Consider the following 57,671-nt stretch of genomic DNA (forward strand, 5'->3'; position numbering starts at 1 on the left):
AGATCGGCCTGGCAGGCGCCGCCTACATCGCCGGGGCCGTCCTTGGCGCCTTGTTCTTCGGCTGGATGACTGACCGCCTGGGTCGGCGCAGGCTATTTTTCGTCACCCTGGCGCTGTACATCGGCGCCACGGCTGCCACTGCGTTTTCGTGGAATTTGGCAAGCTTTCTGCTGTTTCGGTTTCTCACCGGGGCGGGCATCGGCGGCGAGTACACCGCCATCAACTCGACCATCCAGGAGTTCACCCCCGCCCGCTATCGCGGCTGGGTGGATCTGGTGATCAACGGTACCTTCTGGCTGGGGGCAGCCCTTGGGGCGATCGGCGCGGTGATCCTGCTCGACCCGGCACGGGTCGGCGGCGATCTGGGTTGGCGCCTGTGCTTCGGCATCGGTGCGCTGCTGGGTTTGGCGATCCTGCTGATGCGCCTGTGGATTCCGGAGAGCCCGCGCTGGTTGATGGTCCATGGTCAACCCGAGCGCGCCGAACGCATCGTCACCGATATCGAACGCCAATTGCGTGCGCGCGGCATCACGCTACCTGCCCTCGATACCCCACCGTTGCGCCTACGCGCCCGCGATCACACACCCCTGGGCGAGGTCATGCGCTGCCTGTTCGTCGCGCACCGGCGCCGCGCCCTGGTCGGCCTGACCTTGCTCAGCGCCCAGGCGTTCTTCTACAACGCCATTTTCTTCACCTATGCGCTGGTGCTCACCGATTTCTACGGCGTGCCGTCCGAGCGTGTCGGCTGGTACGTGCTGCCGTTCGCCTTGGGCAACTTCTGTGGGCCATTGCTGCTGGGGCGATTGTTCGATGTGCTGGGTCGCCGCGTCATGATCAGCGCCACCTACCTGATATCCGGTGTACTGCTGGCCATCAGCGGGTATGGATTCGAGCAAGGCCTGCTCGATGTCACAGAGCAAACGGCGGCCTGGATGGTGATTTTCTTTTTCGCCTCCGCCGCCGCCAGCTCCGCCTACCTCACCGTGGCCGAGACCTTTCCCCTGGAGATCCGCGCCTTGGCGATCGCCGTGTTCTATGCCTTCGGCACCGGCCTGGGCGGCTTGATCGGGCCGGCGTTGTTCGGCGTACTGATCGAGACGGGTGAGCGTATCAACGTGCTGTATGGCTACCTGATCGGCGCCGGCCTGATGATCATCGCCGCGCTGGTGCAGGCCCGCTGGGGCACCGCCGCCGAACGCCGCTCGCTGGAGCATGTGGCCAGGCCCCTGTCACAGGCGCCTGACGACTAGCCCGTACGGTTCAGAGGAAAGTGAACACCGTCGAAGCCGGCAGGCGCGACTTGTTGAGGCCGGCATTGAAGTCCTGTTCGCTGCGGTAGCCCAGGCTCAGCAGCACCACGCTGGTGAAGCCCTGTTCACGCAGGCCGAGTTCTGCATCCAGCGCCTTGCTGTCGAAACCTTCGATGGGGGTAGCGTCCAGGCCATGGGCGGCAGCGCCGAGCAAGGCGGTGCCCAGGGCCAGGTAGGTCTGCTTCTCCATCCAGTGCTGCAGGTCCTTCTGGTCGAAGCGGTGCAGGTTGACGTAGCCGCGACGGGTCACGTCCTGGCCCGCCTTGGCCTGCTCGGTGTGGAATCGGCCATCGGCGGCCTCCTGCGCCAACACCGCCTCCAGGTGCGACTCCGGCATGTCGGTGCGGGCAGCGAAGACGATCACATGGGAGGCATCCAGGATCTTCGGCGTGTTGTAGGCGAACGCCTCGGTCGCCTTGGCGATGCGCGCCTTGCCTTCGGCGCTGTCGGCGACGATGAAGTGCCAGGGCTGCGAATTGACCGACGACGGGCTGTGGCGCAGTTGTTCGAGCAGCGCGTCGACGGTGGCCTGGGGGATGCGGCGGGCGGCATCGTAGGCTTTGGTGGTGTAGCGGCGCTTGGCCAGGGCAACGGTATCCATCAAGACAACTCCTCAAGAGAACGGATTTGTCGCGCATCTTATCTTTCCCGTCAAAAAGAAAAACCCGCACAATGCAGCAACACTTTCATCCTTGGAGTGAAAATGCTGCGTCTTGCCGATCTCGAATTGTTCCTGCGCAGCAGCGCGCTGGGCAGCTTCACTGCCGCCGCCCATGAGGCGGGTCTGCTTCCGGGGCAAGTGGCGGCGGCGATCAAGCGCCTGGAGCGCGAGCTGGATGTGCGTTTGTTCGCCCGCACCACCCGCAGCCTGCGCCTGACCGCCGAAGGCGAGCTGTACCTGCCCACTGCCCAAAGCGTGCTCGACACCTTGCGCCAAGGGCGCGACAACCTGCACGGGGCCCACAGCAGTCTGCGCGGTGTGCTGCAGGTGTCGGCGCCGTCGGACCTTGGGCGCAACATCCTGCTGCCCTGGCTCAGCGCGTTTCGCCGCGAACACCCGGAGCTGAGCCTGCGGTTCTTTCTCTCCGACCAGGTCGCCGACTTTTCCCGCGATCCGGTGGATGTAGCCATCCGCTACGGCCTGAACGCCGAGGCCAACTACATCGCCCTGCCCCTGGCGCCCTGGAACCGTCGAGTGCTGGTGGCGTCTCCCAGTTATCTGGCACGCCATGGCCGCCCGCGTACACCCGAGGAGCTCCAGCAGCATGCCTGCCTGCTCTACCTGCAACTGGGGCGGGTCTATGACAAATGGCGTCTGGGCAACCGCACCGTGCAGGTGCGTGGCCCGCTGTTCAGCGATGATGCCGACGTGGTGCGGCGCTGGGCCCTGGAGGGTGAAGGGATCGTCTACAAGTCATGGCTGGATGTGAGCGCCAACGTGGCGGCGGGCGAGCTGGAGATCCTGTTGCCAGAGCACCCGGGCGAGCTTACGCCCGTGACCCTGGTATGCCCCCACCGCAAGCAGCTCTCGCCTGCGGTGTCGCAGTTGCACCTGTGGCTGCGCGAGCGCTTCGCCGCATTGCAACCTGCCGATCATTGACTCAACCAGCCTGCTCGACGCCGTTCTCTTCGCGGCTAAACCCGCTCCCACTGGCATTACGCAAGTCTTGAGAGCGGAGCAATCCCGGTGGGCGGGTTTACCCGCGAAGCAGCCACCGCTGATCTCAGGGGGCTACTTGCCCAATGCTGCGCGAAACCGCCCAGTGCTCGCCGCCGCCAACACCAGGCCCACCACTGCGACGCTGCCACCGACCAGGCCGATATAAGCCACATCCAGCTGGCTGCTGACGATACTGCCCAGCAAGGCACCGCCGCCGATGCCGATGTTGTAGATCCCCGAAAACAGTGCCATGGCCACATCGGTGGCATCCGAGGCCAGCTTCAGGGTCTTCGATTGCAACGACAGGCTGAAGCTCAGGATCGCCACGCCCCAGACCATGCTCAACGCCGCGAACACATAGAAATTGCCCGACAGCGGCAACATCAGCAGCAGGCACGCCGCCAGGGAGGCGATGGCCGCCACCAGGAACCCATGGGGGAAGCGGTCGCTGTAGCGGCTGAACAGCAACGAACCGAACACCCCTGCGCCTCCGAACAACAGCAGCAGCAAGGTCGTGCGCTCGCCGCCGATCTGCGCCACATGCAGGGCAAACGGCTCGATGTAGCTGTAGGCGGTGAACTGCGCGGTGATCACCAGCGTCACCAACAGGTAGGTGATCACCAGCGCCGGGCGCTTGAACAGGATCGGCAGGCTGCGCAGGGAGCCGGAGTTCTGACTCGGCAGCAGTGGCAGCGACTTCACCAAACACAGCAGGGTGGCCAATGCCACACCGGCAATGCTGAGGAAGGTCACCCGCCAGCCCAGGGCCTCACCCACCACGCGCCCCAGCGGAATACCCATGACCATGGCCAAGGTGGTGCCGGTGGCCAGCAAGCCCAGGGCCTTGGCCTGCTGGCCTGGGGGCGCCACGCGCACTGCCAGCGACGCGGTGATGGCCCAGAACACCGCATGGGACAGGGCAATGCCGATACGGCTGACCAGCAGCATGGCAAAGCTCTGGGACAGCCACGAGAGCAGATGGCTGACGATGAACACCAAAAAGACGAACAACAGCAGGCGCCGGCGCTCGATGTTGCGGGTGATCAGCATCATCGGCAGCGACGCCAGCGCCACCACCCAGGCATAGATAGTGAGCATCAGGCCGACCTGGGCGGTGCTCATGTCGAAGCTGTGGCCAATGTCGCTGAGCAGCGCCACCGGCACGAATTCGGTGGTATTGAAGATGAAGGCGGCCAGCGCCAAGGCGATGACACTGAGCCAGCTGCCGCTTTGCGCGGTGGTAGGCAAAACGTTTGGGGTAGGTCCGTTCATGGATGGGTTGTTGATCTCCGCAGACAAGACGAAAGTCCACACGCCACGTGCCAATGCTGGCCAGTGCCGTGTGGTTTGTTATTGAAAGGAATGCACGGCATGGTACGCGCCAGTCCCCTGTCTCACAACCACGACGCACAGGCTGGCTTTAGTCCTCCAAGGGCCACTCGGCCAATGGCCAATAGGCGCCCTTGCGCGACTCGTAGAGGGTGAACGACCGCGCAGCAAGGAAAAACTCCGGCGCTGTGCCAGCTTCCGGCACCTGGCTGCGAAAGTCGCGGGACAACGTCAGGTGCGGCCGGAACTCACGGACCTGCTCAGCGATCCCCAGCGGCAGTGCCGCCTGCTGCAGGGCATAGACCAACTGGCGCATGGCCGGTGGCGTCTGCTGCGGCTCCAGGACCAAGACGCTGGCGCGCGGCCACACCTGCAGGCGATCCAGCACCAGACGAATCGGCGCATTTGGGCGCTTGAGCTGATCGACGGCGGCGCACAGGGCGGGCACCTGGGCAACATCGACATCGCCCAGAAACAGCAACGTCAGGTGGAAGTTCTGCGCCGGCACCGGCTTGCCACTGCGCAGCGCCAATGCACGTCGCCACTGGGCAATGGCGCGGCGCTGGGCATCGCTGACCGACAGCGCGAAGAACAGGCGCTTGAAGGGCTGGACCTTGTCGCGTTCATCGAATGCCATCCGTCATTCCCTCCTTGAAATCGTCTAGGCCGGGGCACACAACACGAACGGGGGTTATCGTACGAATGTCTGCCTGGCAATGTGAGATTAATCCTATAAAGCCAACGCATGATTGTTTATGCTGGCGAGCTCAAGCCATGAAGCATGGCCATCTTGACAAGCAGCCGTCCATGAAAATTGCATTAGTACTTCTTTTCGTCCTCTCGATCGCCTATGTCCACCTGCGCGGTCGGGTTCGCCACAAATTGACCCGCCAACTGGGCGATCACTCCAGTTTCCTGGCCCCGGTCAACGCCTTCCTGTACCTGTTCTCCAAGCATCCGGCCAAGCCCTACCTGCCGGTGGAGGCCTTCCCCGAGCTGCAGCCGCTCAAGGACCACTGGCAGGAAATCCGCGAAGAAGCCCAGCAACTGCTGCATGTCGGTGAAATCAAGAAGTCCGACAACTATGACGATGTCGGCTTCAACTCCTTCTTCAAGACCGGCTGGAAACGCTTCTACCTGAAGTGGTACGGCGAGAGCCATCCATCGGCGATGAAGCTGTGCCCGCGTACCACCGAGCTGCTGCAAAGCATCGGCACGGTCAAGGCCGCGATGTTCGCCACCCTGCCGCCAGGCGCCAAGCTCGTGCGTCACCGCGACCCCTATGCTGGCTCCTATCGTTACCATCTGGGCCTCGACACGCCGAACGATGATGGCTGCTACATCGACGTCGATGGCGAGAAGTACGCCTGGCGCGACGGCGAAGCGGTGGTGTTCGACGAGACCTACATCCACTACGCCGCCAACACCACCGAGCACAATCGCATCATCCTGTTCTGCGACGTCGAACGCCCGCTCAAGTACCGCTGGGCGACCGCCTTCAACCGCTGGTTCAGCCGCAACGTCATGGCCGCGGCCGCCGCCCCCAACGACGCCAATGACAAGACCGGCGGCATCAACCGCCTGTTCACCCGCATCTACAAGATCCGTGAGCGCGGCAAAGCGCTGAAAAAGCGCAACCGTACCCGCTACTACCTGGAGAAGTGGGCGGTGGTCGCAGCTTTGGTGCTGTTCTTCATCTACATCTGAAAGCCTGAATTTTGGGCCGCTGCGCGGCCCATCGCGACACAAGGCCGTGCCCACGGGAAAACTTCGACTAGCCTGAAAGCTCCTGTTGCCAACCTCACAAGGTGAAGACGATGAGCATGATGGACTGGGACGCCTACCGTAAGCAGTTGATGGCCGGCATCGGCGATCTCAAGCAGTTGTCTCCGGATACCGTGGCCGGCTACATGACCGCCAGCGGCGCCGGCGCCAAGACCAACCACCTCGATGCCAAGACCCGCGAACTGATCTCCCTGGCCGTGGCGGTGACCACCCGCTGCGACGGCTGCATCGCCGTGCACTCTCAGCAGGCGGTCAAGCATGGCGCCACCCGCGAGGAGATCGCCGAAGCGCTGGGCGTGGCGGTGGCGATGAACGCCGGCGCCGCGCTGGTCTATTCGGCCCGCGCCATGGATGCGGTGGGCAAGGCCGGCAATTGACGCTGAGCGGCGTCGTCGCCCTTGCGCGGCGGCGCCAGGCCACCCAGACTTGGCGGCTCAGCCAGCAGGAGCCGCCATGATTCAGATCCGCCCCATGACCCCGGAAGACTTCGAGCGCTTCTGGCCCACCTTCCAGGCCATCATCCAGGCCCGCCAGACCTACGCCTTCGACCCCGCGCTGACCTTCGAACAGGCCCGCCAACTGTGGCTGGAACTGCCTCTGCGCACCCTGGTGGCCGAGCAGGATGGCGAGCTGCTCGGCACCTACTACCTCAAGGCCAACGCCGCCGGCCCCGGCAGCCATGTGGGCAACTGCGGCTACATGGTCAGCGAGGCCGCCCGTGGCCGCGGCGTTGCTCGCTTGATGTGCGAACACTCGCAGAAGCTGGCCCGCCAGGAGGGTTTTCTGGCGTTGCAGTTCAATTCGGTGGTAGCCACCAATGAGGTGGCCGTGGCGCTGTGGCATAAGCTGGGCTTCGAGACGGTCGGCCGCCTGCCCAAGGCGTACCGCCATGCCCAGCTGGGATTGGTGGATTGCCTGGTGATGTACAAATGGTTGGCGGACGAACCCGTGGTGGAAAAGCCCGCGCTGCTGATCGGACGCAAGAACATCGAGGCGCGGGTCTCGCGCCGACGCGGGCGCTGAGCCCTCGTCTTTTCCCCGCGCATTGACTCCCCATCCGATCAATGGTCAGATGCGCGCCAGTTTCAGGTGTCCTGCGCCGCCGCGCGCAGGGTGAAACGGGAAGCCGGTGCGTCGTTCACACGACAAGTCCGGCGCTGCCCCCGCAACGGTAAGCGAGCGAACCCTTCGACAGACCACTGTGCGCATGCATGGGAAGGTGAAGGCTTCATGACCCTCGCAAGCCCGGAGACCGGCCTGGAACTTCACGTTGGCAAACCCGCGGTGGGCGGGCGCAGGCCGGTCTTCGCGCACGCCCCTTGCGTGCGCGTTCGCTTGTCTATGCGTTGTTTCCACCGGGATCCATTCATTCCTGCAGCAGTGGAACGACATGTCCCGTACCTACACGCTTCACACCTTGGCGGCCTGCCTGGCCGTTTCCCTTCCGGTCGTGGCCGATGAACAGCACAACCCGGTGCTGGCCCTGCCCTCGACGACCATCACCGACACCCATGAGGCACCGAGTGTCGACCTGGCTACCCCAACCGATGCTGGATCGCGCCTGAACCTGAGCGCCCTGCAGACCCCGGCCAGCACCAGCACCCTGAGCGCCGAACAGATTCAGCAGCGCAACAACCTCACCGTCCAGGACGCCGTGACCCGCTCACCGGGCATCACCTTCACCGGTAGCCCAGGCGATGGCGGCACCGGGCTGTCGGCCCGGGGCTTCGAGGGCCACAGCTCGGTGATGACCCTGTTCGATGGCTCGCGCCTGTACAGCGGTGCCGGCACGCTGACCTTTCCGGTCGACCCATGGATGGTCGAGCGCATCGACGTGATCCGCGGCCCCGCCTCGGTCCTGTATGGCGAAGGCGCCACCGGTGCAGTGGTGAACGTGATCCCGAAAAAGCCTTTTGCAGGCGAGGTGCATAACCAGCTGCGCCTGGGCTACGGCTCCTGGGACCGCCAGCAGCTCGGTCTGGACAGCGGCGGCAGCCTGAGCGAGCGCCTGAGCTATCGGATGACGGTCAACCAGCAGGCCGGTAACGGCTGGGTCGACCGCACCGACTCGCGCAGCCTGGCCCTGAGCGCGGCACTGCGTTTCGACGCAACAGCCGACCTGAGTTTCACCCTGGCCCACGAACGCGGCGACGCAGAACCGGCCAACTACTACGGCACGCCGCTGATCGGCGGGCGCTACCGCAGCAGCCTGCGCAAGAAGAACTACAACGTTCAGAACGACGTGCAGCGCTACCATGACGAATGGACCCGCCTGAATACCGACTGGAACATCAGCGACAGCGTGTCGGCCAGCAACCAGCTGTACTACATCAAGAGCCGGCGACATTGGCGCAATGCCGAGACCTACGCCTGGAATGGCGATGTAGATCGGCTGGAGCGCGGCAGCTTCCTGGAGATCAAGCACAACCAGGAACAGATCGGCGATCGCCAGAGCTTCACCTTCGACCATGACCTGTTTGGCCTGACCAGCAAGACGCTCATCGGGGCCGAATACAACAAGATCCGTTTCAACGTCGACAGCAACGCTCCCTACGACGATGGCGCTACGGACCCGCTCGACCCTTGGCACCCGGCGCCTGGCAGGTTCCATAGCCTGTCGCCGACACGCCCTCAAACGTTGTCCACCACGCATACCTTCGCCCTGTTCGCCGAGAACCGCACCGAGCTGACCGATCGCCTGTCGCTGGTGACCGGCATCCGCCGCGACCAGAACCACATCGAGCGCAACGACCTGGTCAACGACACCCGCAGCGAGCGCAGCCTGCCAGGCGGCAACTGGCGCGCCGGGCTGGTGTTCGCCGTCACCGACGAGCTGTCGCTGTATGGGCAGTACTCGACCAGCGAGGATGGCGTGGGGGATCTGTTGACCCTGCGCCCGGCGCAGCGCTATGACCTGACCGAGGCCAAGCAGACCGAGCTGGGTCTCAAGCAACGGTTCTGGGAGGGCCGTGGCGAGTGGACGCTTGCGGCCTACCACATCGTCAAAAAGAAGCTGTTGGTCGCCGACCCGGTGAACCATGGCGTACAGCAAGCGGGCCAACAAACCTCCGATGGACTGGAGGCGACCGTGGAGCTGGCCTTGGCCAACCAGTGGCAGGTCTCGGCCAACGCTGCGGTGGTGCGCGCCAAGTTCGACGATTACCTCGAAGACACAGCAGAGGGCGTGGTGGATCGAGCGGGTAACAGGCCAGGCAATGTGCCCCGTCGCACGGCCAATCTATGGGTGAGCAAAGGGTTTGGCCAACAGGTCGATGCCGGCCTCGGTGTGCGTTATGTGGACCAGCGCTACGACAGTGCGGCCAATGAGAACAGCGTGCCTGGCTACACGGTGGTGGATGCCAATCTCGGCTGGCAGGTGCTGCCGGATGTGCGTCTGGGCTTGCAGGTGAACAACCTGTTCGACCGCGAGTATGCAGCATCCTACGTCTATACCAGCGAGCAGTGGCTGTTGGGGGCGCCGCGGTCGTACTTTGCGACGGTGGATTACACCTTCTGACTGCACGGGCTGCTGCGCAGCCCCATCGCGACACGAGGCCGCTCCTACATGGATCTGTAGAAGCGGCCCCGTGCACCAGACCATGGTTAAATACGCGTTTTCCAGCCCAAGGCCCCTCCTCCATGCTCCACGCCCTGGTCATCGGCCAAGCCTGGCCCGAACCTCGCTCCTCCGCCGTCGGCGGCCACATGATGCAGATCCTCGAAAGCTTTCTTGCTCGCGGCTGGCGCATCACCTTCGCCAGCGCCGCAAACGCCGCCGAGCACAAGGCCGATCTCGCGAGCCAGGGCATCGCTGAACAGCTCATCGACGAGCACTTCGAGCACTTCATCGCCGAACTGGTGCCGGACATCGTGCTGTTCGACCGTTTCGCCATGGAGGAGCAGTTTGGCCCGAGCGTCCGGAAACACTGCCCCAACGCCCTGCGCGTGCTGGAAACCTCCGACCTGCAGAGCCTGCGCGAGGCCCGCCATCAACTGCTGCGCCGACGCCTGATCGAAGGCCTGGACCCCAACGACTTCCGCGCCCTGTTCAACACCAGCGGCCCCGAGCTGTTCCGCCAGATGGCCCCCACCGACCTGGCCCAGCGCGAGCTGGCGGCCATCTATCGCTGCGACCTGTCGCTGATCATCTCGGACGTGGAAACAGACCTGTTGGTCAATGGCTTCGGTGTGCCGGACTACCTGCTGCACTGGTGCCCGCTGATGCTCGACCCGACTGCCCAGACATTGCGCCCCTTCGCCGAGCGCGAGCACATCGTGACCATTGGCAACTTCCGCCATGCGCCCAACTGGGATGCGGTGCTGTGGATGAAGCACAACCTCTGGCCGATGATTCGCCGTCGTCTGCCCGAGGCCCAGTTGCACATCCATGGCGCCTACGCCACACCCAAGGCCCTGGCCTTGCACAACCCCGAAGAGGGCTTCCACCTGCTCGGCTGGGCCGAGGATGCGCTGCAGGTGATGGGCAACGCACGCCTGTGCCTGGCGCCGCTGCGCTTTGGTGCTGGCATCAAGGGCAAGCTGGCCGACGCCATGCTCTGCGGCACCCCCAGTGTCACCACGCCCATCGGCGCCGAAGCCATGCATGGCGCCCTGCCCTGGCCGGGCGCTATCGCCGGAACCGCCGAAGCGCTGGCGCAGGCCTGCGTGCGGCTCTACAGCGATGAAGCGGCCTGGCAGCAGGCCCAGGCAGCCTGCGCGCCTCTGCTCAAGACCCGCTATGACCGCAACCGCCATGCAGCGGCCTTGACCGAGCGGATCGAGCACAGCCTGGCGCACCTGGACGAACAGCGCCTGTACAACTTCACCGGGGCCATGTTGCGTCGGCGTTGAAGCCGGGGCCGCAAAGCGGCCCCAGGTTCCCGATTGCCCCGCGTCAGCACTCGCGCCGCAGCAGGTAGGTGTCCATGATCCATCCCTTGCGTCGCCGCAACTGGTCCCGCAGCTCGACGATCTGCGCCTTAACCCCCTGCAGCGGCCCGGCGACCAGGATCTCGTCCTCGGTCCCAAGGTAGGCGCCCCAATAGATCATCAGTTGCGGATCGTCCAACCCGGCGAAGGCACACTGCCCATCGAGCATCACCACCACGTTGTCGATCCGCGCCTGCTCGGCCAGGCGCCGGCCCGGCAGCACAATAAGAGGCTCGCCGATACGATTGAGGGGGATCTGATGCCGCGCGGCCAAGGCCTGCACGCTGCTGATGCCAGGGATGACCTCCAGGGCCAAGGCCAGGCCCTGTTGGCGAACAAGGTCGAGGATGCGCAAGGTACTGTCGTACAACCCAGGCTCGCCCCAGAGCAGGAACGCGCCAATATCGTCAGCGCCCAGCTCGTCCTCCAGCAACTGACCGTACAAGGCCGCGCGCTGGCGATGCCAGCCCTGCACAGCGCCGAGGTAGTCCGGCGCCTGGCCTTCGCGCTGCGGATCGGTCACCTGCACCAGCCGATAACCGCCCTGCGGCACGTAGCGCGCCAGGATGTCTTTGCGCAGTTGCACCAGTTCGTCCTTGTCCTGGCCTTTGTCCAGAACGAAGAACACCGTGGCGCGCCGCAGCGCCTCCACAGCTTCGTAGGTGATCTGACGTGGGTCGCCCGGACCGATGCCGATCAGCAGCACGCGTTTCATCACCCTGCCCTCATGTCAACCAGCCGCCATTGTCGAGCGGCCGGCGGCATTTGGCAAAACACTAGAGGATGGAGAAGTTGTAGCTCACGATCACCCGCGTCTCGTCCATGTCCCGCGCCCACTTCTCGTAGTTGCTGCGATAGGTGGAGTTACGCAGGCGCACGCTCACGTCCTTGAAGGTGCCGCTTTGCACTTGGTACTTGAGCTCGGTGTCGCGTTCCCATTCCTTGCCTTCGGCGCTGCTGCCAGGGACGTTGATATGGTCGCCATTGATGTAGCGGGTGAAGAACGTCAGGCCCGGTACGCCGAGTGCCTTGAAGTCATAGTCGTAACGCAGTTGCCAGGAGCGCTCCTGGGCGGCGGCGAAGTCATTGACCTGGGCGTAGTTGACCAGGTACGGGTTGCTGCCGTCGAGGTACGGCATGGCGTTCTCGCCATACATGCGTTGCCAGCCAGCGCTCACCTTGTGCCCGCCCAGGCTGTAACCGAGCATGCCGCTGAAGGCGCGGTGATCGATATCGCCCGCGCGGGCGTTGCCGATATCGTCGCTCTTGATCAGGCGCAGATCGGCCGACAGGCTGCCCACCGCCAAGGGTTGGTTGCCCACCAGACCCAGGAACTGCTGGCGGTAGATGTTTTCCAGGCGCGATACCTGGTACTGACCGCTCAGACGATCACTGAAGCGGTAATCGACGCCGGCCAGGTCGAAGTGGTCGGCCTCGATGTCGCAGGCATACCGCTTGTTCTTGCAGTGGACGCGGATGTCCTGGCGGTCGGTGGAGTCCCGGGCGGTGTACTGGTTCAGGCGGGCCAGGGTGAACTTCAGGTCGCGCACCTCTTCGGAGGTCAGCATCGCGCCATGGAACATGGTCGGCAGCAGGCGACCATCGTTGTACTTGAGCAACGGTACATCCGGCATCATCGAACCGTAGCGCAGCACGGTCTCGGACACCTTCACCTTGCCGGCCACGCCGAGCTTGGCGTACTGGTCGGCCGAGCGGCGCGGGTCATGCCCTGACGAAGGCAGCAAACCACTGTTGCTGTCCGCCGGGCTGGAATCGAGCTTGAAGCCGACCATGCCCAAGGCATCCACACCAAAGCCCACCGGACCCTGGGTATATCCGGACTGCACATTCAGGATGAAACCCTGCGCCGCCTCTTCGCGTTTGGATGCGCCCTGACTTGAACTGCTATGCCCATCACGAAAATCCCGGTTGAAGTAGACCGTGCGCGCTTCGACCTTGGCGCTGCTGTCTTCAAGAAAACCGGCGGCCTGGGCATGGGCACCGACACACAGGAACAACAGGCCGGTAAAACGGCGCCCAGGGGCTGGGGAAAACGGGGGAAACATGCGAAAGGAACATCCAGGAAGAAGGCGAAAAACGATCCGAGGCAGCGTTGCACCCCGGCACTACGGAGCAGCCGACAACTACGCCGACCCTCATCTTGAATGATCGCGCAGGCGCTCTATTTCGCACCATTGGACGATGGTCTAAGCACCCCTGAAGAGCAGACTTCAAAGCGCTGCGAATAAGGCGCGAAAAACTAACAAAGTTCCCTGATTACTTATAAAAAGTTTACGGTTTACCCAATAGAGGTCGGCGACTACAATCGATATCAGCGAACAGCTGTACCCATCCCCGTGGCCGGCGTTTATTGCTTTTTGTATGTTCGTCACGCCCTGCCACGACACTTACAGGAGTGATGACAGTGTCCAGACTTGCAGAGTTTCGTGCTGCCGAAAAAGCTCTCCAGGAACAAATGGCGCAACTGGAGGCGATGAAAAAGGACGCCGGCCTAAAACGCGAAATCGAATTCGAGCAGAAACTAGTCGGCCTGATGAAAAGCTATGACAAGAGCCTGCGCGACATCGTCGCCATCCTCGACCCGAAGGCAGTGACCAAGGCACCGGCCACGGCGCCCAAGCAGCAGCGCCGCCCCCGCGTGGTGAAGGTGTACGAGAACCCGCACACCGGCGAGCTGATCGAGACCAAAGGCGGCAACCACCGCGGGCTGAAGGCCTGGAAAGAGCAGTACGGCGCCAAGACAGTGGAAAGTTGGGTACGCCCATGAAACGTCAACACCCACTTCACACTTTTTTCACATCGACACGCGCAGTATCGAACCAGCTAAAGGACTAGCGACCCCATCACGCGCCCGCACATGCGGGCCTCTAATTCCAGCGCCCTGCACTCGTGCAGGGCGCTTTCGTTTGCGCTCACGCCTCACTGCCGTATCATGGCCCACCTGTCTTTTCCGCCAGGGCCTGGTGCCCTGGCCTCTCTTCTGGAGTACCCATGAGCCTGCACGATCTGCACGCCCTGCCCGGCGTCACCGCCACACCGGATGCCGCCACCATCAACTTCGTGTTCAACCACACCATGCTGCGGGTCAAGGACATCGAAAAGTCGCTGGACTTCTACACCCGCGTGCTGGGCTTCAGCCTGGTGGACAAGCGCGACTTCCCTGAGGCCGCCTTCAGCCTGTACTTCCTGGCCCTGGTGGACCCCGCCCAGATTCCAGCCGATGACGCCGAGCGTCACCAGTGGATGAAGTCGATTCCAGGCATCCTGGAGCTGACCCACAACCACGGCACTGAAAACGACGCCGAGTTCGCCTATCACGATGGCAACACCGACCCCCGCGGCTTTGGTCACATCTGCATTTCGGTGCCAGATGTACGTGCCGCCTGCGAGCGTTTCGAAGCCCTGGAAGTGCCCTTCCAGAAGCGCCTGTCGGACGGCCGCATGAAGCACCTGGCCTTCATCAAGGATCCGGACGGCTACTGGGTCGAAGTGATCCAGCCGACCGCGCTCTGAGCCTCGCCCACCAGGGCACGCTCGTCGGGCCGGGAACTCCCGGCCCCTCGCTGTGGTATATGGAATAGACCGCTTCCAAGCCACAGCGAGGTAAAGGACGATGCAAACCCTTCACTGTGAATACCGCGACCACACCATCACCGCGAGCGTCATGACCCACCCTGGGTCGCCCCTGCCGTTCGCAGCCGGCTGCCTGATCACCGATCCGGAAGGCCACACCAGCCGCCGCCTGGCACTGCCGATGAAGATGGCCTTCCTGTCCGATCTGGAGAATGCCCAGCACGCCGCGCTGGCCCATGGCCGCTGGCTGGTCGATCAGCAGCTCGACGGCGATCACCAGGTGTTCTGACGACTCGACGCTGATGCTCCTGAGGGAGCGAGCTCACCCGCGAATGCATCGACGAGTGCACCACCGCTTTCGCAGGTAAACCCGCTCCCATAGGGCGCCTGCCGACGCTAAACCTCCCGCGCAAACGCCACCGCCGCCGCCACCTGCTCATCGCTCGGCCGCACGCCGGTATACAGCACGAACTGCTCCAGCGCTTGCAAGGCGATCACCTCCAAGCCGGTAATCACCGGCTTGCCCAGCGCCTCGGCATAACGGATCAACGGCGTGCGTGCCGGCATCGCGACCACATCGAACACCTGCTGCGCGGCGGCGATGGCGTCCGAGGTGAACGCCAGCTCATCTGCCTCGGGGCCGCCGGCCATGCCGATAGGCGTCACGTTCACCAGCATCGGCGGGCACAGGTCGCCCAGCTCCGGCAGCCAGCGATAGCCACACACATCCGCTAGTTGCCGCCCGGCCTGCTCGTTGCGCGCCACGATGATGCCTTCGGCGAATCCGGCATCACGCAAGGCGCTGGCCACCGCCTTGGCCATGCCACCACTGCCACGCAGGGCGAACGCGGTGCCAGGGTCTACTTGATGGCGCTCGAGCAACTGACGCACCGCCAGGTAATCGGTGTTGTAGGCCTTCAGGTACCCGTCCTCGTTGACCAGGGTATTGACCGACTCAATGGCCGCCGCCGAGGGATCGATTTCATCGACCAAGGCCATGCAGGCTTCTTTATAGGGCATCGACACACCGCAGCCACGAATCCCTAAGGCGCGAATCCCTGCCACGGCGGCGGGCAAGTCCTGGGTGGTCATGGCCTTGTAGTAGTAGTCCAGGCCCAACTGCCGGTAGAGGTGATTGTGGAAACGCACCCCGAACGTACCGGGACGACCGGCCAGGGAAATGCACAGCACGGTGTCTCTGCTCGGTGGAATCGTCATTGCCCCGCTCTCCTAAGCTGAATCGTTTACGTAGCGTAACAGAGGGACTGCCTTGTACCTGACTTAACGTTGATATAACTGATTAGCACTATTGAGGAAGTTGATTTCAAGCCGCATCGGATGCCCGATAAGGTAGCCCCATGTCACACAGGAGGTTCCTCCATGGCCACTATCCAGATCATGTCCGTCATCGGCAGCGCCGTCCCCGCTACCCTGCGTGAACAGGGGCTACTGGCCTGCTGGTACCTGACCCGCAATGGCGAGACCGTCAGCGGCCCGCTGACCTCCCGCGCCACCGCCCAGGCCCTTGCCGAGCGCCTACAGGCCGCCAGCCTGTTGGCCTGACCGAATTTGTTGTGCGTTGCTCCCCCAAGCCTCTATTGCCCGCCTTTTTGGCGGGCTTTTTTTACCCGTCGTGAATGCCATCACTGCGCAGCCCCTGTGTGCGGGTTTACCCGCGAAATCTTCTGTTGATCCTCCACCCCTTTGCGGGTAATCCCCATACCGCAATAGGCATCCAGCCGACGGACGGAGTGCGCGGAACCGTTCCAGCATGAAGGTTTTTTCATTTCGTCCCCCGCGCTCAACGAGCAATCGACAGCCGATCAGCCATACTCCAAAATGCATCGGTTTTTTGGGGGAAACCCTTGCACAGCCAACGACATACCAACTTTTAGTGAGCCTCAACGTGAAAACTTCCCTGTCCATCCTCAGCCTGCTGCTGTTGCTCACAGGAACCGCGACCCTTCCGTCGACCGCTGCTGCACAACCCCCGGCCCAGGTACAACGCGACCCCGCCAAGCTGCACCTGGCCTCCGGCAGCGCCCTGCTGATCGACCTGAATACCAACCAGGAGTTGTATTCCAGCCATGCCGACCGCGTGGTGCCCATCGCCTCGGTCACCAAATTGATGACCGCCATGGTGGTGCTGGACGCCAAGCTGCCCATGGATGAGATGCTCACCATGACGATCGCCAACAACCCGGAGATGAAAGGCGTCTACTCTCGCGTACGGCTCGGCAGCCAGCTCGACCGTCGCGAGACCCTGCTGATCACCCTGATGTCCTCGGAGAACCGTGCGGCCAACAGCCTGGCCAACGCCTATCCGGGTGGCTATGGGGCCTTCATCAAGGCGATGAACGCCAAGGCTCGCAGCTTGGGCATGGCGCACACGCGCTATGTCGAGCCCACCGGCCTTTCGACCCAGAACGTTTCCACGGCCCGTGACCTGGCCAAGTTGTTGATGGCCTCGCGCAAGTACCCGATGCTCAGCGAGCTGTCCACCACCCGCGAGAAGACCGTGGCGTTCCGCAAACCCAACTACACGCTGGGCTTCCGTAATACCGACCACTTGGTCAACAAGAGCAACTGGGACATCAAGCTGACCAAGACCGGCTTTACCAACGAGGCTGGCCATTGCCTGGTGCTGCTGACCAAGATGGACAACCGCCCGGTGGCCATGGTGATCCTGGATGCCTTCGGCAAGTACACCCACTTCGCCGATGCCAGCCGTATGCGCCAATGGCTGGAGACTGGCAGCGCCAAGCCGGCGCCAGCGGTGGCCATGCAGTACAAGGCAGACCGCCAGAGCCGCCCGCGCCTGGCCAACGACTGATCCGCGATGCTCAAGGCGCCCCCTGGTTGGGGGCTGAGCGGCCATGCAAGGCTGCAAGGGCGTGCCAACCTTGTTTCGCGGCGCCTTCTTCGCGGGTAAACCCGCTACAGGTTTAGCGGTGCTCTTTGGCGCTGCGCTGGCTCTGCAGGGGCAGGTTCAGCGATGCCTTTCGGATCGACGCGAGCGCTGTGGGAGCGGGTTTACCCGCGAACACCGGCGCAGCCGGTGCCATTCACCGAGGCGTTTGCTTCGCGGGTAAACCCGCCCCCACAGCTTCTCCGATGTTCTCAACAACACCGCTGTGCCTGTGGGAACCGCGCCAGGGCTGGTATTTGCACGGCTGAAAAGTGTCAAGGGACAGCAACTGAAGGCGATTCAAGCTTGTCCGGCACCTATAGAATCTCCCACAGGTATAGCGGGGTTCTTGAAAGCACCGCAGAACCTGGGGGAGCGGGTTCACCCGCGAATGCGCCCCCCCGGTTTCAGGCCTGGGTACTGACCATACCGCCGGCGCTGCTGCCGCCGGTTTTGCTCAGGGCTTCCAGCAGTTGTGCGGTGGCCGCCTGAATCTCACCACTGATCGTGGCGATGCTCGCCTGCTTGGCGGTGATCGCTGCCAGCTTGCTGGTTTCGTCCATGTTCTGGGCCGCCAACTGCGCCAATTGCTTCTGCTCCTCGGCCAGCTGCTTCTGCAGCTTCTTGATCATCTCCCGCAGTTGCTTGATGTGCGGCGGCTCACCGCTGTCCTCGGCGCTTTGCGCCTGCTTGGCCTGTTTGGCCTGCCCGGTTTCACGCAGCCCGGAAAGGTCGGCCTGCACGCTCGCCGGCTTGCCCTGCTCGGCCTTGTCTGCCTCGGCCGCCTGGGTGGCCGTGGCCAACGATGGGCTGGCGATGTTGATCCCTGTGATGCCTACCATGTGTTTCTCCCTGCCCCGGGGGGCTATTTCGACGCAAGTACTATCGGCCGCCCGGCGCACTTCTTGAATCGCAGCCCTCGGCAATAAATTTGCCGCCCCGCCACTCGTCCACCTGATACCCGAGCCCTGCCCTGGCCTCCACCTGCCTGGCACCTCGCCCCGATCAGCCCCGCAACGAGATGGCAATGACCACGACCCGTTCCCGCAAAGCCCTGTACATCGGCCTGCCCCTGGCCTTGGTAGCGGCCCTTGGCGCCGCTGGCTACTTCCACTGGTTCGGCCAGGACCCTGGCTACCCGCGCCCCATCGTCGAACAGGCCAACGCCCTGCACGAACACATGCTGTCCTTCGACAGCCACGTGACCGTGCCACTGGACCTGGGCACGGCGGGCAATGAGCTCGACAAGGACGGTCCCGGCCAGTTCGACCTGGTCAAGGCTGGCCGTGGCCGGCTCTCTGGCGCGGCGCTGACCCTGTTCGGCTGGCCGGAGATCTGGAACGGCCCCAACGCCCCGCACCGCCCCACCCCAGGCTTCGTCGACGAAGCCCGCCACCAGCAGGAAGTGCGCTACAAGATCATCACCGGCATGGTCCGCGACTTTCCCAATCAGGTCGGCATCGCCTACACCCCCGAGGACTTCCGGCGCCTGAACGGCGAAGGCAAGTTCGCCATCTTCATCAGCATGCTCAACGCCTACCCCCTCGGCCACGATCTTTCGCAGCTCGACCTGTGGGCCGCGCGTGGCATGCGCATGTTCGGTTTCAGCTACACCGGCAACAACGACTGGGCCGACTCCTCACGCCCGCTGCCGTTCTTCAACGACACCGCCGACGCCCTGGGCGGCTTGTCGCCGCTGGGCGAGCAGGCAGTCAAGCGCCTGAACGACTTGGGCGTGATCATCGATGTGTCGCAGATGTCCACACTGGCCCTGGACGACGTCGCGCGCCTCTCCCGCGCCCCGATCGTCGCCTCCCACTCAGCGCCACGGGCGCTGGTGGACATCCCGCGCAACCTCTCGGACAAAGAGATGCAACTGATCAAGGACAGCGGCGGCGTGATCCAGGTGGTCGGCTTCGGCCAGTACCTGAAACCGCTGGGCAAGCCGGTGCTGGACAAGCTCGAAGCCCTGCGCGCGCGTTTCGACCTGCCGCCCTTGCAGGGCCTGGCCAACGCCCTGATGCCGGGCGATGCGGTGATCGCCATCTGGCCCGAGGCGCGCTTCGGCGAATACGCAAGCGCCCTCTACGGCATCCTCGAAGAAGAACCCAAGGCCACCCTCAAACAGTACGTCGACGCCATCGACTACACCATCAAGAAAGTCGGCATCGACCATGTCGGCATCAGTTCGGACTTCAACGACGGCGGCGGCCTGGAGGGCTGGAAGGACGTCAGCGAAATCCGCAACGTCACCGCCGAACTGCTGACCCGCGGCTACAGCGAAACCGACATCGCCAAGCTGTGGGCCGGCAACTTCCTGCGCGTGTGGGAGCAGGTACAAAAATCCGCCCACCCCGTCGCCACCCGCTGATCAAGGCCTGACCGCTCATGAGCAATCGCCGTACTTTCCTCAAGCAAGCCGGCCTGCTGGCCGCCAGCCTGCCGATGATGCCCCACGCCCTGGCCAGCAGCGCACCTGCGGTGCCGCTGACCGGCAAGGACAAGTGGCGCCAGCTGCGCACGCTGTTCCCCCAGGCGCCGGACGTCATTCACCTGTCCAATTTCCTGGTGACCACTCACCCCCGCCCGGTGCAGGAGAGCATCGACCGCTACCGCGCCGAGCTCGACCGCAACCCGGCGCAGTGGATGGACTGGCACAGCCAGGCGGTGTGGAAGCGCGAGGCCGACGTGCGTGAATGGGCCGGGCGCTACCTGGGCGTCAAGCCGCGCCAGATCGCCCTGACCGGCAGCACCACCGAAGGCCTGGGGATGATCTACGCGGGCCTGAAAGTGGCGCCACACCAAGAGATCCTCACCACCGAGCACGAGCACTACTCGGCCAACACCAGCTTCGATCTGCGCCAACGTCGCCAGGGCACCCAGGTGCGCAAGCTGCGCCTGTTCGACGAGGCCTGGAATGTCAGCACCGAACGCATCCTGGAGACCCTCGACCGCGCCATCGGCCCCAACACCCGCGTACTGGGCATGACCTGGGTGCACTCGGGCAGCGGCGTGAAACTGCCTATCGGCCAGATCGGTGAGCTGGTGCGCCGGCACAATCGTGACCGCGACGAGCAGGACCGCATCATCTACGTGGTCGACGGCGTGCATGGGTTTGGCGTGGAGGATGCGCAGTTCGCCGACTTCAACTGCGACTACTTCATCGCCGGCACCCACAAGTGGATGTTCGGCCCGCGGGGTACAGGGCTGATCTGCGCCGCCAGCGAAAAACTGCAAGACCATCTGGTGCCCACCTTCGCCACCTTCTCCGAGGACGAGGACTTCGCCACCATCATGACGCCCGGGGGCTATCACAGCTTCGAGCACCGCTGGTCGGCGGGCAAGGCCTTCGAACTGCACCTGCAACTGGGCAAGGCCGACGTGCAGGCGCGCATCCACCAGCTCAACGACTACTTCAAACAGCGCCTGGCAGAGATCGATTCACTGCAACTGGTCACCCCGCAAGGCAGCACCCATTCGGCCGGTTTCACCTTCTTCCGCGTCAAGGGCCAGGAAGACCAGGACCGCTACGCCAACTACCTGATCGAGAACCGGGTGATGGTCGATGCCGTGTACCGCGACGCGGGTCCGGTGATTCGCACCGCACCGGGGCTGCTCAACAACGAGCAGGAGATCGACCGCACCCTCGCACTGCTCCAGCGCACGCTTTGACCGCTACAGGAAGGAACCCACGATGCCCGCGAACCTGCTACGCCCGTTATCCCTACTCAGCCTGCTCGGCTGCCTGCTCGCACGCCCGGCGCAAGGCGCTCACGACCACAAGCCCGGCGAGGTGTTCCAGGACTGCAAGGACTGCCCGCAGATGGTGGTGCTGCCAGCCGGCAGCTTCCAGATGGGCACTCCGGATGACGAGCCCGGTCGTCAGGCCGATGAAGGCCCGATGCACCTGGTGACTCTCGACAAGCCCTTCGCCGTCAGCCGTTTTCACGTCACCGCAGGCCAGTGGAAGGCCTACCTCAAGCAGACCGGCACAGTCATCGCCGACGGTGACGATCGTCCAGGCCGGCGCTGCACCAACAGCGTGCCGAGCTACAAGCTCGACCCCAAAACCGCCGACCGCCATCCTGCCGTGTGCATGAGCTACAAGGATGTCGAGGCCTATGTCGCGTGGCTGTCGAAAAAGACCGGCCATACCTACCGCATGATCAGCGAGGCGGAGCGCGAATACGCCGCCCGTGCCGGCAGCACCGGGCCGTTCCCCTTCCCCCTGGACCCGGATGCCGACTACGAAATCACCCGCCACGCCAACGTCTACGGCCCCAAGGACGGCTACAGCTACACCGCCCCCGTGGGCAGCTACCCACCCAACGCCTTTGGCCTGTACGACATGCACGGCAATGTCTACGAGTGGACCGCCGACTGCTACCACGACAGCTACATCGGCGCGCCCAGCGACGGCAGCGCTTGGAAGGAGCCCAACTGCGAGCTGGTGCAACTGCGCGGCAACGACTGGGGCGAGGCACCGATTTTCTCCCGCTCGGGCAACCGCAATCAGACCTATCCGGATGACCGCGGCGACTGGATCGGCTTTCGCGTCGTCCGCGAACTCGAGAACGAGAAGAGTTCTAAATTGCACGGCTGACGGCTCGTTCTATCGGTGTACATGCGCAGGACCCGGGTGCCGTCACGGCACCCACCTTCGACAGACCCCGAGGAATCGTCAACCATGAGCCAGCACCCTACCTCCGAGCCCCTTCACGACCTCATTGGCGTCGGCTTCGGCCCTTCCAACCTGGCCTTGGCCATCGCCCTGGAAGAGCTCGCCGACACCCACGGCTACGCCCTCGATGCCCTGTTCATCGACAAGCAGCGCAACTACCGCTGGCACGGCGACACCCTGGCCACCCAGAGCGAACTGCAGATCTCCTTCCTCAAGGACCTGGTGTCTTTGCGCAACCCGACCAGCCCCTACAGCTTCGTCAATTACCTGCACCAGAAGCAGCGCCTGGTCGACTTCGTCAACCTGGGCACCTTCTACCCCTGCCGCCTGGAGTACAACGACTACCTGCGCTGGGCGGCCGATCACTTCGCCACCCAGGCCGCCTATGGCGAGGAAGTGGTACGCATCGAGCCGGTACTGGAAGCCGGGCGCATCCAGCACCTGCAAGTGATCTCCCGCGACGCAGCCGGCCAGGAGCGTCGCCGTCTAGCCCGTTCGGTGGTGGTCGGCACCGGCGGCACGCCGAAAGTGCCGGCGACCTTCGCCGCGTTCAAGGGTGATCCGCGGGTCTTCCATCACTCCACCTACCTCAAGAGCCTGGCCGCCCTGCCCTGCAGCGAAGGCAAGCCGATGCGCATCGCCATCATCGGCTCTGGCCAGAGCGCGGCGGAGGCCTTCATCGACCTGAACGACAGCTATCCGTCGGTGAAAGTCGACATGATCGTGCGCGCCTCGGCGCTCAAGCCCGCCGACGACAGCCCGTTCGTCAACGAAATCTTCGCGCCGCAGTACACGGACCTGGTGTTCAACCAGAGCCAACCCGAGCGCAAGAAACTGATCGACGAGTACCACAACACCAACTACTCGGTCGTGGACATCGACCTGCTCGAGCGCATCTACGGCATCCTCTATCGCCAGAAGGTCGCCCACCAGTTCCGCCACGCCGTGCTCTGCCGACGCCAGGTCGAGGCGGCCACCGCCACCGCCGAGGGCATCGAACTGACCCTGCAGGACCTGGCCACCCACCAGCAACAGACCCACCGCTACGACGCGGTGATCCTCGCCACCGGCTACGAGCGCCGCTCGCACCGCGAACTCCTGGCGCCACTGCAACAGCACCTGAAGGACTTCGTGGTCGATCGCGACTACCGGGCCCTGGCCAGCGACGACCTGCAGGCGGCGGTGTACCTGCAAGGCTTCTGCGAAAGCTCCCATGGTTTGTCCGACACCTTGCTCTCGGTGCTGCCGATGCGCGCCAGCGAAATCGGCCAGTCGCTGTACCAGACCCTGGCCGGCCAGCGAGCCGGGCTGCGTGAAGCCGTCGCCCTGAGCCGCGCGTAACGCGCGGCCCTTTCCTGAGGACGCTTCATGAGCTCGACAAAGGCTACATCCCGCGAACTGCTTTCGATCCTGCGCCCGTTGCTGCCCACCCTGGCCATCTCCATCGTGCTGGGGATCGTCGGCGGCCTGAGCGTGACGGCGCTGCTGGCGCGGATCAACGCCCTGATGCACAGCGAGCAGGCCATCGGCAGCGCGGTCATGCTCGGCTTTGCCGGGCTGTGCGCACTGGCTTTGGGCTGCGCCATCGCCGCGAACATCGGCACCAACTACGTTGGCCAGCATGTGATCGCGCGCCTGCGCATCTCCCTGGGCGGCAAGGTGCTCTGCGCCCCGATCGAGCAGTTGGAGCGCTACCGTAGCCATCGCCTGATCCCGGTGCTGACCCACGACATCGACACCGTGAGCGACTTCACCTTCGGCCTGCCGCAGTTGATCGTCTCCCTGACCGTGACCCTGGGCTGCCTGGGCTACCTGGCGATGCTCGACGGGACGATGTTCCTGATCACCGCCAGTGCGGTGGTGCTGGGCTGTATTGCCCAGTACGTGGCACGTAGCCATGGCATGGGTGGTTTCGAAGCGGCGCGCGAAGAAGAAGACCAGTTGCAGAAGTACTACCGCAGCATGGCCGAGGGGGCCAAGGAGCTGCGCATGCATCGCCAGCGCCGGCACACCCTGTACCGCGAACAGGTGATCCCCACCGTGCAGCGCATCGCCGCGTTGCAGATCCGCTCGGTGAACATCTTCCTGAGCGCCAGCACTTTCGGCTCGCTGCTGTTCTTCATGGTCATCGGCCTGTGCCTGGCCCTGCAGACCTGGGGCGTACCGGTCGAAAACAACGTGCTCAGCGGTTTCATCATGACCCTGCTGTTCATGAAAGGCCCGATGGAATCGGTGCTCAGCCTGCTGCCGCTGATCAGCCGCAACGCCGTCGCCGTCAAGCGCATCGCCGAGATGAACGCCGCCTTCTCCACACCCGAGCCGTTCCTGCTGCCCGGCACCGAGACCGGCCCACGCCCCACGCTCAAAAGCCTGGAGCTGCGCGGGTTGACCTATACCTTCCCCAGCGTCGACGGCCTGCCTGCCTTTGGCATGGGGCCGCTGGACCTGAAGGTCACGCCGGGCGAGCTGCTGTTCATCGTCGGCCAGAACGGCAGCGGCAAAACCACCCTGATCAAGCTGTTGCTGGGCCTGTATGAGCCCCACGGTGGCCAGGTGCTGCTCAACGGCCAGGTCATCGGCCCTGCCCAGCGTGACGACTATCGCCAGCTGTTCACCACCGTGTTCGCCGACTTCTTCCTGTTCCAGGAGCTGCTCGAACGCAAGGGCGTGCTGCCCGAGCATACCCAGGCCTACCTCGAACGCCTGGAGCTGGCGCACAAGGTGACCATCCGCGACGGCGCGTTCTCCACCACCGACCTGTCCACCGGCCAGCGCAAGCGCCTGGCCCTGCTGCACGCCTGGCTCGACGAGCGCCCGGTGCTGGTGTTCGACGAATGGGCCGCCGACCAGGATCCGGCGTTTCGCAAGGTCTTCTACACCGAGCTGCTGCCGGATCTCAAACGCCAGGGCAAGACAGTGATCGTGATCTCCCACGACGACCGCTATTTCGACCTGGCCGACCAGCTCATCGACGTACGCGGCGGCCAACTGCATCCCTTGACCGAACGCGCCTGAACCTCAGGCGCGTCACCTTTTTTACGGCCCGTAAGAAATTTTTCCGGTTTTCAGAAGGCTATGCGTCTTCTTCTTGAATACGAACAGCTCTCATTAACCCCAAAAATTACAAGTTCCTTCGAAGGAAACACGATGTCTGTCAAACACGCACTGTCACCGCTGGCCCTGGCTCTCATGCTGCCTTGCGCGGCCATCGTCCAGGCCCAGGAAATCCAGTTGAACATCCCGTCGCAACCGCTGGGTTCGGCGCTACAAGCCCTCGGCCAGCAGACCAACCTGCAGATCCTGTTCAGCCCCGAGACGGTCGGCGGCAAGCGCTCCACCGCGGTCAATGGCCGCCTGGACCCGCAACAGGCCCTGCGCCAGATGCTGCAAGGCACCGGTGTGCGCTACAGCATCGACGGCTCTCAAGTCACCCTGCAGGGGCCCTCGGCCGGCGACGCTCTGGAGTTGGGGAACATCCAGATCGACGGCAAGGCCCTGAGTGCCACCTCCGAAGGCACGCATTCCTATGCAGCCCAGGCAGTGACCATCGGCAAAGGCACCGAACGCCTGAAGGACATCCCGCAGTCGGTGACCGTGGTCACCCGCCAGCGCATGGATGACCAGAACATGAACAACCTGCAGGACGCGATGCGCCAGGTCACCGGCGCCACCATCAAGACCTACAACACCGGCTCCAGCCTCAACGACGTGTACATGCGCGGCTTCTTGGTGGACCAGGTGCAGGTCGATGGCGTCTCGCAGATCACCGGCCAAGGCGACATGGCCACCAGCTTCGACCTGGCCATGTACGACCGCGTCGAAGTGCTGCGCGGCCCGAGCGGCCTGTACGCGGGCTCGGGCGAGCCTGCCGGGACCATCAACGTGGTGCGCAAGCGCGCCCTGGACACCTTCGCCCTGAACGGCGAGGTGGCCGCAGGTTCCTGGGACCGCTACCGCACCATGGTCGACGTCACCGGCCCGCTGAACGCCGAAGGCACGATCCGCGGTCGCGCGGTCACCGCCTATGAGAACAACAAGTCGTTCGTCGACTACGTCGAGAACGAACGCCCGATGTTCTACGGCCGCCTGGAAATGGACCTGGACCCGAGCACCACCCTGTCGTTCGGCGGTGCCTACCAGAAAAACGACTCCACCCCCGCGTTCGGCCTGCCGGCCTATGCCAACGGCAAGCTGCTGGACGTGGGCCGCCACACTTACATCGACGCCAAGTGGAACACCCTCAAGGAAGAGACCTGGGAAGCCTTCACCGAGCTCGACCACGCGCTGGACAACGGCGGCCAGTGGAAGACCTCGCTGACCTACCGCGACGCCCGCACCCCGACCCGCGAGTTCACCTGGACCACCGACGGCGTGGACCCAGCAACCAACACCGCCATGGCGTCGATGTACTCCTACTACACCCGCATCAAGACCCTGGGCCTGGACAGCTTCGTCACCTCGCCGTTCACCTTTGCCGGGCGCACCCACGAGTTCACCCTCGGCGGCGAATACCAGCACCTGGACAAAGCCTTCACCTACGGCACCGCGGACCTTGACGGCGACGGCTGGGCGGACGGCTTTCCGATCGGCATCGGCGGCGCCAACGACCTGCCGCACCTGGACATGCCCCACACCAACTTCAACTATTCCAAGAGCGAGCAGTACGGGATCTACGGGCGTACCAAGCTCAGCGTGACCGACGAGCTGGACGTGATTCTGGGCAGCCGCGTGACCTGGTTCGAGGCAGATGCGAAAAACGCCAACACCTTCTTCAACAACTTCGGCAACCCGTCCACCGAGACCAATGCCAAGGCCATCCCCTACGGCGCCATCGTCTACAAGCTGACCCCAGAGCTTTCGGCCTACGCCAGCTACACCAGCGTGTTCAAGCCACAGAGCGAAACCGACGCGACCGGCAAGCAGATGGTCGGCCCGCACAAGGGCAAGCAGTATGAAGTGGGCTTGAAGCAGGAACTGCTCGATGGCCGCCTGAACGCGTCCCTTGCGATGTTCCAGATCTTCGACGAGAACCGTGCCCAGTGGAACGGCGTCAACGGCTACGAAGCCAGCGGCAAGGTCCGCAGCCAAGGCTGGGAAACCGAGCTGACCGGCAACCTGACCGACAACTGGAGCATTGCCACCGGCTATGCCTTCACCATGACCAAGCTGCTGGAGGACGACACCACCAACGGCGTGAGCAAAGGCAGCCAGTTCAGCACCATCACGCCCAAGCACAACTTCAACCTGTGGACCAAGTACGAGTTCCTCGACGGCGCGCTCAAAGGCTTCCACGTGGCCGGCGGTACCCGCGTGGTCAGTGAGACCTCCTACACCCGTGGTGCCGTTGACTTCGTCCAGGGCGGGTACGCGGTCACCACCGCGCAGGTGGGCTACAAGTTCAGCGAGAACCTGAGCTCGACCCTGACGGCCAACAACCTGTTCGATCGCAAGTACTACGACCGGGTCGACAGCGCCTGGGGATCGAACTTCTATGGCGAACCGCGGAACCTGACCTTGACCTTGCGCGCCAGTTATTGATTGTCGCCAGGCAGGACCAGAAGGCCGGAGCCACTGTGGGGCTCCGGCTTTTTCGTTGGGGCTGTGTTGGTTCCGAGGTTTGTGGGCTTATCCAATGAATTGAGTGACCACACTGCTCTCAAGGACACCGCCGAACCTGTGGGAGCGGGTTCACCCGCGAACACCGGCAACGCCGGTGCCATCCACCACGCAACCTGCTCCGCGGGCAACCCACGCCCGCAAGGCTGACGATGATTCCTGTGGGAGATTCTATGGTGCTGGACAAGCTCAAATTGCCTTTGGTTGGTATTCCTTGATACTTCTGAACCGTGCAAATAAGGCCCTGGCTCCGACTGGGATTGCGTTGCTCTCAAGACTTGCGCAATCCCTGTGGGAGCGGGTTCACCCGCGAACACGGGCGGAGCCCGTGCCATTCACCGCAAAACAGGCGCCCTGAAAGAATGCAATTTGGTGGAAGCCTGCGATGGGCCGCGCAGCGGCCCCAAGGCGCTCAGAGTCGCCGCTGGATTGCCTGCGCCAGCGTCGTCAGCATCCCAGGCACTTCCCCTACCACTTCGCCCATGCGCGCAAAGTCGTGGGTCATGCCTGCCTTGACTTCGCATGCGATCTCAAGCCCAGCCCCACGCACCCGTTCGGCATAAGCCAGGCCTTCATCGAGCAGCGGGTCGAACTCGGCCAGCCACAGGATCGTCGGCGCCAGCTGCGCCGGCAACTCGGCATAGATAGGCGAGAAGCGCCAGTCCAGCCGGTCCGCTACGTCACGCTCGTACTGCCGGTAGAACCAACGCAGCGACTGCTTCTCCAGCAGGTAACCCTCGGCGAAGCGTTCCAGCGAGGGCCGTTCCACCGCCGCATCCAGTACCGGATACAGCAGCACCTGGACCTTCGGCCGTAACGCCAGTTGCTCCGGGGCCGAAGCGGCGCGGATCGCCAGCGCGGCCACCAGGCTGCCACCGACGCTGTCGCCGACCAACGCCACCCGCTCGGCATCCAGGCCATGCAGGGCGCCTTCGTTCAACAGCCACAGCACCACGTCCTCGGCATCGTTGAACGCGGTGGGAAACTTGTGCTCCGGCGCCAGGCGGTAGTCCGCCGACAGCACCACGAAATCCCCCGCCAGGGCCAAACGGCGGCACAGGATGTCGTGAGAGTCCAGGCTCCCCACCACATAGCCACCGCCATGCAGATACACCACCACCGGGCGCAATTGTTCCGTGCCTTGGGCGCGCTGATAGGTCCGCGCCGCCAGTGGCTGGCCATCGCGGCTGGTGATCGTCAGCTGGGTGATTTCCAGGTTGCCTGCTGGGGCACTGTCCAGCAGCTGTGAGGCCTGGTCGAACTGCTCGCGCGCCTGTTGCGGCGAGAGCTCATGCATGGGCTGGCGCTTGCCGGTCAGGCGGCCGAACTCCACCAGCTCGAGAAATCCTTCAATATCAGGGTGCAGCGGCATCGATCGGTCTCCAATAAAAAACCACGCTCGACTCACTAACGTAAGCCGGGCGTGGCTATTTACTGCAAACCGCCAGACAGGCCGGTCAGACGTGCGTCACCCGCCCCTCCTCCAAGGTCGCCAGCAGCCCTTCGAGGCAGTCGGCGCTGTGCAGGATGTCGTAGTGGCTGGCACGTACCACCTCGGTCTGGGCGATACGCGGTTGCTGCGCTTCGAGCGCCGCGCGCTCACCGGTCGGGTTGGCACTGGCCCACCAGCAGTGCAACTCGGCCTTGACCACCGGCAAGGCCGGCAGCTCGCGCGACAGCTGCTTCAGACGCTGGCTGACGATGAAGGTGTGCGCCAGCTCATCGGCGCCCAGCAAGGCATAACCGGCGCCTTGCTGTGGCTGGCGCGCGATCACCCCGGCGATCAACTCACCCACCTGCTCAGCCTCGATCGCCCTGCGCCCGTCGAGCACCGGTCGCACCGCCTCCGGGTCCATCCCCAGGGTGGCGCAGAGGAAGGCCTGCAGGTCCTCGCGCAGGTCTTCGTCCTGCCCGACGGTGTCCAGCGGCACGTAGCTGTCCACCAGGCCCAGCCAACGCACGGCCTGCCCTTGGGCCTCCAAGGCCTGGGCCACCAGCAGCGCCAGGCTGCCGCCGAGCGACCAGCCGAGCAGGTGATACGGCCCCTGGGGCTGCCGGGCGCGAATGGCGGCGGCGTAGTCACTGGCCATCTGCGCCAGCGACGGGTCCTGCCACTGGCGGTCGAGCAACATCCGACACTGCACGCCATACACCGTGCGCAGCCCGTCCAGGCGGCGCGCCAAGGGCTCGTAGTCGAACACCGTGCCGAACCCCGCGTGCAGGCAGAACAGCGGCGCGCTACCCGCCACCGCCTGGTTGAGCAGCAGCAACGGTTCGGGCGCCTGCCCTTGGTCGGCGGTCAGGCCGGCGATGGTTGGGTTGGCCATCATGTCGCGCAGCTTGAGTTCGAAGCCCAGTGCCGGCATCGCCCGCACCCGGGAGATCACTTTCAAGGTGCGCAGCGAATCGCCGCCCAGCTCGAAGAAGTTGTCGGTGATCCCCACCTGCTCGACCCCCAGCACCGCTTGCCAGACCTGCGCCAGCGCCGCCTGCAAGGGCGTACGCGGCGCGACGTATTGGCGAGCGCCGAAGTCAGGGTCCGGCAACGCCTTGCGGTCGAGCTTGCCGTTGGGCGTGAGCGGGAACTGCGCCAGCACCACCACCTGGGCCGGCACCATGTAGTCTGGCAGGCGCTCGCGAAGGGCCGCCAGCAAGCGTTGGCGCGGGTCCTGCTCCTGGCCCTGCTCGGCGGCGACCACATAGCCGATCAACTGGCGGCCTTGCGGGGTATCGCGCACCACCACCAGGGCGTCCTTGACCCCGGACTGCTCGCGCAGCCGCGCCTCGATCTCGCCCAGCTCGATCCGGAAGCCCCGTACCTTGACCTGGTGATCGACCCGCCCCACGTAGTCCACCACACCGTCGGCGCGCATGCGCACCAGATCACCCGTGCGGTACAGCCGTGTACCCGGCGCGCCGAACGGGTCGGCGACGAAGCGCTCGGCGGTCTGGCCGCGGTGGTGATGATAGCCTCGGGCAACCCCCTCGCCACCGATGAACAGCTCACCGACCAGGCCCGGCGGCAAGGGGTTGAGGTCGCCATCGAGCACGTACAGGGTCCGCGCGCCCACCGCCAGGCCGATCGGCGCGTACATCGCCTCGCATTGCCCGCTCACCGGGGTCTTCCACAGCAGCGGCGTGACCACGGTCTCGGTCGGGCCGTAGCCGTTGACCAGATACTGCGGCGCCAGGCTGCGCTTGACCCGCTCGAAGCTTGCGTCCGGCACCGCATCACCGCCAAAGCAGTAGATGCGCACCGCCGGCGCCTCGCCTTGCCGTTCGGCCTGCTCGGCCAGCTCCAGTAGGTAGGCCGGTGGGAAGCAGGCAATGCTGATGCGTTGCTCCTTGAGCACCTGCAACGTCTGCTCGGCGGTCCACAGCTGGTTGTCGCGGATCACCAGGGTACCGCCGCTGATCAACGTGGTGATCCAGCGCTCATGGGCACCATCGAAGGCGAACGACATGAAGTGCAGCTCGCGGCTGCTGGAGTCCATCTCGTAAAGCTGGGCGATGGCCTGCACGTGCATGCTGATCGCGCCATGGGCCACGGCGACGCTCTTGGGCTTGCCGGTGGAACCGGAGGTGTAGATCAGGTAGGCCAGGCCCAGGTCCTGGACCGCTGGTAACTGCGAGGCATCGACCGCCTCGTCGAGTACCAGCGTATCGACCGCAAGGCAGGTCACCGACGCGTCCAGCGCCACGCGATCCTGCAGGCGGTGCTGGGTCAGCAGGACGGTCATGCCGGCATCGCCCATCATGTAGCGCAGACGCTCGGCCGGGTACTCCGGGTCCAGCGGCACATAGGCGCCGCCGCTCTTGAGCACCGCCAGCAGCGACACCACCAACTCCAGCGAGCGTTCCATGAACACGCCCACCACGGTCTCCGGCCCCACCCCCAGCGCCCGCAGGCGCACGGCCAGTGCGGTGGCACGGCGATCGAGGGTGGCGTAGTCGAGCACCTGCTCGCCGAGCACCAACGCCGGGTGGTTCGTCAGCTCCCGGGCGCGGCGGGCGATCAGTTCATGTACCGGGGTATTGACCACCGCAGGCGCCGCCTGCAACGGACGCGGCGTGCCCTCGACCAGGCCCAGGCAGCCGACCGGCTGCCGGGCATCGTCGCACAGCCTGCCCAGCAGGCTTTCCATGTGCTCGCGCAGTCGCTCGACGGTCGCGACATCGAAGTGCGAGCGCTGGTGCATGTATTCGATGCGCAGGCCGCCATCATCCACGCTGACCATCAGGTCCATGGCGAAGCTGGTCAGGCCGAAGTCCGACACTTCTTCAAAGCGCAGCGACTCGCCATCCCACTCCCGCAAGGTGCGGTCGACCGGCTGGTTCTCGAACACGATGATGCTGTCGAACAGCGCCTGTCCGCCCTGCCCGGCCCAGCGCTGGATGTCGCCCAGCGGCGTGTGCTGGTGATCGCGGATGCGCAGGTTGTACGCCTGAAGCTCGCGCAGCCAGTCGCCCACCGCCTGGGCGGTCGGCACGTGGCTGACCACCGGCAAGGTGTTGATGAACAATCCAAGCATCTGCTCGGCGCCTTCGAGGGTCTCTGGGCGTCCCGAGACGGTGGCGCCGAAGGTCACCGTGCGCTGGCCGGTGTAGCGCTGCAACAGCAACAACCAGGCCGCCTGGACCAGGGTGTTGAGGGTGACCCGCTGGCCCTGGGCGAACTGCTGCATGCGCGCGGTCTGCACCGCATCGAGGTGGGTATAGAGCGCGTGATAACCGGCCTGGGGCTGCTTGGCCGGCACGGCACGGGCAAGGTGCGTCGGCCCTTCCAGCGCCGCCAGCGCGGTCTTCCAGAACGCTTCGCAGGTGGACGGGTCCTGGCGCTGCAGCCAGCCGATGTAATGCCGGTACTCAGCCACCGGGGGCAGCGCCTGGCCACTGTAGTGGCGCAGCACGTCACCGATCAGGCGCGAGACACTCCACCCGTCCATGAGGATGTGGTGGTAGGTCCAGATCAGCCGGTAGCGCTGCTCATCGATGCGCACCAACAGCACCCGCAGCAACGGCGCGCGGCCCAGGGCAAAGCCCTGCTCGCGCTCGGCATCGGCCAGTACGCGCACGGTCTCCCGGGCGTCGGCGCGCTTGCGCCAGTCGAGCACTGTCAGCAGCGGCGCCGCCTCACGCAGCACCACCTGCAACGGCTCCTTCTCGCCCTCCCAGAGGAACGCGGTGCGCAGGATCGCGTGCCGGCGGGCAACCGCCTCCCAGGCCGCGAGCATGCGCTGCGGATCGACGCCGACCACGCCCACTTCGATCTGGTTGACGTACAGGCCGTCGTCGGCGTCCTGCACCGCGTGGAACAGCATGCCCTGTTGCATGGGCGACAGCGGGTAGGCGTCCTCCACCTGCGCGGCCGTGAGCCCGAGTGTGGCCAACTGCGCGTCGGACAGCGCCACCGAAACCGGCGGTACCGGCGCCTCAAGCACCGGCACTGTTGCGGTGGCGACCTTGGCCAGCGCGGCCAGGGTCGGATGACTGAACACATCCTTGGGCGTGATCGAAAGCCCCGCCTTGCGCGCCAACGCCACGGCCTGGATCGACACGATCGAGTCGCCACCGAGCGCGAAGAAATCATCCTCAACGCCGATGTCATCACGCTCGAACAGCGCCTGCCAGACCGCCAGCAAGCTGGCTTCCTGGTGCGTGGCCGGCGCGCGGCCCTGGCCCGTGCGGGCCTCTGGCACCGGCAGGCGACGGCGGTCGAGCTTGCCGTTGGCGGTCACCGGCATGCACTCGAGCACCATCAACTGGGCCGGCTGCATGTGCTCGGGCAGGCGTTCGGCCAGGGCAGCCTTGAGTGCCGAGGTGTCGATGGCGCCTGCGGTGGGCACCAGGTAGGCCACCAGTTGCGTGCTTTTGCCAACCTCCAGCGCCAGCACCACGGCTTCGGCGACAGCGGGCTGCTCGAGCAGCGCAGCCTCGATCTCGCCCAGTTCGATGCGCAGGCCGCGAATCTTCACCTGGTGGTCGATCCGGCCGACGTACTCGATCACTCCGTCGACGCGGTAGCGGGCCAGGTCACCGGTGCGGTACAGCCGCTGGCCGGCGTCGAATGGCGAGGCCACGAAGCGCTCAGCCGTCAGCCCTGGGCGCTGGTGATACCCGCGCGCCAGGCCCACCCCGCCCAGGTACAGCTCACCGACTCGGCCGATGGCCTGGGGTTGCAGGCTGTCATCGAGGATGTAGGTGCGCAGGTTGGCGATCGGCCGCCCGATCGGCACGCTGTGCCCGCCCTCATCGCGGCAGGTCCAGTGGGTCACGTCGATGGCCGCCTCGGTGGGGCCATACAGGTTGTACAACCCGGCCGTGGGCAGCACGCGCAGCACCTGGCGCTGCAGCTCGGCGGGCAGCGCCTCGCCACTGCAGATCACCTGGCGCAGGCTGTGGCAGGAGGCTGCGCCCTCGTCACGCACGAAGGCCTGCAGCATCGACGGCACGAAGTGCAGCGTATCGACCTGGTGACGATGGATCAGCGCCACCAGTTGCGCCGGGTCGCGATGCGCCCCGGGCTCGGCGATCGCCAGGCGGGCGCCGACCATCAGCGGCCAGAAGAACTCCCACACCGAGACGTCGAAGCTGAACGGCGTCTTCTGCAGCACCGTGTCCCCTGCTCCCAACGGGTAGGCCGCCTGCATCCAGGCCAGGCGGTTGTACAAGGCGTCGTGACGGTTGCCCGCGCCCTTGGGCCGGCCGGTGGAGCCGGAGGTGTAGATCATGTACGCCAGCGAAGCGCCGTCGATGGCCAGGTCCAGGTTGTGGTCCGGGCCTTGGGTCAGGTCCAGTGGGTCCAGGCACAGCACCTGTACCCCGTCAGTCAGCGGCAGGCGTGCTTGCAGGGCGCTTTGGGTCAGCAGCAGGTCCACACCGCTGTCCTCGAGCATGTAGTGCAACCGATCGTTCGGGTAGTCCGGGTCCATCGGCACGTAGGCGCCACCGGCCTTGAGGATCGCGAGCAGGCCGATCACCAGTTCAAGGGAACGCTCGGCGGCGATGCCGACCAGCACCTCCGGGCCCACACCCAACGCACGCAAACGGTGCGCCAGGCGGTTGGCCCTGCGGTTGAGCTCGGCGTAGTCCAGCTGCTGGTCGGCGAAAACCAGCGCTGGCGCATCTGGCGCCCGTTCTGCCTGCAACTCGAACAGGCGTTGCACCGGCTGCATGGGCGCGAAGGCCACCTGGGTGTCATTCCAGGCCAGCAGTTGCAAGTCGCGCTCCGAATCCCCCAGCAGCGTCAATCGGCCCAACGCCTGCTCAGGCGCCTCGGCCATGGCCTGCAACAGGTTGCACAGGTGCTCGTGCAGGCTGGCGATGAAGACGTCATCAAAGGCGCTACGGGCATAGTTGTAGCGCAGCGAGAGGCGCGCGCCGAAGTCGGCCGAGACGGTCAGCGGGAAGTGGGTCTGCTCGCGGCCCTGCACATCGAGGATGCGCAGCCCCGTGCCCGGCCCTTGTTGCAGCGCTTCGGCCAGCGGGTAGTTCTCGAACACCAGCAAGGTGTCGAACAGCGTGCCCAGGCCCGCCAGGCGCTGCACCTCGGCCAACGGGCTGTGCTCGTAGTCGCGCAGGTCCAGGTTCAGCGCCTGGATCGCCTGCACCCACTGCGCCACCGATTGCCCCGGCTCAGGGCGTGCAATCACCGGCAAGGTATTGATGAACAGCCCCAACTGCTGCTCGATGCCCGGCAGATCCACCGGGCGTCCAGCCACGGTGGCGCCGAAGGCCACGCAGGTTTGCCCGCTGTAGCGCTGCAACAGCAACAGCCAGGCCGCCTGCACCAGGCTGTTGAGGGTGACCTTGTGCTGCCGGGCGAACGCCCCCAGGCGCTCGCTGGCCGCCGGGTCGAGTACCTGGAAGTACTCGCCAAAGCCCACGGCTTCAGACTCGGCCTGGGCGCAATTGGCCAGCAAGGTCGGCTCTTCGAGCGGCGCCAGCTGGGCGCTCCAGAAGCCCTGGGCGGCCTGGGCATCCTGGGCGGCGAGCCACCCCATGTAGTCGCGATAACGGCTGGCGCTGCGGGCCGGCGTCTGGCCGGCATAACGCTGCATGACCTCGCCGAGCAACTGCGACGTGCTCCAGCCATCGAGCAGGATATGGTGATGGGTGACGATCAGGTGCTGCCGGCCCTCGGCGGTGTCCAGCACGCTGACCCGTAGCAGCGGCGCCTGGGCCAGATCGAAACCGCGCTGGCGGTCGGCCTCGGCGAAGGCCTCCAGGGCGCTGCGTGGCTGGCCACGATAGTCCAGCCGTTCCAGCGGCAGGCGCACCTGGCGGCTGATCGCCTGCAGCGGCTGGCGCAGCTCATCGCCCCAGAGGAAGCTCGCTCGAAGCGTGTCATGGGCGTCCAGCGCCCCCTGCCAGGCCGCCCGCAGGGCCTCCACGTCCAGGCCTTCGACGTCCAGGCGCAATTGATGCACATAGGCGCCCGGCTCATCGTCATAGAGGCTGTGGAACAGCATGCCCTGCTGCATCGGCGACAGCGGATAGAGGTCTTCGATGTCGCGGGCCGCGAGGTTCAGGGCATCGAGCTGATCCTGACGCAGCAGGGCCAGCGGCACATCGGCCGGCGTCAGCCCGCCGTCGCTCGCCAGGCAGTGCTCGACCAGCCCGCACAAGGCCTGGCCATAGGCGTCGGCCAACGCCTGCACCTGGTCCTGGGCGAAGCGGCGCGGGTCGAACGACCAGCTCAGGCACAGCTCGCCCGCATAAACCTGCCCGTTGATGCTCAGGCCTTCGAGCACCGTGCTGCCTGGCGCCTGCTCATCGCCGCCGCGCTCGCGCGCCGGTTGCCAGGCCGCCTGCGCATCGAAGCTGGTGTCGAACTGGCCCATGTAGTTGAAGGTGATGGCCGGTGCCGGCAGTGCCCCCAGGCCGACATCGGCCAGGTAGCGCAGGATGGAAAAGCCGATGCCCTTGTTCGGCACCGCACGCAGTTGCTCCTTGATGCCCTTGATGCTGGCGCCAGCGTCCTGTGCCGGGGTCAGCTTGACCGGGAAGATCGAGGTGAACCAACCCACCGTGCGGCTCAGGTCGATGTCCTCGAACAGGTCCTCGCGACCATGGCCTTCGAGCTGCACCAGGGTCGAGGCCTGGCCGGTCCAGGCGCAGATCACCTGGGCCAGGGCGGTCAGCAACAGATCGTTGACCTGGGTGCGGTAGGCCGCCGGGGCCTGTTGCAGCAGTTGGCGGGTGACATCCTGATCCAGGCGGGTCTGCACGGCGCGGATCTCGTCCGCCACCGGGGTGGCCACGGCCTGGCTCGGCAGGCTGGGCGTCACGTCCTGGTATTGGGCGTGCCAGTACGCGGCCTCGGCCAGCAATGCCGGGCTCTGCGCATGCTGCACCAGGCGCCGGGCCCATTGCTGGTAGGCGCTGGTCTTGACCGGCAGGCGCGGCGGCTCGCCGGCGATCACGTGCTGCAGGGCCTGTTGCAGGTCCTCCAGCAGCACACGCCAGGACACCCCGTCCACCACCAGGTGATGGATCACCAGCAGCAGGCGCTGACCGCCCTCCACCATCTCCACCAGCAAGGCGCGCAGCAGCGGGCCCTGGGCCAGGTCCAGGCTGGCCTGGGCCTGATTGCACCGCTCGAGCAGCTCATGTTCATCACAGGCGGTCGCCTCCTGCAGCACGTCAAGCTGCGCGCCGTCCTCGGCATGCGATTGGCGCCACTGGCCTTCATGCTGCGCAAAGCGCAGGCGCAGGGCGTCGTGCTGGCGCATCACGCAGGCCAGGGCTGTGCGCAGGTGCTGCGCATCGACCGGCTGGCGCACATCCAACAGCACCGACTGGTTCCAGTGGGCGCGACGGGCCAGGGGCTGCTCGAAGAACCACTGCTGGATCGGCGTCAGCGGCGCCTCCCCGGCCACCGGTTCCTGGCTTTGGGCCAAGGCATCGCTGCGCACCGCGACCCGCGCCAGGCTCTGCACGGTCTGGTGCTGGAACAGGTCTTTGGGGCTGAAGCGGATGCCCGCCTGGCGGGCACGGCTGACCAACTGGATGGCGATGATCGAGTCGCCACCGAGTTCGAAGAAGTTGTCGTCGATGCTGATCGGCGCGCGCTTGAGTACCTGCTCCCAGAGCGTGACCAAGTCGGCCTGCAGCGCATCCTGCGGTGCTTGCCAGGCCCCTCGCGACAGCTCCAGGCCCGGCGCGGGCAGCGCCTTGCGGTCGAGCTTGCCGTTGCTGGTCAGCGGCCAGGCATCGAGCACCATCAGGTGCGCGGGCACCATGTAGTCAGGCAGCTCGCCACGCAGGTAGTCACGCAGCCCCTGGCCGAAGGTGCTGCTGCCGGCCTCGACGTCGGCCTTGGCCACCAGGTAGCCGACCAACTGCTTGCTGGCGCCGGCCTCGTGCACCAGCACCAGGGCCTGGGCGACCTGCGGATGCTGTTGCAGGCAGCGCTGGATCTCGCCCAGCTCGATGCGAAAACCGCGGATCTTCACCTGGTGGTCGATCCGGCCGATGTACTCGAGGCTGCCGTCGGCGCTGTAGCGGGCCAGATCGCCCGTGCGGTACAGGCGCGCACCGGGGCGCTCAGCGAAGGGGTCGGCCACAAAGCGCGTGGCGGTGAGATCCGCACGTTGATGGTAACCCCGCGCCAGCCCCGCCCCGCCCACGTACAGCTCGCCCACGCAGCCCTTGGCCACCGGGTTCAGACGGCGGTCGAGCACGTACCACGACAAGTCGCCGATCGGCTCGCCCAGCGGGCTGCTGTTGCCAGAATCGAGGTCCGCCCAGCCCAGTGGCCGGTAGCTCACGTGCACTGTGGTTTCGGTGATGCCATACATGTTCACCAGTTGCGGCTGGCGATCGCCGAAGGCTTCGAACCAAGGCCGCAGGTCGGCCACCTCCAGCGCCTCACCACCGAAGATCACCGTGCGCAGGGCCAGCGGCCCCTGGTCACGGGCCGCGCAGGCCACCTCGATCAGCGGGCGGAAGGCCGAAGGCGTCTGGTTGAGGACGGTCACGCCCTCCTCGCGCAGCAGGCGGTGGAAGTCCTGGGGCGAACGGCTGATGGCATAGGGCACCACCACCAGCGTGCCGCCATGCAGCAGCGCGCCGAAGATCTCCCACACCGAAAAGTCGAACGCGTAGGAATGGAACAGCGTCCACACATCGTGCTCATCGAAGCCGAACCAGCCCTGCGTGGCCTCGAACAGGCGCAGCACATTGGCATGGGGCAGCAAGGTGCCCTTGGGCTTGCCGGTGGAGCCGGAGGTGTAGATGACGTAGGCCAGGTTGTCAGGGTCGGTCAGGTTGGGCAGGTCGTGCTCGGGCGCCTCGCTCAGCCAGGTGTCGGCCTCGTCGAGCAACAGCGTCTGCAGGCCGTCGACCCGTGGCAGGCGCGTGGCGAGCGGCGACTGGCTGATCAGCAGGCGCGTGCCGCTGTCTTCGAGCAAGTAGGCCAGGCGCTCTTCGGGGTATTCAGGGTCAAGCGGCACATAGGCGCCTCCGGCCTTGAGGATCGCCAGCAGCCCCACCAGCATCTCCAGCGAGCGCGGCAAGGCGATGCCCACGCGCACATCCGGGCCCACGCCTTGCGCCCGCAGGTGCCAGGCCAGGCGATTGGCCCGGCGATTGAGTTCGCCATAGCTCAGGCGCTCGCCCTCGCAGACCACCGCGGTGGCCGCTGGGCGCAACGCGGCCTGGCGCTCGATGCACTGGTGCAGGCACTCGCGCACCTCATGCCGGGCCGGCTTGGGGTTCCATTCGGCCAGGGTGGCAGCCTGCTCGGCGGCATCGAGCATCGGCAACTCGCCCAGGGCCGTGGCCGGGTCGCGCACGATCCCCCGCAGCAGGTTCAGCCAGTGGCGGGCCATGCGCTGGACGGTGGTGGCGTCGAACAGGTCGGTGGCATAGGTGAACGCCGCGCTCAGGCCCTCGGGCCCTTCGACGGTGTCGAGCATCAGGTCGAACTTGGAGCTGCGCTCATCGACCGCCAGCACTTCGACCTCCAGCCCCTGCAACGACCAGCGGGCGTTGCCCTCGGCGGCGGCCTGCTGATGGTTGAGCATCACTTGGAACAGCGGACTTTGGTTCAGGCTGCGCTCCGGCTGCAGCGCATCCACCAACTGCTCGAACGGCACATCCTGATGGCTCTGGGCTCCCACTGCCGCGACCTTGAGCGCCTCGAGCAGGCTCAGGAAGGGTTGCTCGGGCTGCGGCTGGCTGCGCAGCACCTGGGTGTTGATGAAAAAGCCCAGCAGCGCCTGCACGTCCTGGCGCGTGCGGTTGGCCACCGGCACGCCGACGCGGATGTCCTGCTCGCCGCTGTAGCGGTGCAGCAGCGCATGCAGCGACGCCATCAGCACCACGAACAGGGTGCAGCCCTGGTCGCGGGCCAATTGGCGCAAGCCCTCCAGGGTCGCGGCGGGCACACCGACACTGACACAGTCGCCCTGCTGGCTGGGCAGGGTCGGGCGCTTGCGGTCCAGCGGCAGGCTCAGCAGCGGGTGCTCATCGCCCAGCTGCTCGCGCCAGTACTGCAATTGCCGCTCGCCCTCGCCCGCCTCCAGCCACAGCCGCTGCCACTGGGCAAAGTCGGCGTACTGGATTGGCAAGGCCTCGACCTGGGGCGCCTGAGCACTGGCGAACGCCGCGTAGTGGCGGGTGAATTCCTCGATCAGGATGGGCAGCGACGCGCCATCGGTGACGATATGGTGCAGCGTGAGCACCAGCACATGGTCCCGGGCACCCAGCCTGACCAACCGCGCCCGCATCAGCGGGCCATGGGCCAGGTCGAACGGCGCCCGGGCGGCGCTGGTGATGGCAGCCTGAAGGCCTGCCTCGTCGGCTTCGACCTGCTCCAGCGGGCAGGCCATGGCAGCGTGGATCACCTGCTGCACGGCCCCCTCCTCCAGGCGGAAGGTGGTGCGCAGCACCTCATGGCGCGCCAGCAGCGCGGCGAGGGTTTGTTCCAGGGCCGCGCGGTCCAGCAGGCCGCGCAGGCGGAAGGCACCGGTCAGGTTGTAGGCGCTGGCCTGTGGCTCCAGTTGCCAGATGAACCACAGCCGTTGCTGGGCGTAGGACGCCGGCAGCACCTGCAGGCCCGCCGCGCGCGGCGGGATCGGCAGGGCTTCCAGGGTCAGGCCCTGCTCGCGCATCTTGCCTTGCAGGGCCTGCCGGGCCTCGGCCGACATCCCTGCAAACCGTTGCGCCAGCGCCAGCATTCTGTCCGGTACCGCATTCATAGAGCTTCAACCTCGTCGAACAGCGCCTCCAGGGAGTCCACTGTGTTTTGCTGATTACCGGCTTGCTCGCGCAATGCGTCGATCTCCTGCGCCAGGCGCTCGAGGGTCTCGCCCTCAAAGAACACCCGCAGCGGGATCGTCAGGCCCAGTGCCTCCTGGATCCGGGTACGGATCGCGGTGGCCAGCAGCGAGTGGCCGCCCAGCTCAAAGAAGCTGTCCTGCACACCGACCTTGTCCACCTGCAGGGCCTCGGCCCAGATACCGGCCAAGGTGCGTTCGAGCTCGGTGCGCGGGGCGATGTACTGACGGCGTCGGCTGTCCAGGGCCAACAGGGCATTGCGGTCGAGCTTGCCATTGGGGGTCTGCGGGAAGCGTTCCAGCACCCGGATGCGCGCCGGCAACATGTGCTCGGGCAGCACCTGGGAGAGGTGGCTGTGCAGGTCCAGGCCCAGTTGCTCGTGACCTTCCTGAGTAGAAACGACGAAGGCCAGCAATTGTTTACCTGCGGGTGTGTCATGGGCGATCACCAGGGCATCGTCCACGCCACGCCCGTCGCGCAGGGCGCTTTCGATTTCGCCCAGCTCGATGCGAAAACCGCGCAGCTTCACCTGGTGATCCAAGCGCCCGAGGCAGTCCAAGGTGCCGTCGACCCGGTAGCGCGCCACATCGCCGCTGCGGTACAGGCGCTGCCCCGGCGCCTCGGCGAACGGGTCCGGCAGGAAGCGCTCGGCGGTCAGCGAAGGCCGCGCCAGGTAGCCACGGCACAGGCCATCGCCAGCCACGTGCAGCTCACCCTCGACACCCGGGGCCACCGGCTCGAACTGCGCATCCAGCACATGCACCCGCAGCCCCTGGACCGGCTTGCCGATGGCGATGCCGTGGCCATCGGCCGGGTCCAGGTAGGTGGCGGTGGACCACACAGTGGCCTCGCTCGGCCCATACTCGTTGACCAGCGAAACCCCTGCCAGGCGCTCGCTGTGGCGCCGCGCGAGATCCTGGGTGCAGGCCTCGCCGGCGACGATCACGCAGCGCAGGGCCGGCGCGTCGAGGTAGTCGAGGATCTGCCCGTGGAACGAGGGCAGCGTCAGGTAGTGGGTCACGCCCTCGCGGGCGATCAGCGCGGCCAGCTGTTGCGGGTCCTTGTAACTGTGCTCGTCCGGCAGGGTCAGCGTCGCGCCCTGGCTCAGCGCCCAGAAGACACCGGCCACGGAGCTGTCGAAGGAAAACGACGACAGCATCAGGAAGTTGCCCAGCGCTTCGCGGTAGAAGCGCCCACGGGCCAGGGTCGAGGCCACGGCGTTGGCGTGGCTGACCATGACCCCTTTGGGCTTGCCAGTGGAGCCCGAGGTGTAGATCACGTAGGCCAGGTTGTCGGCATCGCCCAGCGGCGCCGGGGCCTGCTCGCTGGCCGACCACACCGGCGCATCGACGGCCAGGGAGGTGACGGTCAGGCGCTGTTCCTGCTGCCAGGCCTCAGGCAGCGGCAGGCAAGCCAGCACCTGATCGGCACCGGCGTCGGCGAGCATGAAGGCCAGACGCTCGGCCGGGTAGTTCGGGTCCAGCGGCAGGTAGGCGCCACCGGCCTTGAGGATGCCCAGCAGCGCCACCACCAGCTCGCGGCTACGCTGGCCATACACCGCCACCACCTTGTCCGGGCCTGCGCCCTGGGCACGCAAGGTGTTGGCCACCTGGTTCGACAGGCGCTCCAGCTCGCCATAGGTCAGCCGCTCGCCGCCCACGCTCAAGGCGATGGCCTGGGGCTGGCGCTCGGCCTGCTCGGCGAACAACGCTTGCAACTGCCGCGCCTGGCGCCGCGATGTGGCCTGGGGGTTGAAGCCGTGCAGCACCTGCCGGCGCCCGGCCTCATCGAGCAGGCTGGCATCGGCCAAGTCTTGCGCAGGCGCGGCCAGAGCCTGGCCGGCGAAGTGCAGGAACTGCCCCAGCAGCATCTGCAAGGCCTCGACGCTGAAGGCAGCGGCATCGGCATCCAGGCGCACCTGTCCCTCGCCCAGCACCAGGCGCAGGCGCTCGGCCGGCCCTTCGGCCTCCAGCGCCAGCACGCCATGTTCAGCGGCGCTCGGACGATGGACGACGCCGTAGCGGCACAGCCCCAGGTCGAACTCGTTCAGGCAGTCCAGCCAAGAGCGCGACTGTTCGAGGCGGGTCGTCACCTCAGCTGTGAGCCCCTCGAGGCTCGCCCCCTGGCGGTTGTCGAAGGCCACCGGCAGGGCCCGGGCGAACAGGCCGCAGGCGTCCGCCAAATCCTCGTTACGGCCCTCCACCTGCAAGCCGATCAACAGGCGATCCTGCTGGCTGACACGGGCCAGGAAGGCGCCCCATAGCGCCAGCACCCGGGCCTCGCCGCCGTCGCTCGCCAGCACCGCTTCCAGCGCATGGTCGGCGCAGGTGGCCTGGTGGCGCGCATTGCCTTGGCCTGGGGTTTCGAAGGCCAGGCGGTGGTTGACCTGATGGCTGCGCACCAGCGCCTCCCAGAACGCCGCGCCCTGGCGCCCCAGTTCATCCTCGCGCAGTTCCTGCTGCCAGGCGGCGAAGTCGACGTACTGCAACGCCTCCTCGTTGCTGGCCAGCACGCGGCCCTCGCACAACGCAGCCAACTCGCCCGCCACCCTTAGCAGGCTGGCGCGGTCGAGGCTGGCCGCACTGCCCAGCAGCAACAGCCGTGGCTGGGCAACGGCCAGGGCGCTCACCGCCAGGCTGCACGTGCTGGCCGCCCCCACCTGGGCTCGCGCCCAGGCCAGGGCCTGTTCCAGGTCGTGGTCGGCCTCGGCGTGCACGGCGCCGGGCACCTGTTCCATTACCGCTTGCAGCGGCCAAGTCATGCCCGGCAGGCGGCGGTAAAGGGTACGCAGCACTTCATGGCGCGCGCCCAGGGTGACCAGGTGCGCGGACAGCTCACCGGCATCGGGCAGGCGCGCGACGCTGAGCACGACCCAGGCGTGCCCGTCTCGCTCGCCCTGGGCGCTCAGGGCCAGCGCCTGCTGGGCCGAGGCCTGGAACAGTTCACCGCCTGCGTCGTCATGGCCTGGCTGATGGGAGGTAATCATGTGTGGAGCTCCTTAATCGTGGGCCAGATCGGCGCTCTTCTGCGCGATCGCCATGGCGGTGAGAATTTTTCGACGGCCCGTGAAGGCATTGCGCGCGTGCACGGTGAGGATGTTGTCCAGCAGCACCACATCGCCCTTCTGCCAGGCGAACTCGACCATCACGTCGCGGTAGATCTGCTGCAGGTGGCGCACCACGTCATCGCCGATCGGCGTGCCGTCGCCAAAGAAAGTGTTCTGGGGCAAGTCCAGCGGGCCGAACTCGCGCAACAGGTTGTCGCGAATGCTGTCGGGCAGGGTCAGGGCATTGAAGAAGGTGCCGTGGTTGAACCAGATGCGCTCGCCGGTCTGCGGGTGGCGGACGACGGCCGGGCCGCGCTGGCGGGTGCGCAGGCGGTTGCCCGGCTTCCATTCGGCCTGCACGCCGATCTGCGCGCAGTAGGCCTCCACCTCGCTGCGCACCTCGCTCTGGAACACGGTCTGCCACGGCAGGCCCATGCCATCGCCATAGTTGCGCACATAGAGGATGCCCTTGCGGGCGAACGCCTCACGCACCTGCGGATCGATGCGGTCGAGGATCAGCCGGGTATCGCCCAGCGGCGTCTCGCCCCCCGTCTCGGAGGGGGTGTCGCAGTAGAAATACAGGTGCAGCGGGAACACCGGAGAATAGGAGTGCTCGTTGTGCGGGAAGATCCGCTCCCCGGCCGGGTAGTCGGTGGAGCTGTAGATGTTGAACTGGCCGGTGATCTGGGTACGCGGCGAGGCGCGGAACAGGTACTGCAGGGCGCCGCCGGAGATCGCGTCGATGCACTGGTTGAATTGATCGATGCCGGCCACGTCGAAGCCGCGGAACAGGATCGCCGCCCCCCGGTGCAACTGCTGCTGGATCAGCGCGCGGTTCTGCGCCGCCCAGGCGACCAAGTCGACCCCCGGCACGTTGGGGGTGCACAGCAGCGGGAAGCCCGCCTCGAACAGCGGCGCGAAGCTGACCAGGCTGGACGTGTCGCTGGAAATGGCCTTGCGCGCCCCGCGCATAGGGCGTGAAGACAATGAGGTTACGGACATGACGCCTCCTGGAACTGGGCCAAGGCGGCTCGTCGCGAGCCGCCGTAAAAGTCGTTGAACAATCGGGTCATTCGACGGCGCTGGAGCGGCGCCTGCGGATCGGGTGCAAGCCTTTGAGGCGCGCGGCCCGCTGGCTGCTCTGGCGCTGCTCGCACTCACGCCAGACCCGCTCGGCCTCGGCTGACAGCTCGCCCAGGGTTGCAGCGCCCTCGACGAGGGCCGCGAGCACTGCCCGGACCTGCTCGAACATCGCCTCCAGCGTGGCCGGGGCGAAACGCCCGGCGGGGTACTCGAAGCTCAGGTGCAGGTGTTCGTCGTCGTTGTAGAACGCCGCCACCAGGTCCAGCTCGGCCGCCTGGCGCCCGGAAGGGAAGTCGCTCACCTCCAGCGCCCCCATCGACGGCAAGCGCCCCACACCCTCCTGGTGGATCAGCTTGATCGAGAACAACGGCGAGCGGCCGTTACGCCGAGGCAGGCGCAGGGCCTCGACCAGGCGCTCGAACGGCAGGTCCTGGTGCTCGGAGGCTTCGATCAGCGTCCGGCTACACAGGGCGAGCAGCTGTTCGGCAGACATCGTCGGCGCGAGCGTCACCTGCAGCACCAGTTGGTTGACGAAGAAACCGACCATGCGCTCGAGCTCGGCGTGGTTGCGGTTGGCAATGTCGGTGCCGATGCGCAGGCGGGCCTGCCCGGTGCGTTGCTGCAGCACCACGTTGAATGCGGCCAGCAGCACGCTGAACAGCGACTGCTGGCGTTGCCGTGCGAACTGGCGCAGCGCATCGCTCTGGGCACGGTCGAAGGTGAAGTGGCAGGTCGCGCCCTGTCCCGCTTCGCCCGGTTCCGCAGTCAGGTCCTGCGGCAGTTCCAGCACCTCGTGATGCTCGCCCAGTTGGGCCTGCCACCAGGCGAGCTGGCGCTGCAGCTCGCCGCCCTGCTCCAGCCACTGGCGCTGCCAGCGGGCGAAGTCGGCGTACTGCAGGGCCGGCGCCGGCAACGCGGATGGCTCGTCTGCGACGAAGGCGCTGTAGAGGCTGACGAACTCGTCGATCAGCGCACGGAACGATGCATCGTCGGCAACGATGTGGTGCAAGGTCATGAGCAGCACATGGTCCTGATCGGCCAGTTGCAGCACCTGCACACGCAGCAGCGGGCCGTTGGCCAGATCGAACGGCTGGGCGACTTCCTCCCGGGCCAGCGCCTGGGCGCCGGCCTCGGCGTCAGCCAGTCCACGCAGGTCGCGGTGACGCAGCGCCAGCGGCAGGTCGTCACGCACCCGTTGCCAGGTGCTGCCGGCCGCCTCGTGGTAGGTGCTGCGCAGCACCTCATGACGCGTCAGCAAGGCCTCGAAGGTGCGGCGCAGGGCGTCGTGGTCGAGCGGGCCGCGCAGGCGCAGCGCGCCGGGCATGTTGTACATCGAACTGTGCGGCTCCAGGCTCCAGAGGAACCACAGCCGTTGTTGGGCGAAGGACAACGGCTGCTCGCCCTGCTCTGCACGACGCTCCATCGGCGGGCGGGCTGCCGCCGCCTGATCGGCGCTGGCCTGCACCTGCGCGGCGAAGTCGCATAGCTGTGGATGCTCGAACAGCGCCCGCAGGCTCACCGCCCGCCCCAACTGCCGACGCACCTGGGAGACGATCTGAGTGGCCAGCAGCGAATGGCCGCCCAGGTCGAAGAAGTTGTCCTCGCGGCCCAGGCCCTCGACGCCCAGCACCTGTTGCCAGATCTGCCCGAGCTGCTGCTCCAGGCCTTCGCGCAGCGGCTCGCGGTCACTGGCCACCAAGGCCACGGGCGCGGGCAAGGCCTTGCGGTCAAGCTTGCCGTTGCGGTTGAGCGGCAACGCTGCCAAGGCCACCACCTGGGCCGGCAGCAGGTAGTCCGGCAGGCGGGCCTTGAGCGCCTGGCGCACGGCGCGGGTCAGCTCGGCGCTGCTGTGCGCAGGCTCGGTCGGCACGGCATAGCCGATCAGTTGCTTGCCGGTTGCGCCCTCATGCACCAGCACCGCCGCTTCGCGGATCATCGGCAAGGCTTGCAGGTGCGCCTCCAGCTCGCCCAGCTCGACCCGGAAGCCGCGGATCTTCACTTGATGGTCGGCCCGGCCGATGTACTCGACCACGCCATCGCCGCGCACCCGCGCCAGGTCGCCACTGCGATACAGGCGCTGGCCCGGTGTGCGGGCGAACGGGTCGGGCACGAAGCGCTCGGCGGTCAGCGCCGCACGGCCATGGTAGTCACGGGCTAGGCCCGCGCCCCCGGCGATGCACAGCTCACCGGCCAGGCCCGCCGGGGCCAAGTGGCCGTGGCCGTCGAGGATGTGCAGCGCCCGGCCCGGCAAGGCGCGGCCGATGGGGATGGCGCCCGCGCTGTCGGCCAAGCTGCAGAGGTGCGTACTCGACACCACCGTGGCCTCGGTGGGGCCGTAGGTGTTGAGCAGCCGCACATGGCCCAGCCCGGCGGCGTGCCACAGCTTCAGGCCCTCGGCAGACATCGCCTCGCCGCCCACGTGCACCTGGCGCAGACGCCCGGCATCGCGCGGAGCGCTGGCGGCCCACTCCTGGGCCAACAGGAACCAGTACGCCGCCGGCAAATCGGCCAGGGTGATGCCCTGGGCGATGATCTGCTCGTACAGGGTCGCGGTGTCCCACAGCTCATCGCCGCGCAGCACCAGGCAGGCGCCCACGCACAGTGGCGGATAGCACTGCTCGACGAAGCCGTCGAAGCTGAACGTCGCGAACTGCAGCACCCGGTCCTCGGCGACCAGTTGCGAGTAGTCGGCTGCGATCACGCAGAACTCGCGCAGCGCTGCGTGGGCAATCGACACGCCCTTGGGCTGGCCGGTGGAGCCAGAGGTATAGATCAGGTAGGCGAGGTCTTGGGCACTGGCCAGGTTGACCGGGTTTTCCGGGCTGTAACCGTCCAGCCAGCCCTCGCCCGCCTCCAGCAGCAGGCACGGCAGCCCGGCAGGCGCCTGGAGCAAGCCGGGCTGCATCAGCAACAGGCTCAAGGCGCTGTCATCACACATATAGGCCAGGCGCTCGGCCGGGTAGTCCGGGTCCAGCGGCACATAGGCGGCGCCCGCCTTGAGCACCGCCAAGAGGCTGGCGATCATCATCGGCCCGCGCCGCACCGACAGCCCCACGCGCTGCCCAGGGCCGACGCCGCATTCACGCAGGCGGTGGGCCAGGCGGTTGGCCTGGGCATTGAGCTGGGCGTAGGTCCAGCGCTGCTCGCCAGCGATCAGCGCCAGCGCCTGCGGGGTGAGCGCCGCCTGGCGCTCGAAGCGCTGGTGCACCAGCAACGGGCTGTCCAGGGCCAGCTGCGGCTGCCCGCCCAGCGCCAGGCGATCGGCCTGGCGCTGGATATCGAGCAGACCCAGGCTGGCCAGGGGCTGCTCGGGTGCCTCGACGAACTGCGCAAGCAACTGCACCAAGGCATCGCGCAACTGGGCCACCTGGGCGCCGCCGATGCGGGCACGGTCATGGCTGAAGGTCAGCACCAGGCTCTGGTGCTGTTCGATGCCCAGGGTCAGTGGGTAGCTGGTCTGCTCGACGTGGCTGACCTGCGAGAACCGCAAGCCGCCCGGCGCGCCCTGGCGCAGCGCCTCGGCCACCGGGAAGTTCTCGAACACCAGCAAGCTGTCGAACAACGCCCCCGGCTGGCCGGCCCAGCGCTGAAGCTCCACCAGCGGCGTGTGCTCGTGCTCGCGCAGCTGCAGGTTCAGCGCCTGCACCTCGGCCAGCCAGGCGTCCACACGCTGGGTCGCACGCGGCGTGCAGATCACCGGCAAGGTGTTGATGAACAGCCCGACCTGCTGTTCGATGCCCGGCAACTGCGCCGGGCGCCCGGCCACGGTGGCGCCGAAGGCCACCGAAGCCTGATTGCAGTAGCGCTGCAGCAGCAACGCCCAGGCCGCCTGGAACACCACGCTGACGGTCACCTGATGGGCCCGGGCAAAGGCAGCCAGGCGCTGGCTGAAGGCCTCGTCCAGGCCATGGACCAGCTCGCCGAAGCCGGCCTCGTCCGCTTCCCGGGGCAGCGCGTCGCCCAGCAGGGTCGGCGCTTCGAGCGCCTGGAGCTGGTCGCGCCAGAAGGCCTCGTCCAGCGCCGGGTCGCGCCGTTGCAGCCAGGCCAGGTAGTCGGCGTACGTGCCTGCGCTGATCGGCGGTTGGCCGCCGGCATAGCGCTGCAACACCTCGCCCAGCAATTGGGCGTTGCTCCAGCCGTCCATGAGGATGTGGTGGCTGGTGTAGATCAACTGGTAGCGGTCATCGCCCAGGTGCACCAGCACCAGGCGCAGCAACGGCGCGCGATCCAGCGCAAAGCCTCGGGCGCGCTCCTGCTCGGCAATGCGCTTGAGATCCGCGCCCTCGCCCGGCAGCACCTGCAGTGGCAGCGCCACTTCGCGGGCAATCGACTGCACCGGGTGCGCCAGGGCTTCCCAGTGGTACTGGCTGCGCAGCACGTCGTGGCGGGCGAATGCGGCCTGCCAGCTGGCGGCGAAGCTCGCCACGTCCAGGCCCTCGATAAGCACCTGCAGTTGGTTGATGTAGGCGCCGGCCTGAGGCTCGTAGAGGCTATGGAAGAGCATGCCCTGCTGCAGCGGCGAGAGCGGCAGCACGCTGTCGATCTGGGCCCAGTCCAGGGCCAGGCCATCGAGTTGCGGCTGGCTCAGCCGCGCCAGGGGGAAGTCCGAAGGGGTCACGCCAACGGTGCCAGGGGCCAGGCAATGGTCGAGCAAGGCGTCCAAGGCCTGGCCATAGCCCTCGGCCAGGTGCTCGAGGGTGGTGGCGTCGAAGCTTTCACGGCAGTAGCGCCACTCCAGCACCAGTTGCCCTTCGTACACCTGCCCTTCCAGGCTCAGGGCGCTGGCCAGTGGCGCCAGCGGGTCCTGGGCCTGGCCGCTGCCTTCGTGGGCCGGGGCAAACAGCGCGTCGTCGCCGAACTGCTGGTCGAACTGGCCCAGGTAGTTGAACAGGATGCCCGACGGCGCCAGGGCCGCCAATGCTGCGCCGGCCTCGGGGTCCAGGTAACGCAGCACGCCATAGCCGACGCCTTTGTCCGGCACCGCGCGCAACTGTTCCTTGACGGCCTTGATCGCCTCGCCAGGCGTTGGCGCGGCACTCAAACGCACCGGGAACAGGCTGGTGAACCAGCCCACGGTGCGGCTGAGGTCGATGTCATCGAACAGCGCTTCGCGGCCGTGGCCTTCGAGCAGCACCAGGCAGTCCGACTGCCCGCTCCAGTCACCCACGGCCTGGGCCAGGGCGGTCAGCAGCAGGTCGTTGACCTGGGTGCGGTAGGCCTGGCCTGCGTGCTGCAGCAGTTGGCGGGTGCGCTCGGCGCTCAGGCGCCAGGTCAGCGTGGCGGCGCTGGCATTGACCTGTCGCCCGCTTGGGTTGTCCTGCGGCAACGGCGCACTGGCGCGCTGCGCCAGCCAGAACGGCAGTTGCTGGCGGGCCCGGGGCAGGTAATCGCTCAAGCGCGTGGCCCAGTGCTGGTAGCCGCTGGTCTTGGCCGCCAAGGGCTGCTGGCGGTAAGCCTGTTGCAGGTCTTCCAGCAGCACGCGCCAGGAGACCCCATCCACCACCAGGTGATGGGCCACCAGCAACAGGCGCTGGCTGCCATCGGCCATCTGCACCAGCATCGCGCGCAGCAGCGGGCCTTCAGCGAGGTCCAGGCTGGCCTGGGCTTGGTCGCACAGGGCGCGCAAGGCCTGGGCCGAATCTGCCTGACGTTGCCACAGCTGCACGGGCGCGGCCTCGGCGTGGGTCTGCTGCCAGCCGCTGTGCGCCTGGCGATAACGCAGGCGCAAGGCGTCGTGTTGCTGCACCAGGCGCGTGAGGGCGGCGTCCAGGCGTTCGGCCAGCAAGGGCTCGCGCGGGGTCAGCAGCAGGCCCTGGTTCCAGTGCTGACGCGCCGGGATCGCCTGCCCGAAGAACCAGTGCTGGATGGGCGTCAACGCCACCTCGCCCTGCAGCGGCCCCTGTTCGATCTGCAACAGCGGCGCCTGCTCCACGGCCTCGGCCAGCTCGCGCAGGGTCTGGTGCTTGAACACATCGGCGGGGCGCAGGTGCAGGCCGGCCTGGCGGGCGCGGCTGACCACCTGGATGGCGATGATCGAATCGCCGCCCAGGGCGAAGAAGTTATCGTCCAGCCCGACCTGCTCGACGCCGAGCAGTTGCTGCCAGATCTGCGCCAGGGCGCGCTGGCGTTCGCTGTGCGGCGCCTCGTGCTGCTGGCGCACCGCCCCGGCGCGGGGCAAGGCCTTGCGGTCGAGCTTGCCGTTGGCAGTGACCGGCAGGCGCTCCAAGAGCATGAAGCACTCCGGCACCATGAACACCGGCAGGCTCAGTTGCAGGTGAGCCCGTAGCTGCGCCTGAAACGCCGTGCTGTCGGCCACCGGCACCGCCGGCACCAGGTAGGCGACCAGCAGCTTGTTGTCCTGGGCCAGCACCACCGCCTCCTTGACGGCCGGGTGAGCCAAAAGGCCCGCCTCGATCTCACCCAGCTCGATGCGCAGGCCACGCAGCTTCACCTGGTGATCCAGGCGCCCTAAGTAGTCGATCACGCCATCCTCGCGGTAGCGCGCCAGGTCGCCGGTGCGGTACAGGCGTTCACCGGAGCCGAACGGGTCGGCCACGAAGCGCTCGGCGGTCAGCGCCGGGCGGCGGTGGTAACCCCGGGCCAGGCCCACACCGCCCAGGTACAGCTCCCCGGCGGCGCCCGCCGGTACCGGGTTGAGTTCGGCATCGAGAATGTGGGTGCGCAGGTTGGCGATGGGCTGGCCGATCGGCACGCTGTGACGGCCATCTTCGATGCAGGTCCAGTGGGTCACGTCGATGGCCGCCTCGGTGGGGCCATAGAGGTTGTACAGACCCGCGCCGGGTAAGCGGGCGAAGACCTGGGCCTGGGCCTCGGCCGGCAGCGCCTCGCCGCTGCAGACGATGCGTCGTAGGCTGGTGCACGCCTGCACACCCGGCTCATGGATGAAGGCCTGGAGCATCGAAGGCACGAAGTGCAAGGTGCTGACGCCCTGCTCGGTGATGACCTGGATCAGCTGCGCCGGGTCGCGGTGGGCACCGGGCTGGGCCACCACCAGGCGCGCGCCGACCATCAGCGGCCAGAAGAACTCCCATACCGACACATCGAAGCTGAACGGCGTCTTCTGCAACACGCTGTCGGTGGCCTCCAGCCCGTAGGCCTGCTGCATCCACGCCAGGCGGTTGAACAGGGCCTGATGGCTGTTGCCAGCCCCTTTGGGGCGCCCGGTGGAGCCGGAGGTGTAGATCACGTAGGCCAGGCTGTGGCCGCTCACCCGGCACACCGGGTCACTGTGCGGGTAGCCGGCGCAGTCGGCGGCGGCATCGTCCAGGCACAAGGTGCGCAGCTCGGTGTTCAGCGGCAGGCGCGCCCGCAGGGAGGTCTGGGTCAACAGCAAGCCCACACCGCTGTCTTCGAGCATGTAGGCCAGGCGCTCGGCCGGGTAATCCGGGTCCAGTGGCACGTAGGCGCCACCGGCCTTGAGGATCGCCAGCAGGCCGACCACCATCTCCAGCGAACGCTCCACGGCAATGCCCACCAGCACCTCAGGGCCAACACCGGCCTCGATCAGCCGATGGGCCAGGCGGTTGGCCCGGGCATTGAGTTCGGCATAGCTCAACTGCGCGTTGCCAAAGGCCAGGGCTGGGGCGTCTGGTGTGCGCTGGGCCTGGGCCTCGATCAGGCGCTGCACGCAGGGGCCGCCCGGGTACTGCTGGGCGGTGGCGTTCCAGCCGTGCAGCATGCGTTCGCGCTCGGCAGTGCCGAGCATCGGCAGCTCGCCCAGGCGCGCCTCGGGCGCCTGGACGATGCCATGCAGCAGGTTCAGCCAGTGCTCGCGCAGGCGCTCGATGCTGGCCTGCTCGAACAGGTCGCAGGCGTAGGTCAACGCCGCATGCAGGGTGCCGGACCGCTCCAAAGTGTCCAGGGCCAGGTCGAACTGGGTGGTGCGCCCGCCCAGTTCCAGGCGCGAGGCCTTGAGCCCGTCGGCGATGTGCAGTTGCTCAAGGTCGGCGACCTGCGGCTGATGGTTGTAGAGCACCTGGAACAGCGGGGAATGGGCGGTATCGCGCGAAGGCTGCAGGGCATTGACCAGTCGCTCGAACGGCAGCTCTTGGTGTGCCTGGGCACCCAGCACGGCCGCGCGGACTTCGGCCAGCAGCGCGCTGAACGGCTGATCCCCGCGAGGCTGGGCGCGCAGCACCTGGGTGTTGACGAACAAGCCGATCAGGCCTTCGGTCTCGGCCTTGCCACGCCCGGCGACCGGCACGCCGACGCGGATGTCCTGCTGACCGGTGTAGCGGTGCAACAGGGCCTGGAACGAGGCCAGCAGCACCATGAACAAGGTCACGCCCTGCTGCTGGGCCAGGGCGCGCAGGCCCGCGGACAGCGCCGGATCGATGGCGAACTCCAGGCGCACGCCGCGATAGCTCGGCGTGGCCGGCCGGGCGAAGTCGGTCGGCAGCTCCAGCACCGGCTGCTCATCGCCCAATTGGGCGGTCCAGTAGTCCAACTGGCGCTGCAACTCGCCCGCCTCCAGCCAGCAGCGCTGCCACAGGGCGTAGTCGGCGTATTGGATCGGCAGCGGCGGCAGTTGCGGAAGCTGGCCGGTCGCGCACTGGGCATACAGGCGGCTGAACTCCTCGATCAGCACGTTCATCGACCAGCCGTCGGCGACGATGTGGTGCAGGGTGAGCAGCAGCACATGTTCGTCCTCGGCCATGCGCACCAGGCACACCCGCAGCAAGGGCCCGGCCTGCAGGTCGAACGGCAGGCCCGCCTGCTCCCGGGCGCAGTCGTGCAGCAAGCGCTCGCGCTCGGCTTTGCCGGCGAAGTCGTGCCGCTCCAACGCCAGTGGCCCTGGCGCCTGCACGTCGGGGTACCAGACGCCTTCCTCCAGGCGGAACAACGTGCGCAGCGGCTCATGGCGCGCCACCAGTGCTTCGAACGCTGCACTCAGCGCGCCCAGGTCCAGCGCCCCTTGCAGGCGCACCGCCCCAGGCAGGTTGTAGGCCGCGCCCTGGGGGTCGAGCAACCACAAAAGGCCCATGCGCTGCTGGGCATAGGACGGCTGCGCACAGGCGATGCCTTCGACCCGGGCAGGGATGGGCAGCAACGAGAACTCGACGCCTTCGCGGGCCAGGGCCTGGAGAAACAGCCGGCGCTTGTCCAGCGGCAGGGCAATAAAGCGGCGGGCAAGCTTCTCGGCGTCTTCGGGTTTCATGCTGGGCGTCTTCCTAAAGGGTCATTCGTAGTGCCTGGGCACTCGCATGCAGTTAGGAACGAAACTCAATTCGGTGGATTTAGGCACGGCGCAATGCCGCGCCCCAGGGCCTTTGAAATATTTATTTGCATTTACCCCCTCAGGTTTTTGCCGCTCATTCGTCTTATAGGAAACGAATGCGATTCAGTTGCTATTGGGGCCGCCTAACGGCCTCCGGCATCGCACCGCGCCTCATTTGCACAACAAGACCGGTACTCATGTCGAAAAAGTCCCGCTCCAAAACCTGGTTCCTGGTGCACAGCTGGCTGGCCCTGCCCATCTGGTTTTTCGTGCTGATCGTCTGCGTGACCGGCACCCTGGCCGTGCTCAGCCAAGAGATCGTCTGGCTGGCCAACCCGGACGTACGCGCCAGCAAGCCTCACGATGACGCCCAACCGCTCAGCTACCAGCAAGTGCTCGACGCCATCCACCAGGCCGACCCCAGCATCGCGGTGAACTACATCAGCAAGCCGGGCGAAGCGCACTTCGCCCTCACCGCCAGCGTCACCTACCCCGACGGCACCTCACCGATCCTGTACGTGAACCCCTACACCGGGGCGATCCAGGGCAAGAGCCCGACCTTCGACTTCGAGGCCTTTACCCGGGCCCTGCACGGCTGGTGGCTGGTGCCGTTCACCAATGGCTACAGTTGGGGCTGGTACTTGGTGTCACTGCTGGGGTTGCCGATGCTCGCCTCGCTGGTCACGGGGCTGGTGGTGTACAAGCGCTTCTGGAAAGGCTTTTTCAAGCTGCCGCGCCTGAGCCACGGCTCGCGGATCTTCTGGGGCGACCTGCACCGCCTGAGCGGGGTCTGGTCGATCTGGTTCATCGCCACCATCTCCATCACCGGTACCTGGTTCTTGATCCAGGCGACGTTGGCCGACAACCACGTGACAATTTCCAGCGAGCCGATCGTGCCGGCCATCGCCCGCGAGGACGTGCCGCGCACCGCCGATGGCCAGGCGCCCACACCCATCAGCCTGGACGAGGCCGAGCGCGTCGCCAGCACCCGCTTCCCAGGCTTCGAGGTGACCTTCATCACCCTGCCGGGCAATGCCTACAGCCACTACTACATGGGCGGGCGTGGCTGGTACCCGCTGATGTTCGAGACGGTCAACGTCAACCCCTACAACAGCAAGGTCGAGGCTTCGTTCATGGTCGCGGACCGCTCGCCCCTGGAGTTCGTCACCGAGTCCATGCGCCCGCTGCACACCGGTGACTTCGGGGGTCTCTGGGTCAAGCTGATCTGGGCCTTCTTCGGCCTGATCCTGACTTTGATGGTGCTCAGCGGCCTGTTGATCTGGACCAAGCGCACCGCCCAGGCCACCGCCGCCGCGCTCAAGCGCCAGCCCCGGGTACGCGCGGCAACCGCGTCGGAGGCCAGCCTGTGAGCAAGCACCCCACCCCATCCTCGTCTGCCCCCAAACGCCTGTGGCTGAAGTGGCGTTTCCACCTGAACATTCTGCTGGTGCTGATCCCCCTTGGGCTGATGCCCAAGTACCTGCATGAAGCCTCGATGAACCGTGGCGAAATCGGCCTGGGCGAGCGCGAACTCGGCGAGCTCAAGGCCGGCCCCTGGAGCGTGCGCCTGGCCGAGCGCTTCGACGAGGCGCCTCGCTCGGACGGCCCGGCAGGCTACTTCAAGCAGTTCAAGATCGCCCTGTGCGAGCAGTGCACCGACGTCAAGGCGGTGTACCTGCGCGTGGGCAAGCCGCGCAGCCTGCGCGCGGCCGGTGCGCTGTTCTTCGGCACGCCCTATCGCATGACCGGCGAGGTCAACATCCCGCAAAAGACCCGGCCAGACGCCGAGCTGTGGCTCACCTTCGAAGGCTGGGACGGGCAGATGCACCAGGCCTCGATCCCCCTGGCCAAGGCATCGCCGGCCACCGTGGCCTGGCTCGAGAAACAAGGAGGCAAGCAATGAAACACTGGATGGGCGCCCTCGCCCTGCCCCTGCTGCTGGGCGTCGCGCTGCCTGCGCTGGCCCACAACCCGATGTGCGAATGCAGCGAATCGGGCAGCGATCAGATCACCTGCAAGGGCGGTTTCTCCGACGGCAGCGGCGCACCCGGGGTGACCTTGGATGTGATCGGCTATGACGAGCAGGTGCTGCTCGCCAGCAAGCTCGGCGAGGACTCCACCCTCACCTTCAAGCGCCCCGATGGCGAGTTCTACGTACTGTTCGACGCAGGCCCCGGCCATGTGGTGGAAGTCGACCATGCCGACATAGGCGCGCCATGAGCCGGGCCCAGGTGGTCCGCCCGGCCGGTGCCGGGCACGAGACCCTGTACGTGCTGCTGACAGCCGTGCTGATCCTCGCCCTTGCCGCCACGGTGGTGGTGCTGCGCGGTGAGCGCGAGGACGAGGTGACCATCGTCGCCCACCAGATCGATGCCCGCCGCGACCTCACCGCCGCCGAGCAAGGCCTGTACACCGATTTGTGGGTGGCAGTCGAGGAAATCGCCCTGTTGCGCGAGGAAAGCGGCCAGGCCCCGGACGTCGCGACCCTGGCCGATGAAGGCTTGCCGCCCTTCGTGACCGACGCCAGCAGCCAACGCCGTGGCGGCCACCAATGGCAGTGGCTGCCCAGCGGCGCCTACCTGGGCCGCAGCCAGGACGCGCAGGTGGCCGGCAGCTTCCTGCTGGTCCTGCCTGCAGGCGACGAGCAGCCGGATGTCTGGCTGCGCCGCGACCGCAGCGCCCTGGCACCGGACGACCTGGGCCAGGCCGCACTGATCGCGGCCGGCTGGCAGCAGGTGGTCAGCCATTACGACGCCGGGGTCACCCGCCAACATCGCCATTGAACCGAAGGATTCCCCCATGCTCCGCTTCGTCCTCTCCCTGCTGTTGGCCTGCACCCTGCCGGCCCTGGCCCAGGCCGACAACGGCAAGCCCCTGCGCATCGGCATCACCCTGCATCCTTACTACAGCTACGTGACCAACATCGTCGGCGACAAAGCCGAGGTAGTGCCGCTGATTCCGGCCGGCTTCAACCCCCACGCCTACGAACCACGCGCCGAAGACATCAAGCGCATTGGCACCCTGGATGTGATCGTGCTCAACGGCGTGGGCCACGATGACTTCGCCGATCGCATGATCGCCGCCAGCGAAAAACCCGACATCAAGACCATCGAGTCCAACGCCAATGTGCCGCTGCTGGCCGCCACCGGCATCGCCGCCCGGGGCGCGGGCAAGGTGGTCAACCCGCACACCTTCCTGTCGATCAGCG

General features: G+C 66.3%; 35 protein-coding genes and 1 riboswitch (2 of these 36 cut by a window edge). Of the genes, 23 read left to right on the forward strand and 12 right to left on the reverse strand.

The features are described 5' to 3' along the window. Positions 1-1,250: the 3' portion of an MFS transporter gene (locus ACNFCH_RS12650; RefSeq protein ID WP_337158276.1), read on the forward strand. Its footprint begins 211 nt before the window's first position; only the last 1,250 of its 1,461 coding nucleotides appear in the window; its start codon lies off the left edge, out of view; its stop codon occupies positions 1,248-1,250. 10 nt (positions 1,251-1,260) lie between these two features. Here the strand turns inward: ACNFCH_RS12650 and nfsB are convergent, their stop codons facing one another. Beyond that, entirely contained in the window at positions 1,261-1,911 is a 651-nt protein-coding gene (gene nfsB / locus ACNFCH_RS12655) for an oxygen-insensitive NAD(P)H nitroreductase (protein WP_337158275.1), read from the reverse strand. A 102-nt stretch (positions 1,912-2,013) separates the two neighbouring features. On the opposite strand from nfsB, the gene ACNFCH_RS12660 reads away from it, so the two are divergent. Further along, on the forward strand, positions 2,014-2,910 hold the full coding sequence (locus ACNFCH_RS12660; protein WP_337158274.1) for a LysR family transcriptional regulator: 897 nt from the start codon (positions 2,014-2,016) through the stop codon (positions 2,908-2,910). A 132-nt stretch (positions 2,911-3,042) separates the two neighbouring features. Here the strand turns inward: ACNFCH_RS12660 and ACNFCH_RS12665 are convergent, their stop codons facing one another. Both ACNFCH_RS12665 and thpR read right to left on the reverse strand, forming a co-directional pair. After that, on the reverse strand, positions 3,043-4,242 hold the full coding sequence (locus ACNFCH_RS12665) for a sugar transporter (RefSeq protein WP_416742904.1): 1,200 nt from the start codon (positions 4,240-4,242) through the stop codon (positions 3,043-3,045). 148 nt (positions 4,243-4,390) lie between these two features. After that, positions 4,391-4,936, reverse strand: a complete 546-nt coding sequence (gene thpR, locus ACNFCH_RS12670; protein WP_416742905.1) for an RNA 2',3'-cyclic phosphodiesterase — start codon at positions 4,934-4,936, stop codon at positions 4,391-4,393. Positions 4,937-5,106: 170 nt separating this feature from the next. Here thpR and lpxO point away from each other — a divergent pair, with 170 nt between their 5' ends. The 5 genes from lpxO (at position 5,107) to ACNFCH_RS12695 (ending at position 10,935) form a co-directional block, all read left to right on the forward strand. Then, positions 5,107-6,006, forward strand: a complete 900-nt coding sequence (gene lpxO, locus ACNFCH_RS12675; protein ID WP_337158271.1) for a lipid A hydroxylase LpxO — start codon at positions 5,107-5,109, stop codon at positions 6,004-6,006. Positions 6,007-6,116: 110 nt separating this feature from the next. Beyond that, positions 6,117-6,461 carry a carboxymuconolactone decarboxylase family protein gene (locus tag ACNFCH_RS12680; RefSeq protein ID WP_337158270.1) on the forward strand — a complete coding sequence of 115 codons (345 nt, stop codon included), beginning with the start codon at positions 6,117-6,119 and terminating at the stop codon, positions 6,459-6,461. A 76-nt stretch (positions 6,462-6,537) separates the two neighbouring features. Next, positions 6,538-7,107 carry a GNAT family N-acetyltransferase gene (locus tag ACNFCH_RS12685; RefSeq protein ID WP_416742906.1) on the forward strand — a complete coding sequence of 190 codons (570 nt, stop codon included), beginning with the start codon at positions 6,538-6,540 and terminating at the stop codon, positions 7,105-7,107. A gap of 47 nt (positions 7,108-7,154) precedes the next feature. Then, positions 7,155-7,360, forward strand: a riboswitch (cobalamin riboswitch). A 114-nt stretch (positions 7,361-7,474) separates the two neighbouring features. Then, positions 7,475-9,601, forward strand: a complete 2,127-nt coding sequence (locus ACNFCH_RS12690) for a TonB-dependent receptor (protein WP_416742907.1) — start codon at positions 7,475-7,477, stop codon at positions 9,599-9,601. A 122-nt stretch (positions 9,602-9,723) separates the two neighbouring features. Beyond that, on the forward strand, positions 9,724-10,935 hold the full coding sequence (locus ACNFCH_RS12695; protein ID WP_416742908.1) for a glycosyltransferase: 1,212 nt from the start codon (positions 9,724-9,726) through the stop codon (positions 10,933-10,935). A gap of 43 nt (positions 10,936-10,978) precedes the next feature. Here the strand turns inward: ACNFCH_RS12695 and cobF are convergent, their stop codons facing one another. Together cobF and ACNFCH_RS12705 are read right to left on the reverse strand one after the other, a co-directional pair. After that, the gene (gene cobF, locus ACNFCH_RS12700; protein WP_416742909.1) at positions 10,979-11,728 is read right to left on the reverse strand and encodes a precorrin-6A synthase (deacetylating); all 750 of its coding nucleotides are present in this window, start codon (positions 11,726-11,728) and stop codon (positions 10,979-10,981) included. Between the two features lie 61 nt (positions 11,729-11,789). Beyond that, on the reverse strand, positions 11,790-13,079 hold the full coding sequence (locus tag ACNFCH_RS12705; protein ID WP_337158265.1) for an OprD family porin: 1,290 nt from the start codon (positions 13,077-13,079) through the stop codon (positions 11,790-11,792). A 359-nt stretch (positions 13,080-13,438) separates the two neighbouring features. Between ACNFCH_RS12705 and ACNFCH_RS12710 the strand changes: the two genes are divergently transcribed. The 3 genes from ACNFCH_RS12710 to ACNFCH_RS12720 all read left to right on the forward strand — a co-directional run bounded on the left by ACNFCH_RS12710 (position 13,439) and on the right by ACNFCH_RS12720 (position 14,896). Beyond that, positions 13,439-13,801 carry a histone-like nucleoid-structuring protein, MvaT/MvaU family gene (locus ACNFCH_RS12710; RefSeq protein ID WP_337158264.1) on the forward strand — a complete coding sequence of 121 codons (363 nt, stop codon included), beginning with the start codon at positions 13,439-13,441 and terminating at the stop codon, positions 13,799-13,801. A 224-nt stretch (positions 13,802-14,025) separates the two neighbouring features. Continuing rightward, positions 14,026-14,547 carry a lactoylglutathione lyase gene (gloA, locus tag ACNFCH_RS12715; protein ID WP_337158263.1) on the forward strand — a complete coding sequence of 174 codons (522 nt, stop codon included), beginning with the start codon at positions 14,026-14,028 and terminating at the stop codon, positions 14,545-14,547. Positions 14,548-14,647: 100 nt separating this feature from the next. Then, positions 14,648-14,896, forward strand: a complete 249-nt coding sequence (locus ACNFCH_RS12720; RefSeq protein WP_337158262.1) for a hypothetical protein — start codon at positions 14,648-14,650, stop codon at positions 14,894-14,896. Between the two features lie 107 nt (positions 14,897-15,003). On the opposite strand, the gene ACNFCH_RS12725 is transcribed toward ACNFCH_RS12720, so the two are convergent. Beyond that, positions 15,004-15,825 (reverse strand): shikimate 5-dehydrogenase, encoded by an 822-nt coding sequence (locus ACNFCH_RS12725; RefSeq protein ID WP_337158261.1) that lies wholly within the window; start codon positions 15,823-15,825, stop codon positions 15,004-15,006. A 162-nt stretch (positions 15,826-15,987) separates the two neighbouring features. On the opposite strand from ACNFCH_RS12725, the gene ACNFCH_RS12730 reads away from it, so the two are divergent. Together ACNFCH_RS12730 and pbpG are read left to right on the forward strand one after the other, a co-directional pair. Next, entirely contained in the window at positions 15,988-16,170 is a 183-nt protein-coding gene (locus ACNFCH_RS12730; RefSeq protein WP_196168150.1) for a hypothetical protein, read from the forward strand. Positions 16,171-16,513: 343 nt separating this feature from the next. Further along, positions 16,514-17,440: a D-alanyl-D-alanine endopeptidase gene (gene pbpG / locus ACNFCH_RS12735; RefSeq protein WP_070091015.1), complete on the forward strand. Its 927-nt coding sequence runs from the start codon at positions 16,514-16,516 to the stop codon at positions 17,438-17,440. Between the two features lie 482 nt (positions 17,441-17,922). On the opposite strand, the gene ACNFCH_RS12740 is transcribed toward pbpG, so the two are convergent. After that, entirely contained in the window at positions 17,923-18,357 is a 435-nt protein-coding gene (locus ACNFCH_RS12740; RefSeq protein ID WP_337158260.1) for a hypothetical protein, read from the reverse strand. 185 nt (positions 18,358-18,542) lie between these two features. Here ACNFCH_RS12740 and pvdM point away from each other — a divergent pair, with 185 nt between their 5' ends. The 6 genes from pvdM to ACNFCH_RS12770 all read left to right on the forward strand — a co-directional run bounded on the left by pvdM (position 18,543) and on the right by ACNFCH_RS12770 (position 27,734). Continuing rightward, positions 18,543-19,886 carry a pyoverdine-tailoring dipeptidase-like protein PvdM gene (gene pvdM, locus ACNFCH_RS12745; protein WP_416742910.1) on the forward strand — a complete coding sequence of 448 codons (1,344 nt, stop codon included), beginning with the start codon at positions 18,543-18,545 and terminating at the stop codon, positions 19,884-19,886. Between the two features lie 17 nt (positions 19,887-19,903). Further along, positions 19,904-21,187, forward strand: a complete 1,284-nt coding sequence (locus ACNFCH_RS12750; RefSeq protein WP_337158258.1) for an aminotransferase class V-fold PLP-dependent enzyme — start codon at positions 19,904-19,906, stop codon at positions 21,185-21,187. 22 nt (positions 21,188-21,209) lie between these two features. Beyond that, complete coding sequence (locus ACNFCH_RS12755) at positions 21,210-22,118, forward strand: formylglycine-generating enzyme family protein (RefSeq protein WP_337158257.1); 909 nt, start codon at positions 21,210-21,212, stop codon at positions 22,116-22,118. A gap of 84 nt (positions 22,119-22,202) precedes the next feature. After that, the gene (locus ACNFCH_RS12760) at positions 22,203-23,537 is read left to right on the forward strand and encodes a lysine N(6)-hydroxylase/L-ornithine N(5)-oxygenase family protein (RefSeq protein WP_337158256.1); all 1,335 of its coding nucleotides are present in this window, start codon (positions 22,203-22,205) and stop codon (positions 23,535-23,537) included. 27 nt (positions 23,538-23,564) lie between these two features. Continuing rightward, entirely contained in the window at positions 23,565-25,211 is a 1,647-nt protein-coding gene (locus ACNFCH_RS12765) for a cyclic peptide export ABC transporter (RefSeq protein ID WP_337158255.1), read from the forward strand. A gap of 132 nt (positions 25,212-25,343) precedes the next feature. Continuing rightward, a complete protein-coding gene (locus ACNFCH_RS12770) occupies positions 25,344-27,734 on the forward strand; it encodes a TonB-dependent siderophore receptor (RefSeq protein WP_337158254.1) in 2,391 nt (796 codons plus the stop codon). A gap of 490 nt (positions 27,735-28,224) precedes the next feature. Here the strand turns inward: ACNFCH_RS12770 and ACNFCH_RS12775 are convergent, their stop codons facing one another. From ACNFCH_RS12775 to ACNFCH_RS12795, 5 genes are all read right to left on the reverse strand, one after another. Beyond that, positions 28,225-29,184: an alpha/beta hydrolase gene (locus ACNFCH_RS12775; protein WP_337158253.1), complete on the reverse strand. Its 960-nt coding sequence runs from the start codon at positions 29,182-29,184 to the stop codon at positions 28,225-28,227. 85 nt (positions 29,185-29,269) lie between these two features. After that, complete coding sequence (locus tag ACNFCH_RS12780; RefSeq protein ID WP_416742911.1) at positions 29,270-41,017, reverse strand: amino acid adenylation domain-containing protein; 11,748 nt, start codon at positions 41,015-41,017, stop codon at positions 29,270-29,272. Further along, entirely contained in the window at positions 41,014-44,082 is a 3,069-nt protein-coding gene (locus tag ACNFCH_RS12785) for a non-ribosomal peptide synthetase (RefSeq protein WP_416742912.1), read from the reverse strand. Before ACNFCH_RS12785 ends, ACNFCH_RS12780 begins: the two co-directional genes overlap by 4 nt. 12 nt (positions 44,083-44,094) lie before the next feature. Beyond that, entirely contained in the window at positions 44,095-45,144 is a 1,050-nt protein-coding gene (locus ACNFCH_RS12790) for a TauD/TfdA family dioxygenase (RefSeq protein ID WP_337158250.1), read from the reverse strand. Positions 45,145-45,211: 67 nt separating this feature from the next. After that, positions 45,212-54,403, reverse strand: coding sequence for an amino acid adenylation domain-containing protein (locus ACNFCH_RS12795; RefSeq protein ID WP_416742913.1), 9,192 nt, complete (start codon positions 54,401-54,403; stop codon positions 45,212-45,214). A gap of 257 nt (positions 54,404-54,660) precedes the next feature. On the opposite strand from ACNFCH_RS12795, the gene ACNFCH_RS12800 reads away from it, so the two are divergent. The 5 genes in view from ACNFCH_RS12800 to ACNFCH_RS12820 are tightly spaced (at most 16 nt apart) and all read left to right on the forward strand, a layout consistent with a single transcriptional unit that may run on beyond the window. Then, positions 54,661-55,833 carry a PepSY-associated TM helix domain-containing protein gene (locus ACNFCH_RS12800; RefSeq protein WP_416742914.1) on the forward strand — a complete coding sequence of 391 codons (1,173 nt, stop codon included), beginning with the start codon at positions 54,661-54,663 and terminating at the stop codon, positions 55,831-55,833. After that, the gene (locus ACNFCH_RS12805; RefSeq protein ID WP_416742915.1) at positions 55,830-56,366 is read left to right on the forward strand and encodes a thiamine pyrophosphate-binding protein; all 537 of its coding nucleotides are present in this window, start codon (positions 55,830-55,832) and stop codon (positions 56,364-56,366) included. The genes ACNFCH_RS12800 and ACNFCH_RS12805 overlap by 4 nt, the downstream gene beginning before the upstream one ends. Then, positions 56,363-56,683, forward strand: a complete 321-nt coding sequence (locus ACNFCH_RS12810; protein ID WP_070091041.1) for a hypothetical protein — start codon at positions 56,363-56,365, stop codon at positions 56,681-56,683. Before ACNFCH_RS12805 ends, ACNFCH_RS12810 begins: the two co-directional genes overlap by 4 nt. Next, complete coding sequence (locus ACNFCH_RS12815; protein ID WP_416742916.1) at positions 56,680-57,246, forward strand: DUF6162 family protein; 567 nt, start codon at positions 56,680-56,682, stop codon at positions 57,244-57,246. The genes ACNFCH_RS12810 and ACNFCH_RS12815 overlap by 4 nt, the downstream gene beginning before the upstream one ends. A 16-nt stretch (positions 57,247-57,262) precedes the next feature. Beyond that, positions 57,263-57,671, forward strand: partial view of a metal ABC transporter substrate-binding protein gene (locus tag ACNFCH_RS12820; protein WP_337158245.1) — the 5' end (the start) only. The gene runs 494 nt beyond the window's last position; 409 of the gene's 903 nt are visible here — the first part of the coding sequence; the start codon lies at positions 57,263-57,265; its stop codon lies beyond the right edge, outside the window.

The sequence above is a fragment of the Pseudomonas sp. NY15354 genome (genome assembly GCF_048068075.1).
Lineage (GTDB): Bacteria > Pseudomonadota > Gammaproteobacteria > Pseudomonadales > Pseudomonadaceae > Aquipseudomonas > Aquipseudomonas guariconensis_C.

What these genes read in the sequence shown, in the direction of transcription:
- nfsB (WP_337158275.1), bottom strand. Translation starts at nt 1,911, where the DNA reads ATGGATACCGTTGCCCTGGCCAAGCGCCGCTACACCACCAAAGCCTAC.
- ACNFCH_RS12660 (WP_337158274.1), top strand. Translation starts at nt 2,014, where the DNA reads ATGCTGCGTCTTGCCGATCTCGAATTGTTCCTGCGCAGCAGCGCGCTG.
- ACNFCH_RS12665 (WP_416742904.1), bottom strand. Translation starts at nt 4,242, where the DNA reads ATGAACGGACCTACCCCAAACGTTTTGCCTACCACCGCGCAAAGCGGC.
- thpR (WP_416742905.1), bottom strand. Translation starts at nt 4,936, where the DNA reads ATGGCATTCGATGAACGCGACAAGGTCCAGCCCTTCAAGCGCCTGTTC.
- lpxO (WP_337158271.1), top strand. Translation starts at nt 5,107, where the DNA reads ATGAAAATTGCATTAGTACTTCTTTTCGTCCTCTCGATCGCCTATGTC.
- ACNFCH_RS12680 (WP_337158270.1), top strand. Translation starts at nt 6,117, where the DNA reads ATGAGCATGATGGACTGGGACGCCTACCGTAAGCAGTTGATGGCCGGC.
- ACNFCH_RS12685 (WP_416742906.1), top strand. Translation starts at nt 6,538, where the DNA reads ATGATTCAGATCCGCCCCATGACCCCGGAAGACTTCGAGCGCTTCTGG.
- ACNFCH_RS12690 (WP_416742907.1), top strand. Translation starts at nt 7,475, where the DNA reads ATGTCCCGTACCTACACGCTTCACACCTTGGCGGCCTGCCTGGCCGTT.
- ACNFCH_RS12695 (WP_416742908.1), top strand. Translation starts at nt 9,724, where the DNA reads ATGCTCCACGCCCTGGTCATCGGCCAAGCCTGGCCCGAACCTCGCTCC.
- cobF (WP_416742909.1), bottom strand. Translation starts at nt 11,728, where the DNA reads ATGAAACGCGTGCTGCTGATCGGCATCGGTCCGGGCGACCCACGTCAG.
- ACNFCH_RS12705 (WP_337158265.1), bottom strand. Translation starts at nt 13,079, where the DNA reads ATGTTTCCCCCGTTTTCCCCAGCCCCTGGGCGCCGTTTTACCGGCCTG.
- gloA (WP_337158263.1), top strand. Translation starts at nt 14,026, where the DNA reads ATGAGCCTGCACGATCTGCACGCCCTGCCCGGCGTCACCGCCACACCG.
- ACNFCH_RS12720 (WP_337158262.1), top strand. Translation starts at nt 14,648, where the DNA reads ATGCAAACCCTTCACTGTGAATACCGCGACCACACCATCACCGCGAGC.
- ACNFCH_RS12725 (WP_337158261.1), bottom strand. Translation starts at nt 15,825, where the DNA reads ATGACGATTCCACCGAGCAGAGACACCGTGCTGTGCATTTCCCTGGCC.
- ACNFCH_RS12730 (WP_196168150.1), top strand. Translation starts at nt 15,988, where the DNA reads ATGGCCACTATCCAGATCATGTCCGTCATCGGCAGCGCCGTCCCCGCT.
- ACNFCH_RS12740 (WP_337158260.1), bottom strand. Translation starts at nt 18,357, where the DNA reads ATGGTAGGCATCACAGGGATCAACATCGCCAGCCCATCGTTGGCCACG.
- pvdM (WP_416742910.1), top strand. Translation starts at nt 18,543, where the DNA reads ATGACCACGACCCGTTCCCGCAAAGCCCTGTACATCGGCCTGCCCCTG.
- ACNFCH_RS12750 (WP_337158258.1), top strand. Translation starts at nt 19,904, where the DNA reads ATGAGCAATCGCCGTACTTTCCTCAAGCAAGCCGGCCTGCTGGCCGCC.
- ACNFCH_RS12755 (WP_337158257.1), top strand. Translation starts at nt 21,210, where the DNA reads ATGCCCGCGAACCTGCTACGCCCGTTATCCCTACTCAGCCTGCTCGGC.
- ACNFCH_RS12760 (WP_337158256.1), top strand. Translation starts at nt 22,203, where the DNA reads ATGAGCCAGCACCCTACCTCCGAGCCCCTTCACGACCTCATTGGCGTC.
- ACNFCH_RS12765 (WP_337158255.1), top strand. Translation starts at nt 23,565, where the DNA reads ATGAGCTCGACAAAGGCTACATCCCGCGAACTGCTTTCGATCCTGCGC.
- ACNFCH_RS12770 (WP_337158254.1), top strand. Translation starts at nt 25,344, where the DNA reads ATGTCTGTCAAACACGCACTGTCACCGCTGGCCCTGGCTCTCATGCTG.
- ACNFCH_RS12775 (WP_337158253.1), bottom strand. Translation starts at nt 29,184, where the DNA reads ATGCCGCTGCACCCTGATATTGAAGGATTTCTCGAGCTGGTGGAGTTC.
- ACNFCH_RS12780 (WP_416742911.1), bottom strand. Translation starts at nt 41,017, where the DNA reads ATGAATGCGGTACCGGACAGAATGCTGGCGCTGGCGCAACGGTTTGCA.
- ACNFCH_RS12785 (WP_416742912.1), bottom strand. Translation starts at nt 44,082, where the DNA reads ATGATTACCTCCCATCAGCCAGGCCATGACGACGCAGGCGGTGAACTG.
- ACNFCH_RS12790 (WP_337158250.1), bottom strand. Translation starts at nt 45,144, where the DNA reads ATGTCCGTAACCTCATTGTCTTCACGCCCTATGCGCGGGGCGCGCAAG.
- ACNFCH_RS12795 (WP_416742913.1), bottom strand. Translation starts at nt 54,403, where the DNA reads ATGAAACCCGAAGACGCCGAGAAGCTTGCCCGCCGCTTTATTGCCCTG.
- ACNFCH_RS12800 (WP_416742914.1), top strand. Translation starts at nt 54,661, where the DNA reads ATGTCGAAAAAGTCCCGCTCCAAAACCTGGTTCCTGGTGCACAGCTGG.
- ACNFCH_RS12810 (WP_070091041.1), top strand. Translation starts at nt 56,363, where the DNA reads ATGAAACACTGGATGGGCGCCCTCGCCCTGCCCCTGCTGCTGGGCGTC.
- ACNFCH_RS12815 (WP_416742916.1), top strand. Translation starts at nt 56,680, where the DNA reads ATGAGCCGGGCCCAGGTGGTCCGCCCGGCCGGTGCCGGGCACGAGACC.